Source organism: Paracoccus sp. Arc7-R13 (genome assembly GCF_004010775.1).
GTDB lineage: Bacteria > Pseudomonadota > Alphaproteobacteria > Rhodobacterales > Rhodobacteraceae > Paracoccus > Paracoccus marcusii.
The window spans coordinates 1-55,568 of the sequence record NZ_CP034813.1 but is presented as its reverse complement, the minus strand read 5'-3'; the positions used below and the strand labels follow the sequence as shown (position 1 = coordinate 55,568).

General features: G+C 67.8%; 57 protein-coding genes (1 of these 57 running past the window's edge). 24 read left to right on the top strand and 33 right to left on the bottom strand.

Features of this window, described 5'->3' with window-relative positions; genetic code table 11:
- The 8 genes from EOJ32_RS18050 to EOJ32_RS18015 form a co-directional block, all read right to left on the bottom strand.
- Positions 1–253 carry the start of an ImuA family protein gene (locus tag EOJ32_RS18050; RefSeq protein ID WP_127899745.1) on the bottom strand. The gene continues 494 nt to the left of window position 1, outside the view, so only the first 253 of its 747 coding nucleotides appear in the window; its start codon is at positions 251–253; the stop codon falls past the left edge of the window.
- An 84-nt stretch (positions 254–337) separates the two neighbouring features.
- A complete protein-coding gene (locus tag EOJ32_RS18045; RefSeq protein WP_127899744.1) occupies positions 338–1,570 on the bottom strand; it encodes an MFS transporter in 1,233 nt (410 codons plus the stop codon).
- 149 nt (positions 1,571–1,719) lie between these two features.
- Entirely contained in the window at positions 1,720–2,799 is a 1,080-nt protein-coding gene (locus EOJ32_RS18040) for a DUF475 domain-containing protein (RefSeq protein WP_127899743.1), read from the bottom strand.
- A 432-nt stretch (positions 2,800–3,231) separates the two neighbouring features.
- A complete protein-coding gene (locus EOJ32_RS18035) occupies positions 3,232–3,801 on the bottom strand; it encodes a type 1 glutamine amidotransferase domain-containing protein (RefSeq protein ID WP_045981809.1) in 570 nt (189 codons plus the stop codon).
- A 112-nt stretch (positions 3,802–3,913) separates the two neighbouring features.
- Positions 3,914–5,713 (bottom strand): glycoside hydrolase family 15 protein, encoded by a 1,800-nt coding sequence (locus EOJ32_RS18030; protein WP_127899742.1) that lies wholly within the window; start codon positions 5,711–5,713, stop codon positions 3,914–3,916.
- Positions 5,713–6,492: an SDR family oxidoreductase gene (locus EOJ32_RS18025; RefSeq protein WP_127899741.1), complete on the bottom strand. Its 780-nt coding sequence runs from the start codon at positions 6,490–6,492 to the stop codon at positions 5,713–5,715. Before EOJ32_RS18025 ends, EOJ32_RS18030 begins: the two co-directional genes overlap by 1 nt.
- Before the next feature lie 101 nt (positions 6,493–6,593).
- The gene (locus EOJ32_RS18020; RefSeq protein ID WP_127899740.1) at positions 6,594–7,454 is read right to left on the bottom strand and encodes a gamma-glutamyl-gamma-aminobutyrate hydrolase family protein; all 861 of its coding nucleotides are present in this window, start codon (positions 7,452–7,454) and stop codon (positions 6,594–6,596) included.
- A 119-nt stretch (positions 7,455–7,573) separates the two neighbouring features.
- Entirely contained in the window at positions 7,574–7,792 is a 219-nt protein-coding gene (locus EOJ32_RS18015; RefSeq protein WP_127899739.1) for a DUF3072 domain-containing protein, read from the bottom strand.
- Between the two features lie 149 nt (positions 7,793–7,941).
- Between EOJ32_RS18015 and EOJ32_RS18010 the strand changes: the two genes are divergently transcribed.
- The 5 genes from EOJ32_RS18010 (at position 7,942) to minE (ending at position 12,116) form a co-directional block, all read left to right on the top strand.
- Complete coding sequence (locus EOJ32_RS18010; protein ID WP_240542599.1) at positions 7,942–8,871, top strand: DMT family transporter; 930 nt, start codon at positions 7,942–7,944, stop codon at positions 8,869–8,871.
- A 138-nt stretch (positions 8,872–9,009) separates the two neighbouring features.
- Positions 9,010–10,020 carry a peptidoglycan-binding protein gene (locus EOJ32_RS18005; RefSeq protein WP_127899738.1) on the top strand — a complete coding sequence of 337 codons (1,011 nt, stop codon included), beginning with the start codon at positions 9,010–9,012 and terminating at the stop codon, positions 10,018–10,020.
- Positions 10,021–10,240: 220 nt separating this feature from the next.
- The gene (minC, locus tag EOJ32_RS18000) at positions 10,241–11,005 is read left to right on the top strand and encodes a septum site-determining protein MinC (protein ID WP_045981815.1); all 765 of its coding nucleotides are present in this window, start codon (positions 10,241–10,243) and stop codon (positions 11,003–11,005) included.
- Positions 11,002–11,850: a septum site-determining protein MinD gene (gene minD / locus EOJ32_RS17995; RefSeq protein WP_045981816.1), complete on the top strand. Its 849-nt coding sequence runs from the start codon at positions 11,002–11,004 to the stop codon at positions 11,848–11,850. The genes minC and minD overlap by 4 nt, the downstream gene beginning before the upstream one ends.
- Positions 11,847–12,116 carry a cell division topological specificity factor MinE gene (gene minE / locus EOJ32_RS17990; RefSeq protein WP_176695051.1) on the top strand — a complete coding sequence of 90 codons (270 nt, stop codon included), beginning with the start codon at positions 11,847–11,849 and terminating at the stop codon, positions 12,114–12,116. Before minD ends, minE begins: the two co-directional genes overlap by 4 nt.
- Before the next feature lie 39 nt (positions 12,117–12,155).
- On the opposite strand, the gene EOJ32_RS17985 is transcribed toward minE, so the two are convergent.
- The 3 genes from EOJ32_RS17985 to EOJ32_RS17975 are packed head-to-tail and all read right to left on the bottom strand — an operon-like array spanning position 12,156 to position 15,896.
- Positions 12,156–14,393, bottom strand: a complete 2,238-nt coding sequence (locus EOJ32_RS17985; protein ID WP_127899737.1) for a xanthine dehydrogenase family protein molybdopterin-binding subunit — start codon at positions 14,391–14,393, stop codon at positions 12,156–12,158.
- Positions 14,386–15,408, bottom strand: coding sequence for a xanthine dehydrogenase family protein subunit M (locus tag EOJ32_RS17980; protein WP_127899736.1), 1,023 nt, complete (start codon positions 15,406–15,408; stop codon positions 14,386–14,388). Before EOJ32_RS17980 ends, EOJ32_RS17985 begins: the two co-directional genes overlap by 8 nt.
- Positions 15,405–15,896, bottom strand: coding sequence for a (2Fe-2S)-binding protein (locus EOJ32_RS17975; protein ID WP_127899735.1), 492 nt, complete (start codon positions 15,894–15,896; stop codon positions 15,405–15,407). The genes EOJ32_RS17980 and EOJ32_RS17975 overlap by 4 nt, the downstream gene beginning before the upstream one ends.
- A 110-nt stretch (positions 15,897–16,006) precedes the next feature.
- Here EOJ32_RS17975 and EOJ32_RS17970 point away from each other — a divergent pair, with 110 nt between their 5' ends.
- Positions 16,007–16,546, top strand: coding sequence for a TetR/AcrR family transcriptional regulator (locus EOJ32_RS17970; protein WP_127899734.1), 540 nt, complete (start codon positions 16,007–16,009; stop codon positions 16,544–16,546).
- A 12-nt stretch (positions 16,547–16,558) separates the two neighbouring features.
- Here the strand turns inward: EOJ32_RS17970 and EOJ32_RS17965 are convergent, their stop codons facing one another.
- Positions 16,559–17,449, bottom strand: a complete 891-nt coding sequence (locus tag EOJ32_RS17965) for a LysR family transcriptional regulator (protein WP_127899733.1) — start codon at positions 17,447–17,449, stop codon at positions 16,559–16,561.
- Positions 17,450–17,560: 111 nt separating this feature from the next.
- On the opposite strand from EOJ32_RS17965, the gene EOJ32_RS17960 reads away from it, so the two are divergent.
- The 5 genes from EOJ32_RS17960 (at position 17,561) to EOJ32_RS17940 (ending at position 20,442) form a co-directional block, all read left to right on the top strand.
- The gene (locus EOJ32_RS17960; RefSeq protein WP_127899732.1) at positions 17,561–17,884 is read left to right on the top strand and encodes a nuclear transport factor 2 family protein; all 324 of its coding nucleotides are present in this window, start codon (positions 17,561–17,563) and stop codon (positions 17,882–17,884) included.
- Positions 17,881–18,657: an SDR family oxidoreductase gene (locus EOJ32_RS17955; protein ID WP_127899731.1), complete on the top strand. Its 777-nt coding sequence runs from the start codon at positions 17,881–17,883 to the stop codon at positions 18,655–18,657. The genes EOJ32_RS17960 and EOJ32_RS17955 overlap by 4 nt, the downstream gene beginning before the upstream one ends.
- Positions 18,658–18,751: 94 nt before the next feature.
- Complete coding sequence (locus EOJ32_RS17950) at positions 18,752–18,946, top strand: hypothetical protein (RefSeq protein WP_046001518.1); 195 nt, start codon at positions 18,752–18,754, stop codon at positions 18,944–18,946.
- 460 nt (positions 18,947–19,406) lie between these two features.
- Entirely contained in the window at positions 19,407–19,772 is a 366-nt protein-coding gene (locus tag EOJ32_RS17945; protein WP_204245720.1) for a hypothetical protein, read from the top strand.
- 292 nt (positions 19,773–20,064) lie between these two features.
- Positions 20,065–20,442 (top strand): DUF1622 domain-containing protein, encoded by a 378-nt coding sequence (locus EOJ32_RS17940; protein WP_045981824.1) that lies wholly within the window; start codon positions 20,065–20,067, stop codon positions 20,440–20,442.
- 30 nt (positions 20,443–20,472) lie between these two features.
- Here EOJ32_RS17940 and malQ read toward each other — a convergent pair whose 3' ends face one another.
- From malQ to EOJ32_RS17880, 12 genes are all read right to left on the bottom strand, one after another.
- Entirely contained in the window at positions 20,473–22,305 is a 1,833-nt protein-coding gene (gene malQ, locus EOJ32_RS17935; RefSeq protein ID WP_127899730.1) for a 4-alpha-glucanotransferase, read from the bottom strand.
- A complete protein-coding gene (glgB, locus tag EOJ32_RS17930) occupies positions 22,302–24,482 on the bottom strand; it encodes a 1,4-alpha-glucan branching protein GlgB (RefSeq protein ID WP_127899729.1) in 2,181 nt (726 codons plus the stop codon). The genes malQ and glgB overlap by 4 nt, the downstream gene beginning before the upstream one ends.
- The gene (gene treS / locus EOJ32_RS17925; RefSeq protein ID WP_127899728.1) at positions 24,479–27,778 is read right to left on the bottom strand and encodes a maltose alpha-D-glucosyltransferase; all 3,300 of its coding nucleotides are present in this window, start codon (positions 27,776–27,778) and stop codon (positions 24,479–24,481) included. The genes glgB and treS overlap by 4 nt, the downstream gene beginning before the upstream one ends.
- Positions 27,775–29,835, bottom strand: a complete 2,061-nt coding sequence (locus EOJ32_RS17920; protein WP_371706300.1) for an alpha-1,4-glucan--maltose-1-phosphate maltosyltransferase — start codon at positions 29,833–29,835, stop codon at positions 27,775–27,777. Before EOJ32_RS17920 ends, treS begins: the two co-directional genes overlap by 4 nt.
- Positions 29,836–29,947: 112 nt before the next feature.
- Positions 29,948–30,154, bottom strand: a complete 207-nt coding sequence (locus EOJ32_RS17915; RefSeq protein WP_127899727.1) for a hypothetical protein — start codon at positions 30,152–30,154, stop codon at positions 29,948–29,950.
- A 10-nt stretch (positions 30,155–30,164) separates the two neighbouring features.
- Positions 30,165–31,022, bottom strand: coding sequence for an SDR family oxidoreductase (locus tag EOJ32_RS17910; RefSeq protein ID WP_127899726.1), 858 nt, complete (start codon positions 31,020–31,022; stop codon positions 30,165–30,167).
- 80 nt (positions 31,023–31,102) lie between these two features.
- On the bottom strand, positions 31,103–31,699 hold the full coding sequence (locus EOJ32_RS17905; RefSeq protein WP_127899725.1) for a response regulator: 597 nt from the start codon (positions 31,697–31,699) through the stop codon (positions 31,103–31,105).
- A gap of 87 nt (positions 31,700–31,786) precedes the next feature.
- A complete protein-coding gene (locus EOJ32_RS17900; protein WP_127899724.1) occupies positions 31,787–32,530 on the bottom strand; it encodes a DUF2243 domain-containing protein in 744 nt (247 codons plus the stop codon).
- On the bottom strand, positions 32,530–33,501 hold the full coding sequence (locus EOJ32_RS17895) for an NAD(P)/FAD-dependent oxidoreductase (RefSeq protein WP_127899723.1): 972 nt from the start codon (positions 33,499–33,501) through the stop codon (positions 32,530–32,532). The genes EOJ32_RS17900 and EOJ32_RS17895 overlap by 1 nt, the downstream gene beginning before the upstream one ends.
- Before the next feature lie 210 nt (positions 33,502–33,711).
- A complete protein-coding gene (locus EOJ32_RS17890) occupies positions 33,712–34,536 on the bottom strand; it encodes a manganese catalase family protein (protein WP_127899722.1) in 825 nt (274 codons plus the stop codon).
- Between the two features lie 55 nt (positions 34,537–34,591).
- On the bottom strand, positions 34,592–35,083 hold the full coding sequence (locus EOJ32_RS17885) for a ferritin-like domain-containing protein (RefSeq protein WP_127899721.1): 492 nt from the start codon (positions 35,081–35,083) through the stop codon (positions 34,592–34,594).
- Between the two features lie 75 nt (positions 35,084–35,158).
- Complete coding sequence (locus tag EOJ32_RS17880; RefSeq protein ID WP_127899720.1) at positions 35,159–35,416, bottom strand: hypothetical protein; 258 nt, start codon at positions 35,414–35,416, stop codon at positions 35,159–35,161.
- A 168-nt stretch (positions 35,417–35,584) separates the two neighbouring features.
- Here EOJ32_RS17880 and EOJ32_RS17875 point away from each other — a divergent pair, with 168 nt between their 5' ends.
- Entirely contained in the window at positions 35,585–36,034 is a 450-nt protein-coding gene (locus EOJ32_RS17875) for a DUF892 family protein (RefSeq protein WP_127899719.1), read from the top strand.
- A 163-nt stretch (positions 36,035–36,197) separates the two neighbouring features.
- Positions 36,198–36,989: a hypothetical protein gene (locus tag EOJ32_RS17870; protein WP_127899718.1), complete on the top strand. Its 792-nt coding sequence runs from the start codon at positions 36,198–36,200 to the stop codon at positions 36,987–36,989.
- A gap of 107 nt (positions 36,990–37,096) precedes the next feature.
- On the opposite strand, the gene EOJ32_RS17865 is transcribed toward EOJ32_RS17870, so the two are convergent.
- Positions 37,097–37,570: a sigma-70 family RNA polymerase sigma factor gene (locus EOJ32_RS17865; RefSeq protein WP_127899717.1), complete on the bottom strand. Its 474-nt coding sequence runs from the start codon at positions 37,568–37,570 to the stop codon at positions 37,097–37,099.
- Positions 37,571–37,887: 317 nt separating this feature from the next.
- Here EOJ32_RS17865 and EOJ32_RS20200 point away from each other — a divergent pair, with 317 nt between their 5' ends.
- A complete protein-coding gene (locus EOJ32_RS20200; RefSeq protein WP_157001366.1) occupies positions 37,888–38,049 on the top strand; it encodes a hypothetical protein in 162 nt (53 codons plus the stop codon).
- On the opposite strand, the gene EOJ32_RS17860 is transcribed toward EOJ32_RS20200, so the two are convergent.
- A complete protein-coding gene (locus EOJ32_RS17860) occupies positions 38,046–38,357 on the bottom strand; it encodes a hypothetical protein (protein WP_127899716.1) in 312 nt (103 codons plus the stop codon). The genes EOJ32_RS20200 and EOJ32_RS17860 overlap by 4 nt on opposite strands.
- Complete coding sequence (locus tag EOJ32_RS20550; protein WP_256370519.1) at positions 38,342–38,467, bottom strand: hypothetical protein; 126 nt, start codon at positions 38,465–38,467, stop codon at positions 38,342–38,344. Before EOJ32_RS20550 ends, EOJ32_RS17860 begins: the two co-directional genes overlap by 16 nt.
- Positions 38,468–38,654: 187 nt before the next feature.
- Here EOJ32_RS20550 and EOJ32_RS17855 point away from each other — a divergent pair, with 187 nt between their 5' ends.
- On the top strand, positions 38,655–39,902 hold the full coding sequence (locus EOJ32_RS17855; protein WP_127899715.1) for a glycosyltransferase: 1,248 nt from the start codon (positions 38,655–38,657) through the stop codon (positions 39,900–39,902).
- Here the strand turns inward: EOJ32_RS17855 and EOJ32_RS17850 are convergent.
- Both EOJ32_RS17850 and EOJ32_RS20195 read right to left on the bottom strand, forming a co-directional pair.
- On the bottom strand, positions 39,865–40,440 hold the full coding sequence (locus tag EOJ32_RS17850) for a DUF2585 family protein (protein ID WP_127899714.1): 576 nt from the start codon (positions 40,438–40,440) through the stop codon (positions 39,865–39,867). The two genes, EOJ32_RS17855 and EOJ32_RS17850, sit on opposite strands and share 38 nt — an antisense overlap.
- 1 nt (position 40,441) lies before the next feature.
- Entirely contained in the window at positions 40,442–40,594 is a 153-nt protein-coding gene (locus EOJ32_RS20195) for a hypothetical protein (protein ID WP_164871505.1), read from the bottom strand.
- Positions 40,595–40,736: 142 nt separating this feature from the next.
- On the opposite strand from EOJ32_RS20195, the gene EOJ32_RS17845 reads away from it, so the two are divergent.
- The 3 genes from EOJ32_RS17845 to EOJ32_RS17835 all read left to right on the top strand — a co-directional run bounded on the left by EOJ32_RS17845 (position 40,737) and on the right by EOJ32_RS17835 (position 43,481).
- Positions 40,737–41,279, top strand: coding sequence for a cysteine hydrolase family protein (locus tag EOJ32_RS17845; RefSeq protein WP_045981838.1), 543 nt, complete (start codon positions 40,737–40,739; stop codon positions 41,277–41,279).
- A 163-nt stretch (positions 41,280–41,442) separates the two neighbouring features.
- The gene (locus EOJ32_RS17840) at positions 41,443–42,543 is read left to right on the top strand and encodes an HPP family protein (RefSeq protein ID WP_240542598.1); all 1,101 of its coding nucleotides are present in this window, start codon (positions 41,443–41,445) and stop codon (positions 42,541–42,543) included.
- 83 nt (positions 42,544–42,626) lie between these two features.
- Positions 42,627–43,481, top strand: coding sequence for a DUF1206 domain-containing protein (locus EOJ32_RS17835; RefSeq protein ID WP_127899713.1), 855 nt, complete (start codon positions 42,627–42,629; stop codon positions 43,479–43,481).
- A 16-nt stretch (positions 43,482–43,497) separates the two neighbouring features.
- Here the strand turns inward: EOJ32_RS17835 and argE are convergent, their stop codons facing one another.
- Both argE and EOJ32_RS17825 read right to left on the bottom strand, forming a co-directional pair.
- Positions 43,498–44,664 carry an acetylornithine deacetylase gene (argE, locus tag EOJ32_RS17830; protein WP_127899712.1) on the bottom strand — a complete coding sequence of 389 codons (1,167 nt, stop codon included), beginning with the start codon at positions 44,662–44,664 and terminating at the stop codon, positions 43,498–43,500.
- A 10-nt stretch (positions 44,665–44,674) separates the two neighbouring features.
- A complete protein-coding gene (locus tag EOJ32_RS17825; RefSeq protein WP_164871504.1) occupies positions 44,675–45,631 on the bottom strand; it encodes a LysR substrate-binding domain-containing protein in 957 nt (318 codons plus the stop codon).
- A 144-nt stretch (positions 45,632–45,775) separates the two neighbouring features.
- Between EOJ32_RS17825 and EOJ32_RS17820 the strand changes: the two genes are divergently transcribed.
- The 6 genes from EOJ32_RS17820 (at position 45,776) to EOJ32_RS17795 (ending at position 52,740) form a co-directional block, all read left to right on the top strand.
- Positions 45,776–47,380, top strand: a complete 1,605-nt coding sequence (locus EOJ32_RS17820) for an ABC transporter substrate-binding protein (RefSeq protein ID WP_127899710.1) — start codon at positions 45,776–45,778, stop codon at positions 47,378–47,380.
- A gap of 64 nt (positions 47,381–47,444) precedes the next feature.
- Positions 47,445–48,422 carry an ABC transporter permease gene (locus EOJ32_RS17815; RefSeq protein WP_045981844.1) on the top strand — a complete coding sequence of 326 codons (978 nt, stop codon included), beginning with the start codon at positions 47,445–47,447 and terminating at the stop codon, positions 48,420–48,422.
- The gene (locus EOJ32_RS17810; protein WP_084697290.1) at positions 48,419–49,333 is read left to right on the top strand and encodes an ABC transporter permease; all 915 of its coding nucleotides are present in this window, start codon (positions 48,419–48,421) and stop codon (positions 49,331–49,333) included. The genes EOJ32_RS17815 and EOJ32_RS17810 overlap by 4 nt, the downstream gene beginning before the upstream one ends.
- Positions 49,330–50,310, top strand: coding sequence for an ABC transporter ATP-binding protein (locus tag EOJ32_RS17805; RefSeq protein ID WP_127899709.1), 981 nt, complete (start codon positions 49,330–49,332; stop codon positions 50,308–50,310). The genes EOJ32_RS17810 and EOJ32_RS17805 overlap by 4 nt, the downstream gene beginning before the upstream one ends.
- Positions 50,307–51,308 (top strand): ABC transporter ATP-binding protein, encoded by a 1,002-nt coding sequence (locus EOJ32_RS17800; protein WP_127899708.1) that lies wholly within the window; start codon positions 50,307–50,309, stop codon positions 51,306–51,308. The genes EOJ32_RS17805 and EOJ32_RS17800 overlap by 4 nt, the downstream gene beginning before the upstream one ends.
- Positions 51,309–51,324: 16 nt before the next feature.
- Positions 51,325–52,740, top strand: a complete 1,416-nt coding sequence (locus EOJ32_RS17795) for a M20 family metallopeptidase (protein WP_127899707.1) — start codon at positions 51,325–51,327, stop codon at positions 52,738–52,740.
- 334 nt (positions 52,741–53,074) lie between these two features.
- Here the strand turns inward: EOJ32_RS17795 and EOJ32_RS17790 are convergent, their stop codons facing one another.
- A complete protein-coding gene (locus tag EOJ32_RS17790; RefSeq protein WP_127899706.1) occupies positions 53,075–54,184 on the bottom strand; it encodes a ParB N-terminal domain-containing protein in 1,110 nt (369 codons plus the stop codon).
- Positions 54,162–55,568 (bottom strand): AAA family ATPase, encoded by a 1,407-nt coding sequence (locus EOJ32_RS17785; protein ID WP_045981848.1) that lies wholly within the window; start codon positions 55,566–55,568, stop codon positions 54,162–54,164. The genes EOJ32_RS17790 and EOJ32_RS17785 overlap by 23 nt, the downstream gene beginning before the upstream one ends.

Genomic DNA, 55,568 nt, shown 5'->3' with positions numbered 1-55,568 from the left:
TCACGCACCACAGGACCTGACCCGGCAGGCGCGCGGCGATGCCGGCCGCGAAACAGGCGGCCGCGGCCCCGTCATCGGCGCCCGCACCGCTGCCCGCGACCTCGTGCAGACAGCCCAGGGCCAGCCCGCCCTGGGGCAGGCGGCGGTCCAGCTCGGGCAGCCCGAAGGGCAGCACCGCATGGGCCTGCACATGCCCCTCGAGATGCGAGATGCGACTGCGAAGCGCGGAAAGCGTGGCGGAGGAGGCAGACATGGGGTTACCAAAACAGGGCTGTAAGTTCCTGTTTTGTTCTTTTCACCATCAAAAGTCAACGCATCAGGCCATTCCCCTGCCCGGTCAGTCCGCGGACCGGGGTCCCGGCGCGATGGTCCGGCTGAAGAGCAGGAACACCGCCAAGGCCGCAAGGGCCACACCCGCGCCGATGAAATGGGACATGCCATAGCCGTGGCCAGACACGATCCAGCCGGCGAAGACGTTGGAGAAGGTCGCCCCGACCCCCTGCACGGTCATCACCGTCGCAAAGCCCAGATTGAACCGCCCGGTCTCGGCCAGAAGCCGTTCCGCGGCAACCGGGGTCAGGATGCCCAGCATCCCCGCGCCGATCCCGTCCAGCATCTGCACCGGAACCACGACCCAGAAATCCGGGACCATCCCCGCCAGGACGCCACGCAGCGGCAGCGCGCACAGCGCGATGAGAAAGCACGACCGCAACCCAAGACGCCGGATCAGCCACGGGGTCGCCGCGGCCACCGCGATCATCGTCGCCTGTGCGACTCCGGTGATCAGCGCCGTCGTGCGGAAGGGCGTTCCCAGCTGGATCGAGAACTCCTGCGCGATCAGCCGGCTCATCGGGGCATTGCCGAAATGGAACAGCATCATCACCAGCGCCAGCAGGATCAGGCCGCGGTTGCGCAGCAGCACCGACAGGCCGGATGGCCGGGCATGGTCGTCCATACCCTGGCCCCCGACCATGCCGCGCGCCACGTCATGGTCGATCTGGTCCGGGCGGATCATCCGCAGCGCGATCAGCGCCCCAAGCGCCGTCACGATCATCAGCCAGACGACCGAGAACTCTCCGAACAGGCTGACGGCCAGATAGATCGCCATCAGCGATGCCAGATTGCCGCTGTGGTTCCAGAATTCGTTGCGCGAGATCTGGCGCGGAAAGGCGCGCTGCCCGACCAGCCCCAGGCTGAGCCCTGCCAGGGCGGGGGCGATGACCACGCCCAGCACCGCGGTGGCGATGGTGCCGACCCAGACCACGGCCGGATCAGGCACCAGCAGCGTCAGCAGCGCCCCCGCGGTGATGACGATGACCGGGCCGGCGATCAGCGCGCGTTTCCAGTGCGACCTGTCGACCAGCGCCCCCGCGAACGGGGTCAGGGCAAGGCCGATCAGCCCACCGACCGTCGCGATCGCCCCCAGGGGCAGCGGCGACCAGCCGCGCGTCGCCAGAAAGGCGTCCAGAAACGGCCCAAGCCCGTCCCGCGCATCCGCCAGGAAGAAATTCAGGATCGCCAGGCCCAGCAGGGAGCTGTCCGACAGGCCGGAACGCGAAACTGTGGCCATGGGATGCGCCCTTGTGATCGGTGGTCCGTCTGCCGAACCCGCCGATCACGCCATCGTTCCCGTTCGAGCGATGAAATTGCGACATAAATGATGGCGCCCTATTCATGCCGTTCCGGCGGCCGCGTCGGGCGCGGCCGCAGGGTGCGTCGTCACTGGGCGGCGAGCTGTGCCTCGTGACGGTTCCAGCGGATCGACGACCACAGCGAGATGCCGATCAGCGTCGCACCGCCCAGGCCGGTGATGACCTCGGGGATGTGGACAAGGGACTGGGCGAACATCACCACGGACAGCGCGATGATCGCATAGAAGGCGCCGTGTTCCAGATAGCGGTATTCCGACAGGGTGCTGTTCTCGACCAGCATGATGGTCATGGACCGCACGTACATCGCCCCGATGCCCAGGCCGATCGCGATCACGAACAGGTTCTGGCTGAGCGCGAAGGCACCGATCACGCCGTCGAAGCTGAAGGACGCATCCAGGACCTCAAGGTACAGGAACGCGCCCAGACCGCCCTTGGCGGCACTGTGCAGGGTCTCCTGCGTGCTGTCCAGCAGCCCGCCCAGAACCTCGACCAGCAGGAAGGTCATCAGGCCCCAGATCGCGGCGGTGAAGAAGGTGGTGCGTTCCGAACCCTCCAGCAGATGCGAGAAGCCCAGGACGAACAGCAGGACCACTGCGACCTCGACCCCGCGGATCGAGGCGTATTTGGCCATGTGATGTTCGATCCAGCCGACCCAGTGCACGTCCTTTTCGTGGTCGAAGAAGAAGCTGAGCCCGACCATCATCAGGAACGTCCCCCCGAAGGCGGCGATGGGCAGGTGCGCGTCATGCATGATGCGGGCGTATTCCTCGGGCTGGCTTGCGGCCAGCACCAGCGCCTGCCACGGGCCGATGCCCGCCGCGATCACCACAATCAGCAGCGGGAACACGATCCGCATGCCGAAGACGGCGATCAGGATGCCCCAAGTCAGGAAGCGGCGCTGCCAGACCGGCTGCATGTCCTTGAGCTTGTTGGCGTTCACGATGGCGTTGTCGAAGGACAACGAGATCTCCAGCACCGCCAGCACCGTGACGATGAACAGGATCGACAGCATGCCCCCAAGCGTGCCGGTCGTCTTCCATCCCAGCACCGCGCCCAGGGCCAGGCCCAGGAAGGTGACGATGATCGCCCATTTCAGATAGGAAAGGACCGGGCGCTTTTGCGCGGTGGATAGGGTGTCCTGTGTCATGAGGAAAAGTCCAGGCGGTGAATCCGAAAACAGGTGCCGACATCACGAAAGCGCCGCCACTTTCGTCAGAGGGGCCCGGACACCACTCGATGCGTTCACAACGCCGTGCGACCGTGTGTCCGCCGGGAAGATTCGGCAAGCCCTTCGTTCAGCTTTTCCCGCGATGGGCGCCGTTCCGCGGATCGGGCCGGGGGATGTCGTGTCGATAATGGGAGGCATGGACCCTGTGCTGATCTTGTCAGATCGGTAACAACGCTTCGGAAAACGACCCAAGCCGGCGGTGGCACGATTGCGCTACTGTGGCTGCGTCATCTCAGTCGCAAAAAAATAAGGCCCGGTGGGCCCTGAAATTTTCGTCCCGATGGGACGAGGCTTGACCGTAAAATGGGTCGGCAGACGCGCCCGTCACGGGTGACGGGCGCGGGCAGCGGATCAGGCGCTGCGGGTCTGGTCCTCGTGGCGCCCTTCGCCGAACTCCTCGATCAGCTTGGCGCAGAAGGCGGGCAGATCGTCCGGGTTGCGGCTGGTCACCAGACCACTGTCGGTCATGACCTCCTTGTCCACCCAGGTGGCGCCGGCATTGGTGATGTCGGTCTTGAGGCTGGGATAGGAGGTGATGGTCCGCCCCTTCAGCACACCGGCCTCGATCAGCACCCAAGGGGCGTGGCAGATGGCACCGACGGGCTTGCCCTGCGAGAAGAAGTCATGGACGAAGGCCACCACATCCTTGTCCGCGCGCAGCGTATCCGCGCCCACGGTGCCGCCCGGAATGACCAGCCCATGGAAATCGCCGGCCGAGACCGACCCGACCGCGCTGTCGACCTGGTGATCCGACCCGGGATCCAGATCGCCGTTCACCGTCTTGGCGGTGCCGGTCTTGGTGCTGACGACCGTGACCTTGGCACCGGCGTCGCGCAATGCGGCCAGCGGCTTGGAAAACTCCGGCTCCTCGGTTCCACGGGGAGAGATCAGCAGGGCGATGTTCTTTCCGTCCAGTTTCATGGGACGTTCCTTTCAGCAGCAGTTCGTTCGCTGATAGAACGCGGCCCCCCGGGGGAACGGTTCCTGCGCACCGACCGGATGGCGCGCAAGCCGCGGGGCATCCTGAAAACTTTCACGGCGCGTGGCGCGACAGGGCCAAGCTGGCCTGCAAGGCCGCCAGATGGCTAAGACCCTGGGGCATGTTGCCCAGCCATTCGCCGCTGTCAGGATCGATCATCTCGGGCAGGATGCCCGGCGCGTCGTCGATACGTGCGCGCAGCCCCGACATCAGCGCAAGCGCCTTGTCGCGCTGATCCAGCAGGACGCGCGCCTCGACCATCCAGAACGAACAGGCCAGAAAGCACCCCTCCTCGGCGTCCATCCCGGTATATCGGTAGTGCAGGTGCCCGCCCGCGCCCAGTTGCGCGTCGATCGCATCCAGCGTGCGGCGCAGACGGTCATGGCCGTCGTAATCGAAACGCACCGCCAGAATCAGCGCCGCGTCCAGCCGCGTGGTGCCGGGATGCATGACATAGGCGCCGATATCCGCGTCCCAACAATGCGCATCGATCCAGGCGGCGATGCGGGCGCGCTCGCGGCTCCAGCGGTCGCGGCAGGTGGTGGGCAGCTGGCCGGCATCGGCCAGTTCAACCGCGCGGTTCAGCGCCTGCCAGCAGCTGATCTTGGACATCGTGTAATGTTCAAGCTGCGGCAGTTCCCAGATGCCGCTGTCCTTCTGCTTCCAGCGGTCGGCGCATTCATCGGCCAAATGCGACAGTGTCTCGGCGCTGCGGTCGTCGATCAGGCCGCCGGCGCGCACGAATGCCGACACCGTCTCGAAGATGTCGCCATAGATGCCGTGCTGATGCTGGCGCGCCGCGCGGTTGCCCGACAGGACCGGGCGGGATCCACGATAGCCGGGAACGGGGATCTCCTCCATGCCCTCCTCGACGCCGCCGTCCAGCGAAAAGCAGACCTTGGCCCCATGCGCGCAAAGCTGGTTCAAAAGCCAGGTCAGCGCGGCTTTGGCCTCGGCCATGATCCCCAGGTGCAGGAAGGATTCGATGACGTAGCCCGCGTCCCGCACCCAGGCAAAGCGATAGTCGTAATTCTTGTCGCCCCCGATCCGTTCGGGCAGCGAGGTCGTGGCCGCCGCGGCGATCGCCCCACTGGGCGCATAGAGCAGCACCTTGAGCGCCAGCGCCTGCCGCATCAGGAAATCGCGGTCGGGCAGGTCGGGCGCGATCAGGGCGCACCAGTCGCGCCATTCCTGGTCGGACAGGTCGATGCGGGCGTCGATGTCGGACAGGGGCGGCACGACCAGCGGCTCGTTCGCGCCGGCGACGATGGCGATGACCTCGGTCTGGCCCCGGGTCAGGACCAGCCGCGCCTCGACCCGGTCGTCGCCGCGATGGTCGATCTGCAGCTGTTCGCCATGCAGGAACAGGCCCAGCACCGATCCGACATGGAACGTCTCGTAGGGGCCGCGCTTGGCCATGTAGGGGCTGCGCTTGCCCGACCGGTGGCCCAGCTGCAGCACCACGTCAAAGCTCATCCGCCCGTCCAGGACCTGAATGCGTCGCGCCAGCTCCGCCCAAGGCAGCCGTCCTGCGGTGGAGCTGTTCAGGCTTTCGATCAGCACGGCCACGCCGTCATCGGTGCGAAACCGCGTCTCCAGCACGTTGCTGTCGGGCCGGTAACGCCGGGTGGCCGAGAACGTCCCCCGCGGCGTGATCGTGAAATGGCCGCCCTGCGCGCCGTTTTCCAGCACGTCGTGACCGACCAGAAGGCGATCGAACAGCGGCGGGCTGTCCATGTTCGGCACGCACCACCAGTCGATGCCCCCGTCCGCACCGGACAGGGCCACGCCGCGCCCGTCGCCAAGCGCCGCATAATCGGACAGGGGCAGATAGCCCGCGGCGTCGCGCGCCATCAGGCGCCCTGCCCCAGGTTGATCGACAGCCCGCCATCGATGAAGACGCTTTGCCCCGTCACGTATGCCGCCGCGTCCGATGCCAGAAAGGCGATCAGGTCGGCGACCTCGTGCGGTTCGCCCGCGCGGCCCAGGGGAATGTTCTTCTCCATCTTGCGGCGCAGGTCGGGGTCGTCCTTGGCCGCCTGGTTGATCGGGGTCAGGATCATGCCGGGCGCCACGTTGTTCACGGTGATCGCATCGCCTGCCAGTTCCAGCGCCAGCGTGCGCGTCAACATCCGCAGCCCGCTCTTGGCGGCGTCATAGGCGGCCGATCCGATGCGTGGCGTATCCTCGTGGATCGAGCTGACATTGACGATCCGTCCGCCGTTCCCCGCCTTGACGGCACGGGTGGCAAAGGCGCGGCACAGCATGAACGGACCGGTCAGATCCGTGGCGATCGTCTTGAGCCAGTCATCGTCGGTCATCTGTGCCGCCGGCGTGCCGCTGGCGTCGATGCCGGCATTGTTGACCAGCACGCGCGCGGCGATCCCCTGGTCATCCAGGTCCGCGAACATCGCGGCGATGTCGTCAGGGACGCTTTGGTCGCAACGCACATGGCGTGCCCGGCGGCCAATCTGGGTGATCTTGGATACCGTCTCGGACGCGCCGTCGCGGTCCGACCGATAGGTGATCAACAGGTCATGGCCCGCCTTGGCCAGCGCGATGGCGGTTGCTCGCCCGATGCCGGAATCGGCGCCGGTCACGATGGCAAGGGGGTTCTGCGGGGTGTCTGGCATGGGATGCGGTCCGAATGGCTGAGTTCCGGGGCCAACGCCTGCCCCCGACCGTCGTTCCGCGCCGCGGCATCGCGTCCCGATGTTACGGGCCGCAGTCGGGGTTAGCGCCCATGCGGCAGGCGTAGGGCGTTCCCCTCAAGCGCGGACAGGAAATTGCCGATCTCTCGAATGCGGTTGGCCGTGTCGGTCACCTGACCATCCACGCCCAGCTGCCAGGCCAGATCCGTGCGGGCGGGGTCGTCGCTGAGCGCCTGCAGCCTGTCCGCATGATCCTCGACCGCCTTGATGCTGGCGGCCAGCCCGGCATCGACAAGGTCGGACGCTTGGCGGCGCAGCGAGGCCGCGACCTCGGCCAAGGTGATCTCGGGGTGATACTGGACGCCCCAGAAGACGCCGTTGCCATGCCGGATCTCGGCTGCCTCGACGGGGGTGTCGGCGTTCCGGGCCAGCACCCGTGCGCCCGGCGGCAGGGTCGTCACGATGCTGGAATGCATCGCGGGCGCCGTCCAGACCGGCGGGCGACCGGCCAGCATGGGGTGGTCGCGACCGTCATCGGTGGTCAGGATGTTGCGGGCCAGCGCGGCCTCTATGCCCGGCTGTCGCGGGCCGGTCGCGCCCCCGGCGGCCACCGCCGCGATCTGTAATCCCGCACACGATCCAAAGGACGGCGTCCCTGAATCGAAGACCAATCGCATGAATGAGGAGGCACGGCGCGTCTCGTCGCTGACATGGTGCATCTGGATCGGCGATCCGGCAAAGACGATGCCGTCGAACTGCGCCAGATCGCGCAGGCTCATCTGCGTGCCGTTCTCTACACAGGAGGTCGAAACGATCTCGAGATCATCGCGCAAGGCCTTGAGCGCCAAGGCATAGCTTTCGTCGGAAGCGGTATTGGCATAGCGGCGCCGTTCGTCACGCTGGTCTTTGGTCTCGCTGGCGACAACCAGGATGCGAAGGGGCACGGTTCAGGTCCGATCAACAGGGAAAAAGGTGCCGGCCAACGCGACGGCGATCCGGTCGTTCCCGCACGATCGCGACAGGCGGGATCAGGCTGCGGGCCAGCGCGGCCCGCAGCCCGGTCTTATTCAAGGTCCAGCTTGGCCTTCAGCGCATCGATGCGGGTCGACGCCTCGGCCTTGCTGATGTTCTCGTCATAGGCGTCGGGCTGGTGCGCCTGCTCGCTGAGCGTCTTGAGGTAGGACGCCTGTGCGCCGGTCATCGGATCATCGCCGCTGACCCAGGCCGAAGGTTCCTTTTCGGCGTTGTCGACGGGATGGGATTTGGGATCGGTATCGTCCATGGGAACAGCCTTTCGTGTTTCAGCATGGTTAACGCGATACGCATGTTCCGGTTCCGTTCCATTCGTACCGTGGACGACAGATGGTTGGGGTTTGCACATCGCGACCGGGACGCCTATGCGCAGGGCGCAAGGCAGCGGCGGGGACCACGATGTTGAAGACGGACACGCCCGCGCGGCTGAACGCCATCGGCGCGGCATGGATGATCGTCGCCATGGCGGCCTTTGCGCTGGAGGATGCGCTGGTCAAGGCAGTGTCGGACCTGCTGCCCGTGGGCCAGATCATGATGCTGTTCGGCCTTGGCGGCGCGGCGCTGTTCGCGATCATCGCCCGTGCGCAGGGCGACGCGCTGATGACGCCGGACGTGCTGTCGCGGGCCATGCGGGTCCGAGTGTTCTTCGAGATAACGGGACGGCTGTTCTATGTCCTGGCGCTGGCGCTGATCCCGCTGTCCACGGCGACCGTGATCCTGCAGGCGACGCCGCTGGTGGTGGTGGCCTGCGCGGCCCTGATCTTTGGCGAACGGGTGGGCTGGCGGCGCTGGACGGCGATCGGGCTGGGCCTGCTGGGCGTGCTGATCATCCTGCGGCCGGGAACGGGCGGGTTCTCGGCCCTGTCGCTGCTGGCGGTGATCGGCATGCTGGGCTTTGCCGGCCGCGACCTGGCCAGTCGCGCAGCGCCCCGCAGCCTCAGCACCGCGATCCTGGGGCTGTACGGGTTTCTGGCGCTGGCCGTGGCCGGCCTGCTGTTTTCCCTGTGGCAGCGGCAGGGCTTCGTGATGCCCGATGCGCGCGCCGCCCTGCTGCTGTCGGCGACCGTCGTGATCGGCATCGGGGCCTATTCCTGCCTGATGAAGGCGATGCGCACCGGCGACGTGTCGGCCGTGACCCCGTTCCGCTATACCCGGCTGCTGTTCGGCGCGGCCCTGGGGATCGCGCTGTTCGACGAGACGCTGACCGTGGGGATGCTGGTCGGATCGGGACTGATCGTGCTGTCCGGCCTGTTCATCCTGTGGCGCGGCAAGGCCAAGGCCGCCGCCATCGGCGATCCCGCCCCGGTCCGTCCCGCCGCGCGGCGATAGGCGTCGCGCGGGGGCCCTCCGGTCCCGACACGAACGGACACATCTGCTTTATTTTGCGTCTTCGCCGGTTCCGCGGGAAATATTTCGGGTATCACGCACGTTGACAGTACGGCTTTGATCCGCGCGGGAAGGACAGACATGATGCGACGCTTTATCATTTCCACGATGCTGGCAGGCACGATGGCCCTGCCCGGCCAGATGGCAATAGCGGAAACCGACCTGGGCGAGATGGTCGGCACGATCGCCAAGACCCTGCTGGAACAGCAGCAGGCCGCCCAGGAAAGCTCGCTGTGGCAGGGCGTGGTCGAGAACGGCTCTGCCGCGGCCTATCGCCAGTATCTCGACGCTTATCCGAACGGCACCCATGCGCGCGAGGCCCGCCAGCGGCTGTCGAACCTTGGCGGCGCGCCGGTGGCGCAGAACAACGCCGCGCGGGCCGAGGCCGATCTGGGCCTGTCGCGGGCCAGCCGCATGGCGATCCAGCGGCGGCTGGCGACGCTTGGCTTCTATCGGTCGGGGATCGACGGCGTCTTCGGGTCCGGCACGCGCCGCGCGATCGCGGCCTGGCAGGATTCCCGACAGCTTCCGGGCAACGGCTATCTGAACGCCAACCAGGCGCGGATGCTGCAGAACGGGGCCGCCGCATCGAACCCCGCCCCCGCCGATCCGGCGACATCCGCGGCGCAGGCCGAACTGGACCTGCGCCTGTCGCGCAGCCAGCGCGTGCAGATCCAGCGCAACCTGATCGCCCTGGGCTATGACCCCAAGGGCGCGGACGGCCTGTTCGGCACCGGCACGCGCGAGGCGATCCGCATGTGGCAGCGCGACACCGGCGAACGGGTGACGGGCTATGTCACCAACGCGCAGGTCCGGTCGCTGCAAAGCGATGCGGCAGGCCGCGACCCGGCGCCGACCGAGAACCGCGCAGCTGCCATCGACGAGGAGCTGCTGGGCCTGACCCGCGACGAACGCGTGGCGATCCAGCGTCAGCTGATCAGCCTGGGCTATCTGAGCGGGCGCGCCGACGGGGCGTTCGGACCCTCGACCCGCAGCGCCATTGCCCGCTGGCAGGGCGATAACGGTCTGGCGGCCAGTCGTTATCTGACGGCCGAACAGGTCCGCACGCTGCGGCAGCAGGCGCGCATCTGACCCGATCCGGCCCTGCGCGGCGGCCGCGATCGCGGCGCAGGGGGTCGCGCGCGTCGGCAGGGAACCGCCTGTCTGCCTTGGGCGGGCCATTCCGGCGGCGGGTTCCTGCTGAAAATGCGCGGAGATTCTTCCTTTGTCCGCCAGTTCGTGAAAGAGGGGGGTCAACAAAAGCGGCGCGGCACCGAATCGCGACCCGCCCCAGAGCAGGAGCAGCCTCGACGTGTCAGAACGATACGCCCGGAACCGGCATGATCGCGCGCCGGCCACCGTCGCCGCCTTTCAGGTGCGCGGTCGATTCCTGACTGCGCTTGTCCTGCGCATTGATCGTGACAGCCCGGACCCGGCCTTCTATGCCCAGTTGGACGAACAGCTGCGCACCACGCCCCAGTTCTTTGCCGGCGCGCCGATGGTGCTGGACCTGGCCAACGCCCCCGGCCTGCGCGAGGACGGCCGCATCGGTGACCTGCTGGCGCATCTACGGACCCGCGAACTGCGGGTCTTCGGCGTCCAGAACGCGCATGGCATGGACGAGGCGCTGCTGGACCGGCACGGGCTTATCCCGGTGACCACCGGACGCGACGCACCGCTGCCCCGCGCGGCCGCCGCTGCCGCCGCCGCGTCGGGTGCCGCGGCTGCAGCCGACGTGCCGCCCCCGGTCCAGAACGTCGTCATCCACGCGCCCGTCCGGTCCGGACAGCGGGTGATGGCCGAACATGGCGACCTGACCATCATCGGAACCGTGGCGTCGGGCGCCGAGCTGGTGGCGGCGGGCAACATCCATGTCTATGGCACGCTTCGCGGGCGCGCGATGGCGGGATGTCATGGCGACGAGGGCGCGCATATCTTCTGTCAGAACCTCAGCGCCGAACTGGTGGCCATCGCGGGCCTTTACCAGACCAGCGAGACGCTGGATGCGGCGGCCCTCCAACGCTGCACGCACATATATCTCAGGGATGAAAAACTTTGCATGGAGGTGATCGCATGACGACAGAACCCAAGACCAACCCGCCCCTTGGGCGGGTCATCGTGATCACGTCGGGCAAGGGCGGCGTGGGCAAGACGACATCGTCGGCGGCGATCTCGGCCGCGCTGGCCAAGAAGGGCTTCCGGACCGTCGTCATCGACTTCGACGTGGGTCTGCGCAACCTGGACATGACGATGGGCTGCGAACGCCGGGTGGTGTTCGACTTCATCAACGTCATCCAGGGCGACGCCAAGCTGAAGCAGGCGCTGATCAAGGACAAGCGGGTCGACACGCTGTCGATCCTGCCGACCTCGCAGACCCGCGACAAGGACGCCCTGACCAAGGAGGGCGTCGAGAAGGTCCTGAACGAGCTGAAGGCCGAATTCGACTATGTCGTCTGCGACAGCCCGGCGGGGATCGAGCACGGCGCCCAGATGGCGATGTATTTCGCCGACGAGGCCGTCGTCGTGACCAACCCCGAGGTCTCGTCGGTGCGCGACAGCGACCGCGTCCTGGGCCTGCTGAGCAGCCAGACCAAGCGCGCCGAGACCCAGGGCGCCGAGCCCATCAAGGCGCAGGTCCTGATCACCCGCTATGACCAGGAGCGCGTCGACCGCGGCGAGATGATGACCGTCGACGACGTGCTGGAGATCCTGGCCGTCCCGCTGCTGGGCGTCGTGCCGGAAAGCAAGGCGATCCTGAAGGCGTCGAACGTCGGCACGCCCGTCACCCTGGACGGCCCTTCCGCCGCGTCCCAGGCCTATAACGACGCCGTCAGCCGCCTGACCGGCACCCAGGTCGAGATGCGCATCCAGGGCGAACGCCGCCCGGGCCTGTTCCAGCGTCTGTTCGGGCGGGCGTCATGAACCTGTTCGGATTCGCCCGCAAGAAGACCCCGCCCGCGACCGCGCAGACGGCCAAGGACCGCCTGCAGATCCTTCTGGCCCATGAACGCAGCAGCAGCGGCACCGCCGAGGCGGATTACCTGCCGATGCTGCAGCGCGACATCGTCGCGGCGATCCGCAAGCACGTGCCGATCGGCGACAAGGATGTCGACGTCCGCATGGAGCGCGGCGACAACATGTCCAGCCTTGAGATCAACATCGACCTGCCCGCGGTCAAGTCGAACTGATCCCTGCGGCCGGCCCCTGCACGGGGCCGGCCCTTTCCGTCAGATCAGGCTTTCGGGATGGATCGGGAACCGTGTCGGGCGGATGCCGGTCGCATGCCAGACGGCATTGGCGATGGCGCCCACCGTGCCGGTGACGCCCAGCTCTCCGACACCCTTGATGCCAAGCGCGTTCACGAACTCGTCGTCCTCGTGGACGGTCAGCGCCTCGACATGCGGCACGTCGGCATTGACCGGGATGTGATATCCGGCAAGGTCGTTGTTGGTGAACCGCCCCGTGCGCGGGTCATGGACCGCCTCCTCGTGCAGCGCAAAGCCGATACCCCAGATCATCCCGCCCAGCAGCTGGCTGCGCGCCAGATGCGGGTTGACGATGCGACCGGCGGCAAAGGCACCGACCAGCCGGCTGACCCGGATCTGGCCCAGGTCCGGGTCGACCAGCACCTCGGCGAAGACCCCGCCATGAGAGAACATCGCCCGTTCCGGCTCGCCCTCGCGGGCGCCCCTGCCCTCTCCGCGAAGCAGGTCCAGCCCGGCGCGCGCCAGGATGTCCTCATAGGCCTCGCTGCGGCTGTCGTCGTCGTTGCGGTACAGGCGCCCGCCCCGCGCGGTGACGCCCGCATTGCCGGCCCCGAACAGCGGTGATCCGGGATCCTTCGTCGCGATGTCGGCCAACTGCCGCACCGTGTCGGCGCCCGCGTTGAACAGCGCCGTGCCAGCCGTGGCCGTGTGGCCCGATCCGCCCGCCACCCCGGCATCGGGCAGGTCGGAATGGCCCGACCGGAACTCCAGCCGGTCGACATCGATGCCAAGACCGTCGGCGGCGATCTGCGCCAGCGCGGTCCAGGCGCCCTGCCCCATGTCCGCGGCCGAGGTTTCGACCACAGCGCTGCCATCGGCACGAAGCGTCGCATGCGCCGCGGCCTGGAACATCGGGCATGGGAATTGCGCCGTGCCCATGCCCCAGCCCTTGAGGAGCCGTCCCTGGCGCATCTGCCGCGGCGCGATCGGGCGGTCGGCCCAACCGAACAGGTCAGCGGCCCGCGCATAGCAGTCGCGCAAGGCCTTGGACGAAAACGCCATCCCCGATGCCGGGTCGGTTTCGGCATAGTTCAGCAGGCGGAAGGCCAGCGGGTCCATGCCCATCGCATGGGCCGCCTGGTCGATGGCCACCTCCAGGGCCGCCGATCCCGGCGCTTCTCCGGGCGCGCGCATCGGGCCGGGCGTGCCGGTATCGGCGCGCACCGCGCTGTGCGTCGTGCGCATCGCGGTCGTGGCATAGACGCTGTGCGAGGCGTTCGACGCGCTTTCGATGAAATCGTTGAAGCTGGAGGCGACGGCCAGCGTGTGATGGTCCAGCGCCATGATGCGCCCCTGGTCGTCCAGGTCCAGCCGCAGCGTCTGGCGCGTGGCGGGACGGTGGCCGACCGGGCCGTACATCTGGTCGCGCCGCAGGGCAAGCTTGACGGGCCGGCCCAGGTCCCGCGCCGCCAGAACCACCATCAGCTGGGCACCGTAGAGGATGGCCTTGGACCCGAAGCCCCCGCCCAGGAACGGGCTGCGGATCACGATCTGCGCCGGATCGATGCCCAGATAGGCCGAAAAGCTTTGCTTGAGCAGGCCGATGGCCTGGTTCGGCGTGTCGATCTCCAGCCGGTCGCCGATCCATCGGGCGGTGATGGCATGGGGTTCCAACGCGTTGTGATACTGGGCCGCGGTCTCGATCACCGTGTCGACATGGTGGGCGGCCCGCGCGCGGACGGCGTCCATGTCCCCCACCTGCAGCGACGGCGGGCGGCCGATGCTGACGGTCTCCGGCTCATAGGGCGCATCGCCGTCCAGGCCGATCCGCGGCGGGTCGGTACGATACTGCGGGTTCAGCAGGCGCGCGCCCTCAGTCGCGGCCTCCAACGTCTCGGCGACGACCAGCGCGATGGGCTGGCCGGCATAGCGGACCGTGTCGTCCTGCAGCGCCTCGGTCTTCCAGGCAAAGCCGTGGATCTTGGTGTCGGGATGGACCGCCAGCGGGGGTCGGTTCGCGGGGGTATAAACCCTGACCACGCCCGGATGCGCCATGGCCGCGTCGGTGTCCAGATGCGTGACCGTGCCCCGCGCGATGCCCGCGACGGCGGTGACGGCATGCAGCACGCCCTCGGGCCGCAGGTCGGCCGCATAGGGCGCCCGGCCCGTCACCTTCAGCAGCCCGTCCCGCCGGGTCATCGGCTGACCCGCGTTCGAGCCCAAGCGCACATGCTGCTGGGTGGTCGTCACGTCAGCCATGGTCGTCTCCTTCGAAGACAGAGGCGGGAAGCGCCGGCATCCGGTCGGGCGTGCCCTGTGCGGCCAGCATCAGCGCGCGCAGGGCGATCCGCTGTGCCAGCACGATCTTGGCGGCATTGTCCCCCGACGGCGCGGCACCCTGCACCGCCAGCGCGGCGGCATGGGCAAAGGCGTCCCCGGACGCGGGCTGGCCGATCAGGGCGGCCTCGGCGGCATGGGCGCGCCACGGGCGGGCCGCGACCCCGCCCAGGGCCAGGCGGGCGGCCACGATCCGGCCGTCCTCCACATGGACCCCCGCCGCGGCCGAGACGATGGCAAAGGCATAGGACGTCCGCTCGCGCAGCTTCAGATAGCGGGCGTGTCGGGCCATGCCGCCGGGATCGGGCAGGGTCACATGGGTAATGACCTCTCCGGCCGAAAGGGCGGGCGGCACGCCGACCGCATCGGGCAGCGGGTGGAACCGGGCCATCGGCACGCTGCGGGTGCCGGTCGGGCCTGCGACATGGACCACCGCGTCAAAGGCCGCCAGCGCCACGCACAGATCGGACGTGTGCGTCGCGATGCAGGCGTCGGACCAGCCAAGGATCGCGTGGTTGCGCGTCACGCCGCCGATGGCGGAACAGCCCGACCCGGGTTCGCGGCGGTTGCACGGCGACAGCGGGTCCTGGAAATAGCTGCAGCGGGTCGCCTGCATCACGTTGCCGCCCGTGCTGGCGGCGTTGCGCAGTTGCGGGGACGCGCCGGACAGCAGCGCCTCGGCCACGGCGGGAAACCGGGCCAGGATGCGCGGGTCGCGCGCCAGATCCGCATTGCTGACCATCGCGCCGATGCGCAGGCCGCCGTCATGGTCGTCGATCTCCCGCATCGGCAACCGCGAAATGTCGACAAGCCGCGATGGCGTCGCCACGCCGATCTTCATCAGGTCCAGCAGGTTCGTCCCACCCGCCAGGATCGCGCCATCGGCGCCCACCGCGGCCTCCAGCGTGTCGGCGCGGGTATAATCGAACGGGTTCATGCCGCGTCCTCGCGGGCGGTCATGACGCGGGTCGCGTCCAGCACGGCCTTGGTGATGCCGGCATAGGCGGCGCAGCGGCACAGGTTGCCGCTCATCCCTTCGCGGACGCGCTCGGGGTCCAGCCCGGCCTCGCCTTCGGCGATCAGGGCGACGGCCGACATGATCTGGCCGGGCGTGCAATAGCCGCACTGGAACCCGTCATGGCGGATGAACGCGGCCTGAACGGGGTGCAGGTCCTCGCCCTGGGCCAGGCCCTCGACCGTGGTGATGCTGGCCCCGTCATGGGACAGCGCCAAGGCCAGACAGGCATTCATGCGCCGCCCGTCGATCAGCACGGTGCAGGCGCCGCACTGGCCGCGGTCGCACCCCTTCTTGGTCCCGGTCAGGCCGATCCGTTCGCGCAGCACGTCCAGCAGGGTCGCGCGCGGGTCGTCCAGGGCGATCGCCCGGGCGGTTCCGTTGATGGTCAGGTTCAGGGTCTGTGTCATCTTTCCCTCGTTGGCGGTAAGCTATCGGGAAGTCGGGCCGGTGGCGGCCATGGCATCACTATACGGAGGCATCCTCCGTTTCGCAACAACGATGAAGGAGACGTCGGGGAATGGGCGAAGACACGCCAGTCGCGCGCAAGCCGCGGGCCGATCAGGCCCGCAACCGCAACCGCCTGCTGACCGCCGCGCGCGAGGTCTTTCGCAGCGACGCCGCCAGCCTGGAGGCCGTGGCGCGGCGCGCGGGCCTGGGCATCGCGACGCTCTATCGCCATTTCCCCACGCGCGAGGCGCTGTTCCAGGCCGTCTATGCCCGCGAGGTCGAGGCGCTGGAGGCACTGGCCCGCGCCGACGACCTGCCCGTCTGGATGCACGCCGCGCTGGACATGATGGCCACCAAGCGGGGCATGGTCGCGGCCCTGGCCCCGGTGCTGGACAAGGAGGCGCCGTTCTTCACCGAACAGTCGGCGCGCATGCTGGCGGCCGTGGGTGGGCTGCGCGACCGCGCCGTGGCCGCGGGACAGGTCCGCGGCACGGTCACGGCGGACGACCTGATCCGGGTGCTGCTCAGCCTCAGCTATGGTCCCGGTGCGGACCCGGCGCGGGCCGGCCTGCTGCTGGACGTGTTCCTGGACGGGCTGCGGCCGCGATAGGACCGCGGACCATCACGCACGCCCCACGTCGCGGACCATGGCCAGGAACGCCGAAAACCCCGCCGACGGATTGCGCCGATCCGGATAGTACAGGCTGAAGCGCGCCCGCGGCGGCGTCCAGTCGGCCAGCAGGCGCACCATCCGCCCGGCAGCAATGTCATCGGCCACGTCCTGTTCGATGAAGAACCCGATGCCGGCGCCATCCAGCACCGCGGCGCGCGCGATGGCGGCCTCGTCCAGGGTCAGGCGGCCCTGGGCCTCGATCTGCACCACCTCGGCGCCGCGCTGGAACGGCCAGCGCAGCAGCGCGCCGTTGGGCAGCCGCACCCGGATGCACTCCGCCGGCGGCAGATCGGCGGGCGTCAGGGGCGTACCATGTGCCGCGATCCAATCCGGCGATGCGACGACGGCATGGCGCTGCGGCCGCCCCACGGGCAGGGCGATCATGTCACGCGGCACCAGGTCCGCAGGGCGCAGGCCCAGGTCGAACCCTTCGGCCACGATGTCGACCAGCCGCCCTTCGGTGACAAGATCGACCTGCATCCGCGGGTGACGGCGCAGGAAGGCCAGGACCAGCGGCGCCACCTCGCGCCCCGCCTGGACGGATGCGTTGATGCGCAGCAGGCCGGAGGGGGTCGTCCCTTGCGACTGCGCGGTCTCCATCGCGGTGCGGATCACGGTCACCGCGGGGCCGATGCGGGCGACAAAGGCGCGGCCGGCATCGCTCAGCGACACGCTGCGGGTGGTACGGTTGAACAGGCGGACGCCAAGCGACGCCTCCAGCCGTGCGATGCTGTGCGACAGGGCGGTCGTCGACATGCCCAGGTCCAGCGCTGCGGCCCGGAACGATCCGCGCCGCGCGATGGCCAGCACTGCCTCCAGCGCCTTCAGCCCTCCATCCATCGCACGACGCCCACTGTCCCGATCCTGTCATCACCAGATGCCGATCTATCCCGATTATCCGCATGACCGTCCAGCGCTATGTTGGGGGCAGCAGACATGAAAGGACGTCCCATGCAGATGCCGCCCGCGATCCGCACCTATTTCACCGCCCGCGCGCCCCAGGATGGCGACATCTTGGCCGCCGCCTTTGCCAGCGATGCCGTCGTCCATGACGAAGGTCGCGACCATCACGGGCCGCGGCAGATCCGGGACTGGTGGCTGGCCGCCAAGGCCAAGTACCGCCACCATGCCGAACCGATCGACATGATCCAAGCCGATGGCAGGACCTTCGTCCGCGCCACCGTCACCGGCGATTTCCCCGGCAGCCCGGCCATGCTGCGCTTTGCCTTCGCGCTGTCCGACGATCGCATCACCGCATTGGAGATCGGGGCATGACTGGGTTCCTGACGCTGCTGGGCAAGCGCGCCCTGATCACCGGCGGCACGCAGGGCGCGGGCGCGGCCACGGTGGCGCTGTTTCGCGACCTTGGCGCGCGGGTGCTGACCACGGCGCGCAAGGCCGCCAACCTGCCGGACGACCTGTTCGTCGCCGCCGACCTGACCACCCTGGCGGGATGCGACAGCGTCGCGGCCGCCGTGCGGGATCGGATGGGTGGCGTCGACATCATCGTGCACATGCTGGGCGGATCGTCCGCCCCCGGCGGCGGCTTTGCCACCCTGGGAGAGGCGGAGTGGGAGGCCGAACTGGACCTGAACCAGCGGCCCGCGCTGCGTCTGGACCGCGCGCTGGTGCCCGGCATGGTCGCGCAGGGGTCGGGGGTGGTGATCCACGTGACCTCGATCCAGGCGCTGCTGCCCCTGCCCGAGGCCACGACCGCCTATGCCAGCGCCAAGGCCGCCCTTTCGGTCTACAGCAAGAGCCTGTCCAAGGAGGTCACGCCCCATGGCGTGCGCGTGGTTCGCGTGGCGCCGGGATGGATCGAGACCGAGGCCTCGGTCCGGCTGGCCGAACGCTTGGCGTCGGATGCAGGAACGGACCTGGACGGGGGGCGGCAAATCATCATGGACAGCCTTGGCGGCATCCCCCTGGGCCGCCCGTCCCGGCCCGCCGAGGTGGCCAACCTGATCGCGTTCCTGGCGTCCGATCGCGCCGCCAGCATCACCGGCACGGAATACGTGATCGACGGGGGGACCGTGCCGACCGCATGACGGTCGGCGCCATTTCCGCCCGGCGCGCGTTGCAGCAGGGATCGGCGGGCCGCAGCCATGCCCGCCCCCACCAGTCCGGACCGGAGAGAGCAGAATGCAGACATTCGTCATCGCCTTGGGCGCCGCCCCGCACATGAAGCTGTCGCAGGCAGGCGACGGCTTCACCGCGACCGACGCGCCCATGGCATTCGACAGCCATCAGGCGGCCTATGACTATCTTGTCCGGCACACCGAGGACGACCCGCTGAAGGGCGTGCGGGCCGAGATCATCGAGGATCTGTCGCTCTAGGCGATCTTGCCCGCATAGGGTGAAACTTTTCCGGACCCCGCCCGTAAACTGTATGTGCAGGGTTTGTCCGATCAGCGAGTTCCCTCTCCTCTCAGCCTTCATTAGGCGGGTGGATCAGGCCCCTGCAGCGGCCCCCGGTCCCGTTTCCGGGGGCCGGTCTTGTTCGTGCCGTCCGATATGCGATCACCCCACCCTGTCGAAACAGATAGGCTGACTGGTCAATCAATTTCAGGCATAAGGTACATAACAACCGGGGACGTTGATTGGTGTTGTTTTAGGTTCTTTCCCCGGTTGTTTATCTGCTCGAACCGGTTTTGTACGCGACGCGTGCGGGACGGGACCGCTGATCGATCCATCCGCGATCACCGCAACGCCCCCTGTCATCATCACGACACTGTGCCGCCCTTCGGGGAACCGGCTGCGATCCCTCCTGTTGAGGTGGAACGCAAACGGGAGATGCATGATGGATGACACACGGGTCTGGAACTTTGAGGAAAGCCTGTGGCGCGCCTCGGAAGGGCGGTACCATGAGCGGGTCGACCCCGAATGCGTGATGGCGCTGAGCCATGCGCCCTATCTGTTTCACGACGAGGCAGCGGTCGAGGCCGTCACCGGCACGCCGGAATGGGACGAGGTCGCCTTTTCGAACCGCCATATCTCTCGTCCCCAAGAGGGCCTGATCGTCGTCGGCTATGAGGTCAAGGCGCAGAAGGGCGACACCACCTTCACCGCCACCTGCACATCCGTCTATCGACAGAAGGCCCATGAGGACTGGACGGTCGTCCAGCACGCGCAGGTCGTGCAGGGGCATGGCGATCAGGCCTGATGACCGGCCAACAGTTCAGGCAGTAGGATCGATCCCGGCAGGAATGCCGGGATTTTCTGTTGGGTTTGAATGGTTCGGGATCAGACCTTTTCCGTAACGCTTTCCTTGTAACGGTCGTGAATGACGCCCCAATGGCCGCGCCGGAGGGCGGACAGGCGACCACCTATTGGCGTCGGGCATCAGGGCGACGATGTCCGTCGAACCTTGGGAGGTGCATCGGATGCCGTCTTGCTCTACTCCCTGCCTAAACGGACCGAAACGGCATGAACCGGCAGCCATCAGATGAGGCAGCATGACTGACACGACGATGTCCTCCATGGCGGATCACCTGGGCATGGTGGCGACGGGGCTGGAATGGATCGTGATCGCGCTGGAGCTGTTCGCGATCGGGATCCTGCTTCTGGGCGTGGCGCGTTTCGCCACGCGCTTCGTGTCGGGTGATGTGATGCACCGCGACGCGCATGACCGCCATCATCAGCTGAACCATGGGCGACTGGCACTTGGCCGGCACATCCTGGCAGGACTGGAGGTGCTGATCGTGGCCGACCTGATCCGCACCATCCTGCATCTCAGTCTGGCGAACATCCTGCTGCTGGGCGCGATCGTGGTCATCAGGTCCTTCATCTCGTTCATGATGGAGTACGAGATGAAGGCGTTGAAGAACGACTGACGGCCCCTGGCGCTGCCTGTTCCGAAGGGGTCAGGCAGCGTCAGGTTCGATCGGCCGTTCCGCCGCCAGTCCGCCTGTCAGATCCCGAAACAGCGCCGTTGCCACCAGATCGTCCAGCGGCATCGACAACTTGCGCCGCCAGTTGGGATATTCGTCCACCGTCGACGGCACGTTGACCGGGTGCAACTCGGCCGCCAGATCCTCCAGACGCACGGCGAACAGGCGCGACGGCGCGCTGGCCAAGTGGCGATGGACGGCGATGGTCAACGCGGTGGGGGCGTCGCTCGGGTCGATCCCCGCCGCGACGTCGGCCGTCAGCAGCCCTGCCGCGACAAGATCGGCCAACAGATCGGCGCGTTCCACCGTGCGCGCATCGCGCTGTTCGGTCGCGGCCGCGTCACTGATGAAGCCGAACCGCTGCCGCAGGGCCACGTCATCACCCTTCCACCAGCCGCGAAACGTCGGCAGGTCATGCGTGGACAGGCAGGCCAGCGCATCGCGCGGATAGTCCGCAGGCGGGATGAAGCCGTCCTCGCGTCGTTCGAAAAAAAAGATGCGATAGGACAGGATGCGGCAGGCCTCCATCACCCCGCGGAAGCCCGGGGGGACGTTGCCCAAGTCCTCTCCGATGATGGTGGTCCGGTTCTGCCGGGATGCCTCGGCCAAAGCGGACAGCATGTCCTCCAGCGGATAGCGGGCATAGGTTCCGTCGGCGGCCCCTGCCCCCTCCGGCATCAGGAACAGCTGCCACAGTCCCATCGCATGATCGATCCGCAGCGCGCCTGCCTGCCGTGTCGCGTGCCGGATCAGGTCGCGGAACGGCGCCGCGCGGGTCGCCGCCATGGCGACAGGAGACAGCGGTGCCAGACCCCAGTCCTGCCCCTGTTCGTTGAAGTAATCGGGCGGTGCCCCGATGCGCACGTCGGGCAGCACGATGTCGCTGCCCCAGCTGCCGGACCCGTCGGCCGCCTCTCCGACGGCGAAATCCAGATAGAGGCCGATCGCCATACCCAGCTCGCGACAGCGGTCGCGCAGGGCCTGAAGTTGCGACTGGCACAGATATTGCAGCCACATGTGAAAGGCGACGTCATCCGCCCGTTCCTGCGCCAGCTGCAGCATGGCATCGCCATCGACATCGCGCCATGCCTTGGGCCAGCCAAGCCAACCCGCGCCGTGACCGGCATCGACCATCGCGGCCGAGGCGACCTCGAACAGCGCATGACGGCGCAGATCGTCGCCGCCTTGGGCCACGAAATCGTCCGGCAGGGTCGCGCCCGCGGACCATATGGCGCGCAAGGCCGACAGCTTGGCCGCGGCTACGCCCGGATAGTCGACCAGTTCCGCGGCGCGCAGATCCTCAAGCACCGCCGCATCGGCCATGTCGGCGCGAAATCCCGGCACCTGATCGACCGCCAGGTACAGCGGGTTCAGGAACCGGCGGTTCGACGGAGAGAACGGGCTGCACCGTGACGGGTCGGCTAGGAACATCGCGTGCAGCGGGTTGAGGCCCAGAAACGCCGCCCCGGCTTGTGCAGCATGACCGGCCAGCACGCGCAGGTCGCCGAAATCGCCGATGCCCCAGTTGCGATCGCTGCGCAGCTGGTACAGCTGCAAGGCGATGCCCCAGTGACGACCCTGCCCGGGCACATGGCATTGCGCACCGGCGGGCGCGGTCAGGCGTGGCTCTGATGCCAAGGGCGGCAGCGTGTCCGCATCGAACGCCTCCAGCAACCCGCGCAAAGTTTCGTCGGGGGCGTCATGCACCGCGCCCCCGACCAGATCGTATTGCGGCTGGATGCCATAGGCGCGGGCGCGGGCATGCAGGTCGCTGCCGTCACCCTGCGCCTGAGGGGCAGAGGTCATGCCTGCACCGGCATCAGCACGATGGTCGCCAGCGGCGGCAGGGTCAGGCTCAGCGACTGGTCGCGGCCATGCCAGACGACGGCTTCGGCATCGCGCACCGCCGCGTTGCCGACACCCGATCCGCCATAGGCCTGATCGTCGCTGTTCAGCACCTCGCGCCAAGCACCGGGAACCGGAACGCCGATCCGGTAACCCTCACGCACGACGGGGGTCAGGTTGCACACCACCACCGCCGGGGGCGCGCCGTCGTCGGACTTGCGCATCCAGACCAGCACACTTTGGGCGCTGTCGCTGCTGTCGATCCATTCGAACCCGTCGGGATCGCAATCCAGCCGGTGCAGCGCGGGCGTGTCACGATACAGCCGGTTCAGGTCCCCGACCAGCGCCTGCACGCCGGAATGCATGGGGTCGTCCAGCAGATGCCAGTCCAGCGACTGGTCGTGGTTCCATTCGTGGTCCTGCGCGAATTCGCAGCCCATGAACAACAGCTTCTTGCCCGGATGGGTCCACATGAAGGCGTAATAGGCCCGCAGGTTCGCGAACTTCTGCCAGCGGTCGCCGGCCATTTGGCGGATCAGCGATCCCTTGCCGTGCACTACCTCGTCATGGCTCAGCGGCAGGACGAAATCCTCGGAGAAGGCATAGACCAGGCCGAAGGTCAGATCGTGCTGATGATACTGCCGATGGATCGGGTCCAGCCGGAAATAGGCCAGCGTGTCGTGCATCCAGCCCATGTTCCACTTGAACGCAAAGCCCAAGCCCCCTTGGTCGACCGGACGGCTGACCATCGGGAAGGCGGTCGATTCCTCGGCAATGGTGACGGCGCCGGGATGGTCGGTGGTGACGCGGGTGTTCACCTCGCGCAGAAAGTCGATGGCCTCCAGGTTCTGGTTGCCGCCATGGCGGTTGGGCACCCATTCGCCGGGCTGGCGCGAATAGTCCAGATACAGCATCGACGCCACCGCATCGACGCGCAGCGCGTCGACATGGAACTTGTCGACCCAGTACAGCGCGCTGGCCTGCAGGAAATTGGCAACCTCGCGGCGGCCGAAGTTGTAGATCAGCGTGTTCCAGTCCTGATGGAACCCCTGGCGCGGATCGGCATGTTCGTACAGCGCCGTGCCGTCGAACTGCGCCAGACCATGTGCGTCGGACGGGAAATGCGCGGGCACCCAGTCCATGATGACGCCGATGCCCACCTGGTGCAGCCGGTCCACCAGCCGCGCGAACGCCTCGGGGGAACCAAAGCGGCTGGTCGGCGCGAACAGGCCCACGGGCTGATAGCCCCATGATCCGGTAAAGGGATGTTCGCCCACCGGCAGGAATTCGACATGGGTAAAGGCCATCTGCTGGACATAGGGCACCAGCAGATCGGCCATCGCGTCATAGTCCAGGATCTCGGCATCGCCGCCCCTGCGCCATGACCCCAGATGCACCTCATAGATCGAGATGGGCGCCTGACGGTCCTGCCGACGCGCGCGTTCGGTCATCCATGCGCCGTCGCGCCAGTCGTGATCGGGCAGCCCGTGGACGACGGACGCGGTTTCTGGCGGCTGCTGATGGGCGAAGCCGACAGGGTCCGCCTTGAGCGGCAGGCGTTCGCCATGCGCGCTGAGGATTTCGTACTTGTAGATCTCGCCGGTCGTCAGGCCGGGGATGAACAGCTCCCAGATGCCGGGGCCAAGACGGCGGCGCATCGGGTGGCGGCGTCCGTCCCATGCGTTGAAATGGCCGACCACGCTGACACGGCGGGCATTGGGTGCCCAGACCGCAAAGGCCACGCCGGCGACGCCCTGATGGGTGACCGGATGGGCGCCCAGCTTGTCGTACAGGCGGCGGTGGCTGCCTTCGGCCAGCAAATATTCATCCATCTCTCCCAGCACGGGGCCAAAGCGATAGGGGTCGTCGACCTGCCATTCATGATCGCCTGCCCGCATCGCCAGTCGATAGTCCCCCTGCGGGGCTGGCCCGCAGAAGAACCCCTCGGGGTGGATGCGTTCCAGCGGAAAGACACCGCCATTGGCCACCGCGCGGACCTCGGCGGCCTGGGGCGCAAAGACGCGCAGCTGCCCGTCATGCGGACCCAGGATCGCGAAGGGATCGTGATGCTGGCCCCGCAGGATCGCCTCGATCCCGGTGGAGGTCAGCCCGTCGGGCAGATATGCGACATCGGTCATGCGTTCTCCTGCGTCAGCAGTTCCAGGATACCGGCCAGCGGGATGCCGACCCAGGCCGGGCGGTTGCCCAGCTCGTATCCGGTCTCGTAGATGGCCTTCTGCAGCAGGAACAAATCCAGCAGTGCATCGGCCGCGGCGCGATCGGATGGCAGGTTCGCGGACCCGTCGACATGCTGGCGATAGCTGTCCAGGAAGGCCGCGCTAGCGGTGCGCCGCCAATCCTCGATCCGCTCCAGCGCCTGTTCGACCGTCGTGCCAAAGCTGGCGCGATGCCGTGCCACGACCGTCATCGCGGCATAATCAAACGACCGCAGCATCCCCGCCACATCGCGCAAGGGCGACGACAGGGCCCGACGTTCGTCCAGCGACCGCGCGGGTTCGCCTTCGAAATCGATGATGGCCACATCGTTCTGCGCCAGCAGGACCTGACCCAGGTGATAGTCGCCATGGACGCGCGACAGCCCGCCGGACGGGGTCAGCTCCGCAACCCGGCGCAGCCGGTCCAGCAACGCGTCGCGCTGCGCCAGCACCTGTTGCGCCAAGGGTGCCGCGTCGTCCGGCAGGTCGGCCTGTTCCAGCCGGGCCAGCATCGCCTCGGCATCGGCGACCGCATCATCGGCCCAACCACGCAGCGTCTTGGCGGTCAGGTCCTGCAGTGCGAAGGCCGGATCGTCGGTGGGCGTCGCCAGGGCGCGGTGCAGCTCGGCGGTCCGCTGTCCCAGCAGGGTGCCGATCGACAGCGGAAAGTCGTATCCATGCCGCACCGGCGCGGCATCGCCCGCCGAGGTCCAGCCGTCGCTTTCGTTCAGTTCCAGCATCAGCGCATCGACGATGCCCGTCCAGGCGTCGCCCCGGTTCGGGACGAAGGCAAAGGCGGCCGCCAGGGTCGTGTCCTGATCACCCTTGTGATCCAGATGGCCCAGATAGCGCGGCGTATGGGCAAAGCCCGCGACCGTGGTCAGGAACTGCGCCACCTCCACATCGGGCTGATGCCCGGTGCGCAGGCGACGATACAGCTTCAGGATGATCTGGTCCGAAAAGGCGATCGACAGGTTCGACTGCTCGACCCCCATCTGGCGCGGAGTGCCGGGTTCAGTGATGGCGCGCAGGGCGTCGGTGCCGTGGAACTGCAGATCGCCTTGGGCCTTTCCCTCGACCATCCCGTCCAGCAGCAGCTGCGGCAGGCGTTCGTCGAAGGCGCCGTCGACCAGCGCGCCAACCCGTGCGGTGTGGCGGATCTTGGCCAGCGTCCAGGACAGCTTGGGCGCACCGGGACGCAGGTTCTCGTCTCCCCACCGGGCTGACAGGGGCAGGAAATAGCTCTGCTCCTCGCCCTCGCCGCCGGGGGTCACGTCCAGCGCGACCATCGCATGTTCGCCCTGCCCCAGATCGCCCAGCTGACGCAGACGGACACGGGCCGGGACGGACTGATCCTTTGCCGCGAACCAGCGCTGCAGCGGCAGCCATTGGGGCAGGACCTCTGCCTGCAGCTGCGCGCCCTCGCGGCCGGCCAGCGCGGTGCTGACCTTGCCGTCGCGGGTGGTCAGCGTCATGAATTCCGGCAGGATGTCGGGCAGCTGTTCGTGCCAGGACGGCATCTCCTCCTCGCCCGACAGGGCAAACCAGAAGAACCCATAGGCCGGCAGCGTCAGCATGTAGGGCAGATCGCCGATCGGCGGAAAGGCCGACCGACCGGTCAGTTCCACCGGCACCATGCCACGGCGGCTGGCCAGGTCCAGCTCGACCGCCTGCGCGCTGTCCGACAGGTTGGCGACGCACAGATAGGCGCGCCCTTCGTGTTCGCGGACATAGGCCAAAATCTTGCGGTTGCGCGGATAAAGCAGCGTCATCTCTCCACGCCCGAAGGCCGGATGCTGGCGGCGCACGGTGATCATCCGGCGCATCCAGTTCAGCAGCGACGACGGGTCGTCCGCCTGTGCCTCGACGTTGATCACCTGGTGGCCATAAACCGCGTCGATGATCGTCGGCAGATACAGCTGCTGCGGCTTGGCCGTGGAAAAGCCCGCATTGCGGTCGCCCGACCACTGCATCGGCGTCCGGACCCCGTCCCGGTCACCCAGATAATAGTTGTCGCCCATCCCGATCTCGTCGCCGTAATAGATGATCGGCGTGCCGGGCATGGACATCAGCAGCGAATTCAGCAATTCGATCTTGCGGCGGTCGTTCTGCATCAGCGGCGCCAAGCGGCGGCGGATGCCCAAATTGATGCGCGCCCGCGTATCGGTGGCATAGGTCTGCCACAGATAGTCGCGCTCCTCGGACGTCACCATCTCCAGCGTCAACTCGTCATGGTTGCGCAGGAAGATGCCCCACTGACAGTTCTCAGGGATCTCGGGTGTCTGGCGGATGATGTCGGTGATGGGGTGTCGGTCGGCCTGCGCCAGCGCCATGTACATGCGCGGCATCAGCGGGAAATGGAAGCCCATGTGGCACTCGTCACCCTCGCCGAAATAGGGGCGGGTGTCCTCGGGCCACTGGTTCGCCTCGGCCAGCAGCATCCGGTCGGGGAAATGCTTGTCCAGATCGGCACGGATGGCCTTCAGGACGTCATGCGTCTCGGGCAGGTTCTCGTTGTTGGTGCCGTCGCGTTCGACCAGATAGGGGATCGCATCCAGGCGCAGCCCGTCCACGCCCATCTCCAGCCACATGCGCATGACCTTGAGAACCTCGGCCAACACCTTGGGGTTGTCGAAGTTCAGGTCGGGCTGGTGCGAATAGAACCGGTGCCAGTAATAGGCGCCCGCGACCGGATCCCAGGTCCAGTTCGACTTTTCCGTGTCCAGAAAGATAATCCGGGTTTCGGGCCATTTTTCGTCCGTGTCGGACCAGACATAGAAGTCGCGCGCCGCCGATCCGGGCTTGGCATGGCGGGCCTTCTGGAACCACGGATGCTGGTCGCTGGTGTGGTTGATGACCAGTTCGGTGATCACGCGGATGCCGCGCCGATGCGCCTCGGTCACGAAGGCCTTGAAGTCGCGCATCGCGCCATAGGACGGATTGATCGACCGATAGTCGGCGATGTCATAGCCGTCGTCGCGCAGGGGCGAGGGATAGAAGGGCAGCAGCCAGATGGCCGTCACGCCTAACTCCTGAACATAGTCCAGCCGCTGCATCAGCCCGGCGAAATCGCCGATGCCGTCGCCGTTCGAGTCCATGAACGCCTTGATGTGCAGCTGATAGATGACCGCATCCTTGTACCAGTCGGCCTGGTCGCGGTCGATGCCGCCGGTCACGGCGAAGGTTGCGCCGTCGCGCTTGGGGTTCGGGATGTTCATGGGCGCGGCGCTCCCGGTGCGATGAGTTGCCAGATGGCATAGGGACGGGTCTGCGGATCAAGATCCAGGGTCTGGGTCTTGCCGTGCCAGGTGAAGCTGTTGCCGTGGATCAGGTCGCGGACCTCGATCGACGCGTCGTCGGGCAGGCCGAATTCCCACAGCGGGACCTCGAACTGGAACACCTGGGTGTTGTGCGGGTCCAGGTTGACGTGGATCAGCACGTAATCGTCCCCGGAACGCTTGCCATAGGCCAGAACCTGGTCGTTATGGGCCATGTGGAAGGTCAGATCGGTGAACTGGCGCAGCGCCGGGTGATCGCGGCGCAGGCGGTTCATCAGGCGGATGTCGTCCTGGATGTTGCCCGGCTGGTCCATGTCCCAGACCCGCAGCTGATACTTCTCGCTGTCCAGATACTCTTCCTTGCCGGGCACGGGCGCGGCTTCGCAGATCTCGAAGCCGCTATAGACGCCGTAATTGCCGCCCAGGGTCGCGGCCAGTGCCAGACGGATGCGAAAGCCGGGTCGGCCGCTGGACTGCAGATAGCGCGGATTGATGTCGGGGGTATTCACGAAGAAGTTCGGGTTCATCACCAGACGGCTGTCGGTCTGCGTCAGCTCGGTCAGGTATTCGGTGATCTCGGCCTTTTCGTTGCGCCAGGTGAAATAGGAATAGGATTGCGAAAACCCGACCTTGGCCAGCCGCTTCATCACCTTGGGCCGGGTGAAGGCCTCGGCCAGAAAGATCACGCCCGGATCGACGCGACGGACCTCGGCGATCATCCACTCCCAGAACGGGAAAGGCTTGGTGTGCGGGTTGTCCACGCGAAAGATGCGCACCCCGTGGTTCACCCAGAACAGCACGATGTCGCGCAGCGCGTACCACAGCCCCGGCAGGGCATCGCGATAGAAATGGACGTTGACGATGTCTTCGTACTTCTTGGGCGGGTTCTCGGCGAACTTGATGGTGCCGTCGGGGCGCCAGTCGAACCATTCCGGGTGTTCCCTGATCCACGGGTGATCCGGCGAGCACTGGATCGCGAAATCCAGCGCGATCTCCAGCCCGTGGTCGCGAGCGGCATCGATCAGGCGGCGGAAATCGTCGAAATCGCCCAGTTCGGGGTGGATCGCATCATGCCCGCCATCCGCGGACCCGATGGCATAGGGGCTGCCGGGATCGTCCGGCCCTGCGGTCAGGCTGTTGTTCGGACCCTTGCGGTTCGTACGCCCGATCGGGTGGATCGGCGGGAAATACAGCACGTCAAAGCCCAGATCGCGCACATAGGGCAGGCGCGCGATCACGTCGTCGAAGGTGCCGTGCCGATCCATGCTGCCCGATTGTGACCGGGGCATCAGTTCATACCACGCGCTGAAGGCCGCGGCCTGCCGGTCGACATGCAAAGGCAGCGTGTCGGACAGCGTCAGGTCGGTCCGAGGTGCAGCGCGGTTCATCAGCGCGGTCACCTGATCATCCGTCAGCGCGACCAGGCGGGTCGCATCACCCTGCGCCGCCAGACCGTCGTCCTGCGCCAGAACCGCCTCCAGCGCGGCCCGGTCGTCGGCGCCGGCGCGGCCCTTGGGGCCCATGGCGGCCTCGATCAGGTGACGGCCCTCGGTCAGTTCCAGCGATATGGCCTGACCCGCGGCATGCTTGGCCAGGATCTCCTTGCGCCATGTCGCGAACAGGTCGCGCCAAGCGGCAAAGCCGATCTGATAGTCCCCCGGCGCGTCGAAGGCGTGACTGGCCTGCCAGCGGTCGTTGATGACGAAGGTCATCGGCACCTCGGCAAAATCATCCTGCCCGACCGGGCGCCACAGCAAAGCGGCGTCGATGATGTCGTGCCCGTCCGAAAAGATGTCCGCCTGGAACAGGTCCGGCTGCCCGGCCACGACCTTTGCCGCAAAGCGCCCGCCATCGACCTGATGGGAAATCCCCTCGATCGCCAGACGCGCGGCGGCAAGGCGCAGCAGGGTCGGATCGGCATCGGCCGTCCGTCGCGGCGATCGCCGGGCGGTGCGGGCCTTGGCGGGGGATGGCGTGGCGGGCTGGTCGTTGGACACGGATATGCCTCCTTGGATCGGACAGGAACAGAACAGGCACCGCCCGTGAATGTTCCGGCAGAAGGCGAAACAAGGGTCGATTTGCCCGCACCAAAGGCAGGAAGGCCGGGCCTTAGTAGGTGCCCGGCGGATCGCTGGCCGGAAAGGATTCGTCCCCGCGTTCATCGACATCGGACCAGTCCGGGGGCGGATCGCGCATCTGGTCGGGCCCTGCGGGACGGATCGCGTCGCCCGCGCCAGGGCCGGATCGGCGCGCCGCGGACCGGACCAGCAGCGCGACCCCCGCAAGGGCCGCGACAAGGGCAAGGGTTCTGGTCATGGCATCCCCCTCAGATGATCGGCTGGCCGCCGGTGACCGCGATGGTCGCCCCGGAGATGTAGCTGGAGGCCGCCTCCGCCAGCATCACATAGGCCGATGCCAGTTCCGCAGGCTGCGCCGGCCGCCCGATGGGATAGTTCTGGCCGAAGGTGGCGACCTTGTCGCCCGGAAAGCTGGCCGGGATCAGCGGCGTCCAGACCGGCCCCGGCGCCACGACATTCGCGCGGATGCCGCGATCGGCCAACATCTGCGCAAGGCCCGCGGTGAAGTTCTGGATCGCGCCCTTGGTCGTGGCATAGGCCAGCAGGTCGGGGCTGGGCTTGTCGGCATTCACCGACGCGGTGTTGATGATCGCGGCCCCCCGGCCCATATGCGCGACCGCAGCCTTGGTCAGATGGAACATCGCGTCGATGTTGGTGGCGAAGGTATAGCGCCACTCCTCGTCGCTGATGTCCTCGATTTTGGCAAAGCTGCGCTGGTGGGCGGCGTTGTTGACCAGGATGTCGATGCGCCCGAACCGATCGGCGGTCTGCGCGATCACGTCGCGACAGTTTTCGGCCTTGGACAGGTCGGTCATGATGACCAGACACTCGCGGCCGGCCTGGCGGACCAGGGCGGCGGTATCCTCCATGTCCCCCTTCTCGTCCAGGCAGACCAGCGTGAGGTCGGCCCCCTCGCGGGCATAGGCGATGGCCACGGCGCGGCCGATGCCGCTGTCGGCGCCGGTGATCAGCGCCACGCGCCCCGTCAGACGGCCGTTGCCCTTCCAGCTGTCCTCGCCGTGATCGGGAACCGGGTCCATCCTGCGGAAGCTGCCGGGCAGGTCCTGTTCCTGTTCGGGAAAGGGCGGATAGGGATAATCGGTCATGCGCGGTCTCCTGTGGCATTCGGGCCCGTCACGGGACGGACCGGTGCCTGCAACCGGCGACAGGGCGCGATGTTCCCGCCCTAGTGGAAATGGCGGGGCAGGTTCCGCGCGATCTCGTGGTCCATCAGGGCGATCATCAAGCCGCGCAGGGTGCCCGTGACGGCATCGCCGCCCTCGATGGCGCGGATCGCCTGCAGCATCACCCGCTCGACCAGGCGTTCGGCCGCGGCGGCGTCCGAGGCGACCAGGCGGACATAGGACAGCATGTCCACCATGACCTCCTGCACCCCGTCCGCGTCCCCGAACCGCAGGCGTTGCGCATGCAGTTGCAGCAGCAGGCTGCGCGTCGGGCTGGGCTTGGCGTGGATGACGGTCTGGCTGAACCGGTCCGGGACGTCCCGCGCGGTATAGCCGGTCAGAAAGACGAACGGCACCTCCTGCAGGCTCAGCTGATCGGCGATGCAGAACGACGTCTGCGCGCCCAAGCGCACGTCCAGGATCGCCGCCTCGGCATCCGCGCTGGTCAGGCTGCACATCGCATCGCCGATGTCCGAAAAGGGACCGATCACGGTGTCGCCAAGATTGCTGATGTCGCGGGACAGCTGTTCGGCGATCAGGAATTCGTCTTCGACCACCAGAATGCGCATGGTCCCCCCCGGATCGCCATCGTCAGGCATGACCCTATCCAATCACGCAAAGACTGCCCATTAAACATACCTTAACGGAAGGACCTGTTTCGGCGAAAAATTGCCCATCGTGCAATATCAGGTTCTGCGCCATCCCAGGCAGCCCGCGGGCAGGCCCCCGCCCGCGACCAGCAGGGCACCCTGTCCGTACAGACGCCATGCGCCGCCGGCGGGCATGTCGACCACCGCCAGGGACAGGGCCGCGTCCTGCCACAGGATGGCTCCGCCTGTTGCGGTCAGGCGGTCGCGGATCTGGGCGTCCGTCAGGTCCTTGCGGAACACGACCGAGGCAACCCGACCGTCGCCGGGCGGCTGTGCGGCCCAGATGCCCATCCCGGCGGTCAGCGCCAGCAGCGCGGCCGTGATGCCCCCGATACGACCTTCGGGACCGCGTGGCCCCATCGCCACGTACAATCCCGCGGCCGCGGGCAGGATGCCGAACCCGATCAGCCAGCCCGCATCCCACAGCAGCGGGGCCGGGCTGTCATCCCGGATGCGGTGGATGCCCAGCACCCAATGCGACAGCACCGCATCGATGCCGTGCCACAGTCCGAACCCGACCGGCAGCATGGCCCACAGCCGGCGGCGCGGATCGGCGCCGATCACCGACCGGTGGCGCCACACCGCCACCAGCCCGACCAGCGCGACCGCGTACATGGCGGCGTGGAAATAGCCGTCCCACAGAATCTGCAGACGCAGGTCGTCCATGCCCGGCACCAGGCTGAGAAGATGGTGCCATTGCAGGATCTGGTGCAGCAGGACCCCGTCGAAAAAGCCGCCCAGGGCAAATCCCAGGGTCACCGCGGGCAGCCACGCCCGCATCACCCGCCCTCCTGCGGGGCGGGGGCCAGGGCACGCCCCTCGGCTGTGCGCAGAACGCTGTGGATGCGGCTGGCGGCGATCTGGGCCTGGCCCATCGCGGTGCCGATCTGGTTCAGCCCGGTCGTCAGATCGCCCGCGGCGAACAGGCCCGGCACCGTCGTCTGCTGATGATCGTCCGTGGGGATCCGGCCATCCGGCGCGGGCGTCAGGCCAAGCCGGGTCGCCAGTCCCGCCTGCGCCACGGCCCCCAGGCCCGACCAGACCGCCTCGACCCGCAGCGGGGGCGCTTTCGGGCGGATCAGCGTGACCCCCGGCCCGGACAGGTCCCAGGTCACGTCCGGCGACGTGTCGACCGCGACGCCCCCATTCGTCAGCCTGCCGTGATCGTCGGGCGACAGTCGCAGCGGCGCGCCAAGCGTCAGCAGGGTGACCTGCCGGGTGTAATGGGACAGGAACAGCGCCTCGGACGCGGCATGGGCATCGGCGCCGATAACGGCCACCGGCCTGTCCGTCGCCTCATAGGCGTCGCAGACGGGACACAGGCGCAGCTGGCCGGCCAGGATCGCGGCGCGGGCATCGGGGATCGGCGGCAGCCGGTCGACGGCCCCGGTGGCTAGGATGACATGCCGTGCGATGTGCAGGCTGCCCGCCAGAACCTCGAACCCGCCATGCGGCAGGGGGTCCAGGCGCACCACGCGCCCCCGGTTGATGGGAACGCCCAGATCGGTCACCTGCTGGCGCATCCGCCCCAGCAGGCGACCGCCCCGGATGCCCGTTGGATAGCCCGGATGGTTCCAGGTCCGCGGGATCAGCGCGGCGCGGCTGGCACCTGCATCGATGACGACCACGCGACGCCGGAACCGGGCCAGATGGATCGCCGCCGTCAGCCCGGCCGGACCCCCGCCGATGATGACGCAGTCCAGCATCACGCTGTCACCTGCGCCGGCGTGACCGGAATTGGACTGTCTCATGATCGCGTCGGCATCCGGCCGGGGATGGGCGTCGCGCAACGACCGATCCGCCGTTCCGTGCGAACGGCTGTCGCCCGGTGCGACCTGTCGCAAGGCGCCGAAAGACTGCGGCGCCCGATTTCAGGTACGGCGGCGACGGATAGGTTGTCGGTCATGGGCGTGTCCTGGAACGAGGGCGTGCCGGCGACCCCAGGGCCACCGACACGGATGCTACATCTGTTCGGTCTGCGCGCCGCTGCCGGTGCGGGCCGGGCCCAGGTCGGGCTGCTGACCCATCGCGGTCGTGGGCTGGGACGTGAACTGGCCCTTGCCGTCGACGGACGGACCCTGCGACCAGCGGCCGTCGACCGGCGCGCTGCCATCCGCCTGGAACCCCAGGAAGGCATAGCTGAACCCGGACTGCTCCTCGGCCTGCGGAAAGCTGTTGGGGATCGGGAAGGCGCCCTGCGCGCCGCCCAACTCCTCAAGTGCGGCCATCCACTGGTTCTGGTGCATCGTGTCCCGCGCGATCAGATAGGACAGCATGTCCTTCATCCCCGGGTCGTCGGTCATGTTGTACAGCCGCACGGCCAACGTGCGCCCGGTGGATTCGGCGGCGATGTTGGCGGTCATGTCCGCGGCGATGTTGCCGCTGGCATAGATGTGGGACATGTCGAAGGGCACGCCGTCGCTGTCCACGGGCATCGCCGACAGACCCGCCGACAGCAGGTTCTTGAGGTTCATGCCGCCCATCACGGCCTCGACCGCCTTGTCGCGGGCGCCCTCCTCCTGCATCGCCAGGGGCGCGCCTTCCAGGTTCAGGGCGACCGCGGTGGCCAGCATCTCGATATGGCCCAGCTCCTCGGCGGCGGTGTTCATCAGCAGGTCGCGGAACCGGGCGTCGCCGCGCGCGCCGCAGGCCTGAAAGAAATACTGCATCGCCACGCGGATCTCTCCCTCGACGCCGCCGATGGCCTGCTGCAGGGCACGGGCAAACAGCGGGTTCGGGGCATCGACGCGGACGGGATATTGCAGCTTGTTGTCGGTATAGAACATGGATCTCTCCGGTTTAGGGGACCGGCGCTGCGCGATGCGGGCCGGTGGGGTCGGGTCAGCCTTGGGCCGCGGCGTTGATGACGGTCTCGGCCAGACCGGTCAGGATCTCGTCGGTGGCCGTCTCCTCCTGCAGGGTCTGGTCCAGCAGGCGCTCGGCATCCGCCAGGCCCAGCCGCGCGGCCCAGGCCTTCAGCGTGCCATAGCGGGCGATCTCGTAATGCTCGACGGCCTGGGCCGCGGCCAGCAGGCCCGCATCCAGCGCGGGGCTGCCCTTGAACTCCTCCATGATCTCCTGTGCCTCGGCGATGATCCCCTCGATCGCGTCGCAAGTCTTGCCGGTCGGGCGCTTGCCCAGGGCATCGAACACCTCGGACAGGCGGTCGTACTGGGCCTGCGTTTCCTGTTCGTGGGTCTGGAAGGCGGCCTTCAGCTCGGGGTCCTGCGCCGCACGCGCCATCTTGCGCAGCGCCGTGCCGATCTTGCGTTCGGCGTAATAGATGTCCTTCAGCGTTTCATGAAACAGCGTGTCCAGTGTCTGTTCGGCCATGGGTGCTCTCCTTGACGTTTTGGGGCCGCTGAACCGGCGGTTGCGGCGAATGTTCCAGCGCGCTGACCGAAAAACTCACAGCGCGATCAGCAGGACGACGGCGATCCCCCCGATCACCGCCAGCGGAATGGCGATGGTGCCCAGCAGCATCATCGCCCCCGACCTGGCGGGGACGCGGTAATAGGCCATGTCGGCGGGCTGGCCGCTTTCGGCGGCGGATTCGTCGATACTGGCGGACGGGGGCGCGGTGCCGTCGGTCCGGGCACCAGGTCGATCGGCGGGTCGATCGGCGGGCTGATCGGCGGGCGACGGGCGTTCGGGATCCTGGGTCATGGGCCTCTCCTGTTGGGGCGGGGCGTGCAACCGGGGCGGGGCCGCGATGTTCCCGCCCATCGTCGCGCCGGGCGGATCGGGTGCCGTCGAACGATGCCCTGGAACAAACCGGCGATCCGCCGGTTGCACGCCCCCAAATCCGGAAAGTCCCACAGAAAGGACCCTCCCATGGCCACCACCGTCGGCACCGAAGACACGATCACAGACCTAGTCACGAACCTGATCCTGCTGGAGCGCGATGCCATCGCCGTTTACGAATCCACGATCTCGCGGCTGTCGGACCCGGCTTTGTCGCAGCAGGTCGAGACGTTCCGCCAGGATCACCTGCAGCATCTCGAGGTGCTGAACCAGATCGCCGCCGAGACGGGCGCCGATGCGCCGGCGGAAGGCGACATGAAACAGATGCTGACCACGGGCAAGATCGCCCTGGCCGAACTGATGGGCGACGGCACGATCCTCAAGGCCATGCGCACCAATGAGGAAGACACCGTCACCGCCTATGAACGCGCGTCGAGCCACCCCTCGGCGCTTCCCAAGACGCTGGCCTTCTTCCAGAAGGCTTTGGCGGACGAACGTCGGCACCGCGACTGGATGCAGCGGACCGCCGACATGCTGTGAAGGACGCCCAACTCCCCCGGGTCGTCCTTCGGGACCGGCGCTGTGCCCGAGCGCCGGTCCTTTTTTCGTCTCACGCAGGCGTGCGGGAACATCTGCGGTTGGCCCCGGTTGGGACCGTCCAAGCGCATGACCACGGCGCATCATCATCTCCGGAGGAGACATCATGACCTGGACATTGACACAGACCAGCCGCGCGGCCCTTGTCGCGGCGACCCTTGCCTTGGCACTGCCGGGCGCGGCCCTGGCCCAGACCACCGCACCCGACAGCGCAGGCGGCGGCGCGGCGGCGGACGGTGCCGTCCTGGGCGGCGCCGGGGCCCCGATGACCGGCACCGAGGATGCCGGGGCCGAAGGCTCCAGCACCGCCGACATGAGCACCACGACCGGCAGCGGTCAGAATACGGGATCGGCCGCGCAATCGGGCGGTTCGGCCGACATGTCGCTGACCTATGAACGCGTCGTGGCCGACCTGCAGTCGGGCCGCGACTACGGCGACCAGCTGGAGGGGATGGATGCGGACACGACCGTCACCGTCATGGGCCTCAGCGAGTTGGAACAGGTGGGCGGCGGCGCGGTCTCGACCGCCGAGGAGGGCACGCCTCCGATGACCGGCGGCCAGACCACGATCGACACGAACGGCTCGGCGGCGATGCAGTCGGACACCACCTCGGGCGCCTCGGCCGGTGGCGCGGCAGATGCCCCTGCAGGCATCGCGGACGGGATGGCGACCGGAGGCGGAACCCAGACCAGTGCCGTGACCGAAAGCACGCCGGGCGATATCGACGCAGCGCTGGAGCAGGCCCAGGACAACCTGACCACCCTGCGGGAAACCCTGTCGGAAAACCAGGCCGTCACCGACGCGCTGGAGGCCACCGATCACACCACCGACGACGTGATCGCCCTACATCGCGATGGTCAGGAACTGACAGTGATCGTGGACGACCGCGACGAATGACGATCAGTGCGGGGCCCGATCATCGGGCCCCCTTTACCAGGCGCAAGGACATTACGCGATGTCATCGAAACTGCGGTCGTTGACTGGGCCTGACGCATGCGGACGCTTCAGAACTCCGGTTCCAACGCTCGTTTCAGCATCGTCCGCGCCCGGTTCACGCGGCTCTTGATGGTGCCGATGTCGCATTCCAGAATCTCGGCCGCGCGGATATAGCTTTCGCCCAGGACCGACACCAGAACGATGGCCTCGCGGTAATGGACGGGGATCCGGCCCAGCTGGTCCCACATCTCCTGATGGCGCAGGTGCCATTCCTGCGTGGCTTGCGATATCGGCTTGTCGGACACGCAATCGTCGGACCCGGTGCGTTCGCGGGCCGACTTGCGGACGTTGGTATAGAAACGGTTGCGCATGATCGTGAAAAGCCAGGCCCGCATATGGGTGCCCGGCTGGTACTTGTCGGCATGTTCGATGGCCCGCAACAGGGTCTCTTGGACCAGATCGTCGGGATCCTCCTGTCGCCCGCACAACGAGCGCGCATAGGCGCGCAGGGCAGGAATGTGGTGAAGTACATTGTCGGACATGGTCGGCTACGCTTGTTCCCAAAGCAGAACGCTGAACAAATGCGTACATACCGATCTGGTTCCGAAAACGTGATCGGCCGGCCGTTTCCCGCCTGTTTCGGCGATGCGCGCGTCTTCGGGAACATCCCAACGGTTTGCAGGTTCAGCGGACGGACATCACGGGGGTGCCTGCGCCGTTTTCTCAACGATGCGTGACCGTCGGGGACGAATTCGCGGTGCCACGGCAAATGTGAACTGTCACCGACCCCGCGCCGTGGTATCTGCTGAAGGCAATGGAAGACGTGTTTGGCAGGCCGCCAGGCACTTTTGAGGTTACGATGAGCAAGACGGATCCCCGCCCGCCCCAGGACGAAATGGACGACAGTATGAAGGAACTGCTGATCGAGATGGAAAAGGTGGCCGTGCCGCCCCGGCTGCAGGAACTGGCACGCCGTCTTGAGGCCGCCATCGCGGCGTCCAAGGCGCGCCGGGACGGCTAGCCCCCGATCACGCCGCGCCGGGCCGACCGGATGCGGCATTGCGGCCCGAACACGCGGGTCCGGCGCGTCGCGTCGGCCAGGGCCATCACCGCGTCGATGCAGGCATCGCCGATGATCGGCTTGACGAAATGCGGCACCGCGTCAAAGCGTTCGGGCATGTTCTCCCTTTCGAAACCGGTCACGAAGATGAAGGGCACCCCCTGTTCCGCCAGCGCGTCGGCCAAGGGAAAGGCCAGCTGGGTGCGCAGCTGGACGTCCAGGATCGCGGCATGCGGACGCCTCCGGGCGGACATCAGCGCGACGGCCAAGGGGATCGACCCGTTGGACCCAGAACCGTCGCCCCGCGGTCGCGGACCTCAGTCGCCAGGTGCCGCGCGGCCCAATAGTCGTCCTCCACGATCAGTATCCTGCAGGTCATGGCCGTTCCTTTCGTTCCGCACGGGCGGCGCAACCGGCAAGTCGGGACCATGTTCCTGACGGTGCGGAACAAACCGCCCCGATCGCGGTTCAGCCCGCCACGAAGGCCCGATCCGTCGATGGTGCATTGCCGGGGACAAAGTTTTGCAACGATTGCCCCAAGCCGTCGTTGGGCCTGCAAGAGGACGATGATGGTACAATACGACCGGCTTGCCGCCCGCATCCTGATGATCTGCCCGCCCTATCCAAGCCATCGCCAGGCCTTCGCCGCGCTGGCCGAGGAGCTTCGTGCCCGCGGCCACCATGTCCGCTTTCTGGCCGGCGACACGGTCCGCTCCAGGCCCTGCCTGCCGCCCGACGACCGCCCCCATTCCGCGCGCCTGCACGGAGAGATCGCCGCGGGCGCCGCGCGCACGCAGATGCTCTGCCGGCATGGTCCGGCGGCCATCGCCGCCTATCGGCCCGACCTGATCCTGGGCGACCAGACAGAGCCGGCGGCGGGCCTGCTGTCGCGCCACATGCGCATCCCGATGGTGTCGATCGCCTGCGCCCTGCCCTTCGACGACGAACCCGGCGTGCCGATCCCGTTCCTGGGCTGGCGCCCCGACCACAGCGAACGGGGGATCGAACGGCTGCGGACCGCGCGGCGGATCGCGCAATGGGTGATGCGGCGGCAGTCGCGGGTGATCCAGACCATCGCCCTGGACTGGGACCTTGGGCCGCTGCGCGATTTCACCGATTGCGTGTCGCCCCTGATAACGCTGGCTCAGGCCGTGCCGGGGTTCGACCACCCCCGTCCCGTGACCGGCGGGCGGGTGCGCCACATGGGCCTGTTCCGCGCCCCCGTCGCCGAGCCGCTGCCCTGCGACATCCGCCCCGACCCGGATCGACCGCTGGTCTATGTCAGCCTGGGCACGCTGCAGGGGCACCGGCACCGCCTGCTGGCGCGGATCGCGCGGGCCTGTCGCCGGGCCGGGGCGCAGGTGCTTGTCTCGCTTGGCGGCCAGTCGGCCGAGGGCGCGCGCGACATCCCCGCGGATTGGGTCCGCAGCTTTGTCCCGCAGCGCGCGATCCTGGAACGCGCGCAGGTCTGCGTGACCCATGCAGGCATGAACACGGTCATGGAGTGCCTGGAACAGGGCGTGCCGATGCTGGCCCTGCCCTTGACGAACGATCAGCCGGGCGTCGCCGCCCGCATCGCCCGGACCGGAACCGGCCTGCGCCTGTCGCCCCGTTGGGCGTCCGAGGCACGCATCCACGATGCGCTGTGCCGTCTGCTGGACGACCCGTCGTTTCGGGCGAACGCCCACGGCTTTGCGCAGGACGCGCCGCATTGGCCGCGCGCCGCGGGGGCCGCAGACGCGATCGAAGGCGTGCTGGGCCGGCGCCCGACCCTGGTCACAGCGCCTGTTGCAGCGCGCGAATGGCAGCGATGAGGAAACCGTCCTGAATCCACAGGGACAGCGCGATCTCTGTCCCGACCGCCAGGGCCAGCACAACCCGCGCCGATGCGACCCGCGCGAACAACGCCCCTGCGACCGCGCAGGCCGTGTCGGCGAATGCGTTCAGGCGACTGTCGCCGTGATAGGCCAATGGGTCCGCCGCGTCATAGCCGAACAGGCGGATGCTGACGGGCAGGTTCTCGATCACCTCCCAGGTCGTGCTGCTGGCGACGACGACGGCCAGCAGCGCCCAGAGGCCCAGATCGGGCCGCAGCCGCGTGACCAGCAGGACCAGCAGCGCGCCCGTCACCGCATGCAGCAGGGAATAGGGGTCCAGCAGGGTCTGGGAATTCAGCGCCGGATCGCCGGGCATCGCCCAGATCCGGCCGCAGTCGCAGCCCCAGGGACGTTCCAGCGCCGCAAAGACCGCCAGCTTGACGGCGGTCGCGATGACGATCACCGCGACCGCCCGTGCGGCCTGTCGCGACCCCTGATCGTCGGAGGTCGCGGCCGCGTCGGGATGCGCCGTCACGTCAGGATTTGGACGGGGTTTCGTCGGCGGACGGCTTGTCCATCTTGGCCGGGTTCATCACGTCGAACTCCTTGGGGTCGTGGGGTACCCCCTGGCCCTGGCCCTGGCCGTTCGGGCGGGGCACGACGGGGTCGGATTTCTTCTTGTCGTCCATGGCGCGGTCCTTTCGTCGGTCATGTCCGCATCAACATCCCGCCGCGGGCGATGTTCCGTCCGGATCGCAGGCTTTGCGCCATGACCCCTATCGCGATGCGGGGCATCCGGTGCACCATGGCCCGACTGACAGGAGGAACCCCATGTCCAAACGCGCCATTCTGGTCGTCGATCTGCAGAACGAATACTGGCCCGACGGCAACCTTCCCCTTCACGGGATCGAGGCTGCCGCCCACAACGCCGCCCGCGTGATCGCCCATGCCCGTTCCAGGGGCGATCTGGTCGTGAACATCCGCCACGAGATTCCCGGCGGCCCGATCTTCGTCCCCGGCAGCGCGGGCGCCCGGATCAACGACGTCGTGGCCCCCGCCCAGGATGAGGCGGTCATCACCAAGAACCACCCCAACTCGTTCCGCGAGACCGGGCTCAAGGATCTGCTGGACGAACACGGCGTCCGCGACGTGGTCGTCGTCGGCGCCATGAGCCACATGTGCATCGACGCGACCACGCGCGCCGCCAACGACCACGGCTTTGCCACCACCACGATCCACGATGCCTGCGCGACCCGCGACATCGAGTTCGGTGGACAGACCGCCCCCGCGGCGCATGTCCACACCGCGATCATGGGCGCGCTGGCGTTTCTCTATGGCGATGTCATCAGCACCCAGGATTTCCTGAAGACCTGACGGCCCCGGCCCGATGCGCGGACCGCGCGTCGGGCCGCTGCTGAGGGATGAACACCGCACAGGCTACAGGGGCCCGCCGCGGGCATATCCCGGAATGCCCTTTCATCTGCCCAAATAATGGACATAGTGACCGCGAAACGTGCAGTTGACCGGGACCGTGACCATGCGACCACTGATGATCAGCGCACTGCGCGCCTTGGGCCCGTCGGTCGCCTCGACCCCCCTGCCTGAGGCGGTGCGGGCGGGCATCGGGGCCGTCGCGGGCCTGATCATCGCCGGGCTGTTCGTGCTGTCTCCCGCGGTCGACAGCCAGCTGGGCCTGTACCTGATCGCGCCCTTCGGGGCCAGTTCGGTCCTGCTGTTCGCGGTTCCGAACAGTCCGCTGGCGCAGCCCTGGGCCGCAATCGTGGGCAATACGGTGGCGGCGCTGATCGGTGTCGCGGTGTGCCTGCATGTCGCCGATCCCGCGCTGCGGATCGCGGTGGCGGTAGGCCTGGCCATCACCGCGACGATCCTGTGCCGCGCGTTGCACCCCCCTGCCGGGGCCGTCGCCATGACCGCCGCGATGAGCCCCGACGCCATCGCGGACCTGGGCTATCGCTTTGCGGTGACGCCTGTGGCGGCGGGGACGGTGCTGCTGGTCGTCGTCGCGGCGGTCTATGCGCAGCTGACCGGGCGCCGCTATCCGATGCGCCAGGTGGACGACCGCAACGCCCACCGCACCGCCGACCCGGACCCCGCCGCGCGCATCGGCCTGTCCGAGGATCAGCTGACCGATCTTCTGGAACGCTATCGGCAGAACTTCAACCTGGGCGCGGGCGATCTGGCCCGCCTGGTGGGGGCGGCCGAACTGCAGGCGGCGGCGCAGCGTGTCGGGCCAGTCACGGCGGGCACGATCATGTCGCGCGACCTGGTGACCGTCGGCCCCGACGCCCCGGCCGAACGGGTGGCGGCGCTGTTCCGGCGCCACCGCTTCACCTCGATCCCGGTCGCGGGGCCCGACGGACGATATCTTGGCATGATCTTCCAGATCCACATGATCGCGACCGACGTGCGCCCCGCGGGCCCGGCGGCCGCGCTGATGCGGGCCGACATGCCCACCGCGCGGGCCGACACGCCGCTTGGCGATCTGCTGACCCTGATGGCCGAGGGCGACGTGGACGCCGTCCCGGTCCTGTCGGGGCCATCGCTGGTGGGGGTGGTGACGCGCACCGACCTGATCAGCGCCTTCGCCCGACACGATCCGCGCGGGCCGGGGGGCTGACGGCGGGTTTTCGGGCCAATCGCTTGACGCGGCCGCCCGGACCTGCGGTAGGTTCGGCACAAACCGGAACGGGAACGACGAACATGACCGAAAGCAAGCTGGGCTGGGCCGTGCCGCTGATGCGGGCAGGCTATATCGGCAAGGGGCTGGTCTATCTGGCCGTCGCGGGGATCTCTCTCTATTCGATCTGGCGGGGGGGCAGCGCGCAGGACACGTCCTCGGCCCTGGGATGGCTGGACACGACCTGGGGCGGCGGCGTGCTGCTGTTCGTCATCTTCATCGGCATGCTGGCCTACGCGCTGTGGCGGGTGCTGGACGCGGCCTTCGACCTTGAAGTCTACGGCAGCGACGCCAAGGGCATCGTCGCCCGCATCGGCATGCTGGTGACCGGCGCGATCCACCTGGGGATCGGCGCGACCGTCTTTCCGCTTCTGTTCGGCGGCGGTACGGGGGGCGGGTCGGGGGACGGCTCGGGCGAGGGGTCCAGCATTCCCGGCCATGTCCGCACCGTCATGGAATGGCCCGGCGGCCGCTGGCTGATCGGGGCCGCGGCGGTGCTGATCATCGGGGCGGGCGTGCATTACATGCGCCAGGGCTGGACCAACGAATACCGCCAGCACCTGCGCGCCAACCCGGTCACCACCCGCTGGAACCCCGTGCTCAAGGCGGGGCTGATCGCGCATGGCGTGGTGGTCGGCGTGGTGGGCCTGCTGTTCGGCTTCGCGGCCTGGCAGGCCAACCCCCAGCAGGCCGGCGGCACCGGAGAGGCGTTCTCCTGGCTGTCGGGGCAGGTCTATGGCCAGATCCTGGTGACGGGCGTCTGCCTGGGGCTGCTGGGATTCGCGCTGTTCTGCTTCGTGAACGCGGCCTATCGGATCGTGCCCAAGGTCTCGGGGCCGGACGTCCAGACGCTGGCCGCCAAGCTGATGTCGCGCTGACGGCCAGCGGGCGGCGTCACGCCCCCCGCGTCGCCCAATCGGCCAGCCGACCCAAAAAGGCGTCGCAGGCGTCCAACTGGGACCGCTCGATGTATTCGTCGGGCTTGTGGGCCTGGGCGATCGCGCCGGGCCCGCAGATCACCGTGGGCACCCCCAGCATCTCCGCAAAGCGGCCGCCCTCGGTACCGAAGGCGACCTTGGAATGGCCGTTGCTGCCGGTCAGGCGCTTGACCAGGGTGACGGCCTCGGCGTCGGGCGGGGTCTCCAGGCCGGGGAACTGGGCAAAGACCTCGATCTCGATCCCGGCCTCGGGGGCGATGCGCCGCATCATCGGTTCCAGCTCGTCGCGGGCGTAATCACGCAGCTCCTGGACCAGGGCGTCGGCATCCTCCTGCGGCAGCACCCGGAACTCGCAGTCCAGCGTGCACAGGTCGGGCACGATGTTCAGTGCCGTGCCGCCGCGGATGGTGCCGGTATGGGCGGTGCTGTGGGTGATATCATAGTCGGCGTCGCGCCCGCCTTCGGTCGCCAGCCGGGCCGCGATATCCTGCATCCGCACCACCAGCCGGGCGGCGTAATCGACCGCATTCACCCCCTGCGGCGCCAGCGAGGAGTGGCACCCCCTGCCCCGCACCGTTACCCGCATCGAGCGTTTGGCCTTGTGCCCGATCACCACCTGCATCAAGCTGGGCTCTCCGACGATGCACAGGGCGGGGCGGATGCCTTCGTCGCGCAGCATCTCCAGCAGGCCGACCACGCCCACGCAGCCGACCTCCTCGTCATAGGAAAACGCCAGATGCACGGGCCGCGCCAGATCGCGCGCCACAAGGTCCGGCACGGCGGCCAGCACGCAGGCCAGGAACCCCTTCATGTCGCAGCTGCCCCGCCCGTACAGCCGCCCGTCGCGCGCGGTCAGCGCATAGGGGTCGCTGGCCCAGTCCTGGCCCTCGACCGGCACCGTGTCTGTATGGCCCGACAGGATCACCCCGGGGCCGTCCGCGGGCCCGATCGTCGCCCACAGGTTGGCCTTCTGCCCGGTCGCATCCATGACCAGCCGGCTGTCCACCCCGTATTCCGCCAGATAGGCCCGGACATGGTCGATCAGCGCAAGGTTGGAGCGGTGGCTGGTCGTGTCGAAGGCGATCAGCTGCGTCAGGATCTGCTGGCTGGTGGGGGTCTGCATCGGGATTCCTTTATCGCAGGGCGGTGGGGGTCGGATAGACGGCGCGGTCCAGGCTGTCGGTGACGTCCTGCATGAAGGCCCGCGTCACCGCGGAGGGCGCCCGGCTGGCCGGCAGCAGGAAATGCGTGCTGTAGCGGATCGCGGGCAGGAAGGGGCGCATCGCCACCTGATCGGCCATCTGGTGGACCAGCGGGAACGGGTTCAACAGCGACACGCCCAGACCCTCGCGCACGAACTGGATGACGGATACGTTGGTCGACGCCTCCAGCTCGATCCGCAGGGCCAGGCCCGCGCGGTCGAACAGGCGGTCGATGGCGGCGCGGCTGGAATGGCGGCGCGACAGGGCGATGAACGGCTCGTCGTGCAGATCCTCGGGGCGGATCACCTCGAACGCGGCCAGGTGGTGGTCGCGCGGCAGGACACAGATTGCCTGCGTTTCCAGCAGCAGCTCGGATGTGATGCCTTCATGGGCAACGGTGCTGTCGCTCATCCCGACATCGAACCGACCCTCGGCGATGCCGGTCAGCAGGCTGTCGCTGGCCAGCACGTCGAAGGTGATCTGGCAGCCCGGATTGGCCCGCTTGAAGGCCGCGATCCGGCTTGGCAGGAACCGGTGCGCGATGGTCGGCGGGGCCACGATGGACAGCGTCCCCTCATGCGCGCCCTGCGGCCGGTCGGCGCGATGGACCAGCCGGGCCAGCGTCTCCAGCACCGGCGCCAGCTGCTCGCTCAGCGACAGGGCCTCGATCGTGGGAACCAGGCGGCCGTTGGTGCGCAGGAACAGCTTGAAGCCAAGCCGCTCCTCCAGCTGCGCCAGCCTGCGGCTGACCGCCGACTGAGAGATGTCCAGCCGACGCGCCGCGCTGATCGCGGTGCCATTGGCCACCAGCGCCTGCAGAACCTCAAGTTCGCGCAGGGATATTTCCGACCGGCGATCCCGGTCGGCGGCAGTGTCATCCGGTTCCATCGCCACCTTATGAGAAAAACGCATCGATATTCGCGATTGACATCTGATTATCGCATCATACCCTGATCGCCAAGCGGGATTGCACCACCGGGGAACAACTTCGGGGTGACCGATCCACGCATCACCAGCAGAGAGGATATCGCGATGAAAGCATTCGGCTTGCCCTTGGCCGCGGGCATCGTTCTGGCGGGCCTGGCCCCCGCCGCCGCCCAGACCCTGACCATCGGCCTCAAGTCCGAGGCCACCTCGATGGACCCGCTGTTCCACCAGCTGTCCACCAACATCCAGGTCTCCAAGAACATCTTCGAGGCGCTGACCACCCAGGACGCGCTGCAGATGGTCACCCCCGGCCTTGCCGAAAGCTGGGAGGCGGTGGACGACACCACCTGGCGGTTCAAGCTTCGCCAGGGCGTGAAATTCCACGACGGCGGCGACTTCACCGCGCGCGACGTGATCTATTCCTTCTGCCGGGTGCCGCTGGTCCAGAACTCGCCCTCGGCCTACACCATCTTCACGGGCGGCATCGCCGACATGGCGGCCGAGGACGACCACACGCTGACCATCACCACCAAGGCCACCAATCCCCTGCTGCCGGTCGACCTGTGGAGCCTTGCGATCCTGTCCGCCGATGCGCTTGGCGCCGACGACCAGGTGACCTACGGCCCCGACGGCACCTGCGAGGGCATGGGCGACGTGCCCCAGGCCCCGGCCTTCAACGACCCCGCGGTCGCGGTGGGCACCGGCCCCTATGTGCTGGACCGCTATACCCGCGGGTCCGAGGTCGTGGTGACGCGGTTCGACGGATACTGGGGCGGCACCCCGCAATGGGAAAGCGTCACCATGCGCCCGATCACCAGCGACGGCCCCCGCGTGGCGGCCCTGCTGGCGGGCGACGTGGACATGATCGAATCGCCCCCCATCCAGGACATCCCGCGCATCGAACAGGGCGGCTTCACCATCGTCGACGCGCTGTCCAACCGCGTGATCTATCTGCACATGCTGCAGCAGCCCGACGCCCCCGGCATCGGCGGCACCGACGGGGAAAACCCGCTGATGGACGCGCGGGTGCGCAAGGCCATCTCGATGTCGATCAACCGCCAGGCCATCACCGAACGGATCATGGGCGGCTATGCCCAGGCCGCGGGCGAACTGCTGCCGCCGCCGATGTTCGGCACCTCGGACCGCCCGGTCGAGGCCTATGACCCCGACGCCGCCCGCGCCCTGCTGGCCGAGGCGGGCTATCCCGACGGGTTCTCGCTGACGCTCGGAACGCCGAACGACCGCTACATCAACGACGAACAGGTGGCGCAGGCCGTGGCCCAGATGATGGCCCAGATCGGCATCCGCGTCAGCGTGGACGCCAGCACCGCCAGCCAGTTCTTCTCGCGCCGGAACGCGCTGGAATTCCCGATCTACCTGGCGGGCTGGGGCGCGTCCTCGGGCGACATGTCGTCCCCGCTGAAATCGCTGGTGGCCACCTATGACGAGGCGACGGGCATGGGGCCGACCAATGCCGGCCGCTATTCCAACCCCGAAATGGACGCGCTGCTGACGACGGCGATGGCCACCATCGACGACGCCGCGCGCGACCAGATGCTGCAGGACGCCCAGACCCTGGTGCTGGACGATACCGGGATCATCCCGCTGCATTACGAACAGACGGTCTGGGCGATGAAGCCGGACCTGACCTACGAACCCCGCGTCGACCAGTACACCCTGGCCGCCGAGGTCAAGCCCGCCGCAGAATGATGCGCCCCTCCGGCACCTCGCGTCGCGGGGTGCCGGACCCCAGCCCCATCACAGGGACCCCGTCATGATCGTCTATCTTGTCCGCCGCGTGGGCCAAAGCCTGCTGGCCGTCATGGCCATGGCCGTGCTGGTCTTCCTCGGCGTCTTCTTCATCGGCAATCCCGTCGATGTGCTGGTCAGCCCCGAGGCGAGCCAGGCCCAGATCGCCGCCACCGTCGAACGGTTGGGCCTGGACCGGCCGCTCTATGAACAGTTCGGCATCTTCGTCTGGAACGCCCTTCACGGCGATCTGGGCACCTCCTTCGTCTATGGCCGCCCCGCGCTGGAGATCATCCTGGACCGCCTGCCCGCCACGCTGGAACTGGCGCTGGTCGCGCTGGCCCTGTCGGTGGGCATCGGCATCCCGCTTGGGGTCTGGGCCGGGCTGCGGCCCCACGGCATCGCGGGGCGCACGATCATGGGCGGGTCCATCCTGGGCTTCTCGCTGCCCAACTTCTGGCAGGGGATGCTGCTGATCCTGGTCTTTGCCGTGCTGCTGGGCTGGCTGCCCGCGGGCGGGCGCGGCGAGACCACCGAATTCCTGGGCATGCAGGTCAGCTTCCTGACCTGGGACGGGCTGTCGCACCTGATCCTGCCCGCCATCAACTTGGCACTGTTCAAGATGTCGCTGATCATCCGCCTGGCCCGCGCCAACACGCGCGAGGTCTGCATGCAGGATTACGTCAAGTTCGCCCGCGCCAAGGGCCTGTCGCCGCGCCGCGTGGTGCTGGTCCATGTGCTCAAGAACATCATGATCCCGGTGGTGACCATCATCGGGCTGGAACTGGGCTCGATGGTGGCCTTTGCCATCGTGACCGAAACCGTCTTCGCCTGGCCCGGCATGGGCAAGCTGCTGATCGACAGCATCAACCTGTTGGATCGCCCGGTGATCGTGGCCTACCTGATGCTGACGGTGCTGATCATCGTGGGCATCAACCTGCTGGTCGACGTCATCTATTCCGCCTTGGACCCCCGCATCCGCCTGTCGGAGATGAAGGGATGACCGACATCGCACCCCCCTCCCCCGCCCCGGTCCGCATCGACAGCCCCGCCAAGCGCATCGCCAAGCAGTTCGTCGAGGACCGCATCGCGGTCCTGGGCCTGGTCCTGTTCGTGGTGATCGCCCTGATCGCCATCGCGGCCCCCTGGATCGCGCCCCAGAACCCCTATGACCTGATGCAGCTGAGCATCATGGACGGCGGCCTGCCCCCCGGAGAGGTCAGCATGGCCACCGGCCAGACGTTCTGGCTGGGCACCGACCAGCAGGGCCGCGACATGCTGTCGGGCATCATGTACGGGCTGCGCATCAGTTTGATGGTCGCGGTCGTGTCGCTGACCCTGGCCATCACCATCGGCACCATCGTCGGCGTCGCCGCCGCCTATTTCGGCGGGCGCTTCGACAGCCTGGTGATGCGCATCGTCGACCTGCAGCTGTCCTTTCCCGCCATCCTGATCGCGCTGATCCTGCTGGCGCTGCTGGGACGCGGGGTGGACAAGGTGATCCTGGCGCTGGTCATCGTGCAATGGGCCTATTACGCGCGCACGGTGCGCAGTTCGGCCATGGTGGAAACCCGCAAGGATTACATCGACGCCGCCCGCTGTCTGGCCCTGTCGGACCGCCGGATCATGTTCCGCCACCTGCTGCCCAACTGCGTGCCGCCCCTGATCGTGGTCGCCACCGTGCAGATCGCCCAGGCCATCGCGCTGGAGGCGACGCTGTCCTTCCTGGGCGTGGGCGTGCCCATCACCGAACCCTCCCTGGGGCTGCTGATCGCCAACGGCTACGACTACCTGCTGTCGGGCCGCTACTGGGTCAGCGTCTTTCCCGGCATCGCCCTGGTCGTCACCATCATCGCCATCAACGTCGTGGGCGACCGCCTGCGCGATGTCCTGAACCCGAGGTTGCAGACATGACCGCCCTGCTGGACGTCCGCGAACTGCAGACGCATTTCATGACCCGCGACGGCACCGCCCGCGCCGTGGACGGGGTCAGCTTCACGCTGGAGCGTGGCCAGATCCTGGGCCTGGTGGGCGAATCCGGGTCCGGCAAGTCGGTCACCGGCTTCTCGATCCTGGGGCTGGTCGACCCGCCCGGCCGGGTGGCCGGGGGCCAGGTCGTCTTTGACGGCACCGACCTGATCGCGGGCGGGGAAAAGGCCATGCGCCCCCTGCGCGGCAAGCGCATCGCGATGATCTTCCAGGACCCGATGATGACGCTGAACCCGGTCCTGCGCATCGACACCCAGATGGTCGAGACCGTCCGCGCCCATGAAACCGTCTCGCGGGCCGAGGCCCTGCGCCGCTGCCGCGAGGCGCTGGTCCAGGTCGGCATCTCCTCCCCGGACGAACGGCTGAAAAGCTATCCGCACCAGTTCTCGGGCGGCATGCGCCAGCGCGTGGCGATCGCCATCGCGCTCCTGCACAAGCCCGACCTGATCATCGCGGACGAACCCACCACCGCGCTGGACGTGACCATCCAGGCCCAGATCCTGTCCGAGGTGCAAAAGCTCTGCGCCCAATCAGGCACCGCCTTGATCTGGATCACCCATGACCTGGCCGTCGTGTCGGGCCTGGCCGACCGCCTGGCGGTCATGTACGCGGGCCGCATCATCGAGGAAGGGCCCACCGCCGCGATCATCGCCAACCCCCGTCACCCCTATACGCGCGGCCTGATCGACAGCGTCCCCCATGGCAAGCGCCACGGCGCGATGCTGACCCAGATCAAGGGCATGACGCCGTCGCTTCTGAACCTTCCAAAGGGGTGCAAGTTCGCCCCCCGCTGTCCGCGCGCCGATGCCGCCTGCCAGGTCGAACCCGCCCTGACCCCCGCCGGCCCCGGCCGCCAGGTGCGCTGCCACCACCCCCATGCCGACGCAGAGGCCACCCCGTGACACCACAGCCCATCCTGCAGATCGACGGCGTGTCCAAGCGGTTCACCAAGGACCTGGACATCGCCGAACGCACCGCCCGGTCCCTGGGCGCTCGCATCGCCCCGGTCACCGTCCACGCCGTCGACGGCATCGACCTGTCGGTCCGCCGCGGCGAAGTGCTGGGCCTGGTCGGCGAATCCGGCTGCGGCAAGTCCACGCTTGGCCGCATGGTGGCGGGGCTGGCCCGCCCCAGCCAAGGGCGCATCCTCTATAACGGCCAGGACGTGGCGACCCTCAAGGGCGCCGCCGCGCGCGACGCCGCGCTCAAGATCCAGATGGTGTTCCAGGACCCCATGTCGTCCCTGAACCCCCGCCTGCAGGTCCGCGATATCGTCGGAGAGGCGCCCCGCGTCCACGGCATCGTGCCCCGCCGCGACATCCCCGCCTATGTCGAGCGGATGCTGGAACAGGTGGGCCTGGACCCCAGCATGGGCAAGCGCTATCCGCACCAGTTCTCGGGCGGACAGCGGGCGCGGGTGGGCATTGCCCGCGCGCTGGCGGTGCGCCCCGATTTCCTGGTCTGCGACGAATCCGTGGCGGCGCTGGACGTGTCGATCCAAGCCCAGGTTCTGAACCTTTTCGTTCAGTTGCGGCAGGATTTCGACCTGACCTACCTGTTCGTCAGCCATGACTTGGGCGTGGTCGAACATATCTCGGACCGGATCGCGGTCATGTATCTGGGCCGCCTGGTCGAACTGGGCGAGGCCCAAGACCTGATCGCGCGTCCGAACCACCCCTATACCCAAGCCCTTGTCAGCGAGATCCCGACCTTCGAGACCGGCAAGAAGACCTATCATGCCATCAAGGGAGAGATCCCCTCGCCCCTGAACCCGCCGCCGGGGTGCCATTTCCACCCCCGCTGCCCCCATGCCCATGACCGCTGCCGCCTTGAGGTGCCCGCGCTGCGCGAGGTTGCCCCCGGCCGCCTGTCGGCCTGCCACCTGAACGACCAAGCCTGACCGAAGGAAAGACCCCATGCGAAACGACAACCCCCTCTGGCCGCTGGTCGATGCCCGCGCCGCCCAGTTCACCGGCCTAGCCGATGCCGTGTTCGACACGCCCGAACTGGCCTATGGCGAGGTCAAATCCTGCGCCGCCCACACCCGGATGCTGCGCGATCAGGGCTTCCGTGTGACCGAAAACCTGGCCGGCATCCCGACCGCCGTCATGGGAGAGGCGGGCACGGGCGGCCCGGTCATCGCCATCCTGGGCGAATACGACGCCCTGCCCGGCCTGTCCCAGGAACCCGGCCTGGCCGAGCCGCGCCAGATCGCCGATCACGGCTTCGGCCATGGCTGCGGCCACAACCTGCTGGGCTCGGCCGCGCTGTCGGCGGCCACCGCCGTCAAGGACTGGCTGGAGGCCAGCGGCGTGCCCGGCCGCGTCCGCTACTACGGCTGCCCGGCCGAGGAAGGCGGCGCCGCCAAGACCTACATGGTTCGCGACGGGCTGTTCGACGACGTCGACATCGCCATCACCTGGCACCCGGCGAGCTTCAATGCGGTCGACGACATGCGGTCTCTGGCCAACACGCGCATCGACTTCACCTTCCACGGCAAGGCCGCCCACGCGGCGGGCGCGCCGGAACTGGGCCGGTCCGCCTTGGACGCGGTCGAGCTGATGAACATCGGCATCAACTACATGCGCGAACACATGCCCGACGCGGCGCGGGTCCATTACGCCTATCTGGACGCCGGCGGCATCGCGCCCAACGTCGTCCAGGCCAAGGCGACCGTGCGCCAGCTGATCCGCAGCCCGGACCTTGCAGGCCTGTCGTCGCTGGTCGACCGGGTGCGCAAGATCGCCGACGGGGCGGCGCTGATGTCGGGCACCACCGTGACCTCGCGCGTGTTCTCGGCCGTGTCCAACCTGACCGAGAACCTGCCCCTGTCCCGCGCCATGCAGGCCCAGTTCGAGGCCCTGGGCCCCGTCCCCTTCGACGCGGACGACACGGCCTTCGCCACCGCCATCCGCGAAAGCCTGTCGCGCGAGGACATCGCCGACACGTTCAAGCGGCTGGCGATGAAGCCCGACTACGACCTGCCGCTGTGCAACTTCATCGCCCCCCTGGACCGGCCCTTCATGGGCGGCATGGGTTCGACCGACGTGGGCGATGTCAGCTGGGCGGTGCCCACCGTCCAGGCCCGCGTCGCCACCTGTGCGGTGGGCACCGCGCTCCACAGCTGGCAGCAGACCGCCCAGGGCAAGGCCCCCGCCGCGCACAAGGGCATGCTGCACGCCGCCAAGGTCATGGCCGCCACCGCCCATGCCGCGCTTACCGACCCGGCGCTGGTCCAGGCGGCCAAGGCCGCCCATGCCGACCACCTGACCCAGCACCCCTATCGCTGCCCCATCCCGCCCGAGACCCGCCCCCCGGTCGAGGGCCTCTGACGCCAACCGCCGCCTCAGAACCGGCGGCGGCAACGACTCGTCATAGTCTTCGCCCCGCCGGTTCCCGACCAGCGGGGTGAAGACATGTGTGATGAAGGGTTGAAGCACCGTGGCCGGTGAACGCGGCGAATGACACTGTTCGGTCTGCGTCACGACACCGTGCCGTCGAAATTGGCTTCGTCACCGATAAATCAGCGCCTTTACAACGCCCTAGAGACACAACCCCGCGGCGACCTGAAGTCTCGCCCGTAAGTGCCGACAGCGCCGCAGCCGTACCCCCCTGCCCTACCGCCATAGCCCAAATTTCCGGCCGGCCGGTTTCGCCACGAAACCGTCAGCGCTCCAGCAGCGCCCGTATCTCCAGCATCAGGCTGTCCACCAGTTCGGTTGTCAGGGCAGCCCCCTCCAGGCGCAGCAGGTGCCCCCTGCTGTCGCTGGACCGCCGTATCGTCACCCCACTGGATGTCCGCAGGGTCTTGTCGTCCAGCCAGCCATGGGCCGTCGCAGGGCGCGTGGGGCGCCCTCCCCGTCCCGGGTCGCGGACCCCCTGATCCTGCTGCCGGATCACCGGTTCGATTACCGCCCATTCTGCATCCGCATCTTCGGGGGCAGCATGGGACAGAGCCTGGCGAACCTGGCTCTCGGCGCCCTGGCGCAGCGCGGTCGCCAGCTGCAGCCCGCGACGCTCGGTCAACTGCTCGGGGAACTGCAGCATGTCGCCAAGTTCTTCAAATATAAGGGAAAAAGATCGAATCTTTGACCGTTTTGCCTTCGATCCGCTGCCGAACAGCTTGTCGACGGCATCTTCCGTATTAGCAAAGGCTCCATGGTTCGCTGCAATGACCGCGATACGCCCCCGCTCGAAATGGCTCAGGTTTTCGCGGACCTCGTTCTCCTCGATCATCTGGACAAACGCGTTGCCTGCATCGGCGCGGGGCCGGACGATCGCCCGGATGGTCGCGTATTTGTCCGCCTGCGTCAGGTCGCGCAGCCCCCGCGTGGCCAGCAGCCGGCGATAGCCCGACAGCAGGCCATAGCGCTGGCCCGCCCTGCCCTCCTGCTCCAGCGCAAAGACCTCGATCGGCAGCCGCAGCCCGTGCGAGGCGATCGACTGGCGCAGCTCCAGCATCTCGGCCTCGCCCATGGTCATGCGGTCGCGGATCATCGCGTCCTCGTCGATCTGCTCCAGCGGCAGGTCGACCATCAGCAGGCCGCTGTCCTGCGCCGCATGCAGGCGCGCAGCATCGGCCTCGGCGCGGGCACGCGCCGCGCGGCTGTCCGCCCCGTCAGGCTGGAATTGGGACGCGCTATCGGCCGCGACCTGGGCGATCGGCGCGATGCCCCGGACCGAGGCGGCGCGGTCGAAGGTTTCGCTGCGAAACTCCGCCTCGATTCGGGTTAGGTCATCGGTGCTGGGGGCTTCAAGACGTCTGCGCTTGACCATCGGTCTGCTCCTGTTCCTGCTTTTCCATCTGAAGATCGCGCCACCAGGCCCCCAGGATCAGCTCCTTCACCTCGGCCCAGGTGCGGTCGAACGTCTCGCGGCCGCGGACATAGGTGTCGCGGTTGAACTCTCGGTAGTCGGCCTCGTAGATGCCATTCACCTGTTCCCCGGCCTGGCCCACCATGGCGGTCAGCTCCTGACGATAGGTCGTCATGAAGTCGCCGAAATAGGCCTGGATTACGTTGGCCAGGTCGGTCTGCTGACCAGCCTCGAAACGGGTGATGATGGCGCGGACCGCGTCCCATTCGAACCGCATCTCGGGCAGTCCGTCGCGGCGGCGGGCAGTGTTCTCTCCATCCTCGACGCTGGCGAAGGTCGAATAGAGCATGTCGAAGAACCGGCCCGTCGAATCGAACTCCAGGAAGGTCGCGCCCAGGGGCACCAGCAGGATGTCGGCGGCCGCCAGCGCGTTGATCGTCAGATAGCCAAGGGCAGGGGGCGTGTCGATGATGATGATGTCATAGTCGTCCACGACCCCGTCATGGGTCAGCCCGTTCGACAGCGCGTCCCACAGCGGCCAGCCGCGCAGACCCATCCGCCAGACCGGCACCTGGAACTCGGCCCAGTACAGGTTCAGCTGCGCGCCCAGCAGGTCGATATTGGGCCAGTGGGTCTTCTGGATCAGGTCGCGGGCGCCGATCTTCAGCGCCTCGGTCAGGGTCTCGTCGAAGGGCAGGGGGGGCTGGCCGCGGGCCTCGCGGACGCGGTTCTCGTCCTGCAGGGCCAGGGCATAGTCCTTTGCCAGCAAGGGGAAGGCTGTGGACCATTCGTCCGTCACCTGCCCACCCATGATCGAGGTCATGCTGCCCTGGCTGTCCAGGTCGATCACCAGCACCTTGTAGCCGTCCAACGCCGCCGACATGGCCAGATGCGCCGCGGTGGAGGTCTTGCCCACGCCGCCCTTGAAGTTCGCCACCGCCAGCACCTTGGCCGGCAGGCCCTCGGGGCGCCAGGGGCGGTATTCGCGGTCGGCGGCCCCCTCCTGGGCAAAGTGGTCGCGCAGACGCAGGACGTCGTCCAGGGTGAACCACTTGGAGTTGCCCTCGCCGACGCCCTGGGGCAGGTCGGGGTTCTTGCGCAGCACGCGGCGGAAATGGGCAGTCGCGACGGGGATGAGATAGCGGCAGATCTCCCAGGTGGAAAAGCGGCGCAGGCGCTTGCGTCCGTCGGGGGCATAGCCGCGCTCTGCCAGGTCCTGCCGTCCACGGGCGGCGAAGGCTGCAGCCTTGGCGAATCGGGCGGTGCCGATCGGCTCTGACAGGCGCTTGGCGGCACGGGCGGGGTCTATGCTGAAATAGGGGGGAAGCGGCTCTTTGCCTGACAT

Bases quoted from the DNA above. Each gene is read 5' to 3' on its own strand.
- EOJ32_RS17865 (WP_127899717.1), bottom strand. From the start codon at position 37,570: ATGTCCGACAATGTACTTCACCACATTCCTGCCCTGCGCGCCTATGCG.
- EOJ32_RS18010 (WP_240542599.1), top strand. From the start codon at position 7,942: ATGTTGAAGACGGACACGCCCGCGCGGCTGAACGCCATCGGCGCGGCA.
- EOJ32_RS17890 (WP_127899722.1), bottom strand. From the start codon at position 34,536: ATGTTCTATACCGACAACAAGCTGCAATATCCCGTCCGCGTCGATGCC.
- EOJ32_RS17820 (WP_127899710.1), top strand. From the start codon at position 45,776: ATGAAAGCATTCGGCTTGCCCTTGGCCGCGGGCATCGTTCTGGCGGGC.
- EOJ32_RS17950 (WP_046001518.1), top strand. From the start codon at position 18,752: ATGCAGACATTCGTCATCGCCTTGGGCGCCGCCCCGCACATGAAGCTG.
- EOJ32_RS17835 (WP_127899713.1), top strand. From the start codon at position 42,627: ATGACCGAAAGCAAGCTGGGCTGGGCCGTGCCGCTGATGCGGGCAGGC.
- EOJ32_RS17870 (WP_127899718.1), top strand. From the start codon at position 36,198: ATGACCTGGACATTGACACAGACCAGCCGCGCGGCCCTTGTCGCGGCG.
- EOJ32_RS18035 (WP_045981809.1), bottom strand. From the start codon at position 3,801: ATGAAACTGGACGGAAAGAACATCGCCCTGCTGATCTCTCCCCGTGGA.
- EOJ32_RS17875 (WP_127899719.1), top strand. From the start codon at position 35,585: ATGGCCACCACCGTCGGCACCGAAGACACGATCACAGACCTAGTCACG.
- EOJ32_RS17805 (WP_127899709.1), top strand. From the start codon at position 49,330: ATGACCGCCCTGCTGGACGTCCGCGAACTGCAGACGCATTTCATGACC.
- EOJ32_RS20550 (WP_256370519.1), bottom strand. From the start codon at position 38,467: ATGACCTGCAGGATACTGATCGTGGAGGACGACTATTGGGCCGCGCGG.
- EOJ32_RS17785 (WP_045981848.1), bottom strand. From the start codon at position 55,568: ATGTCAGGCAAAGAGCCGCTTCCCCCCTATTTCAGCATAGACCCCGCC.
- EOJ32_RS17965 (WP_127899733.1), bottom strand. From the start codon at position 17,449: ATGGATGGAGGGCTGAAGGCGCTGGAGGCAGTGCTGGCCATCGCGCGG.
- argE (WP_127899712.1), bottom strand. From the start codon at position 44,664: ATGCAGACCCCCACCAGCCAGCAGATCCTGACGCAGCTGATCGCCTTC.
- EOJ32_RS18045 (WP_127899744.1), bottom strand. From the start codon at position 1,570: ATGGCCACAGTTTCGCGTTCCGGCCTGTCGGACAGCTCCCTGCTGGGC.
- EOJ32_RS17910 (WP_127899726.1), bottom strand. From the start codon at position 31,022: ATGACCGATTATCCCTATCCGCCCTTTCCCGAACAGGAACAGGACCTG.
- EOJ32_RS17895 (WP_127899723.1), bottom strand. From the start codon at position 33,501: ATGAGACAGTCCAATTCCGGTCACGCCGGCGCAGGTGACAGCGTGATG.
- EOJ32_RS17905 (WP_127899725.1), bottom strand. From the start codon at position 31,699: ATGCCTGACGATGGCGATCCGGGGGGGACCATGCGCATTCTGGTGGTC.
- EOJ32_RS17815 (WP_045981844.1), top strand. From the start codon at position 47,445: ATGATCGTCTATCTTGTCCGCCGCGTGGGCCAAAGCCTGCTGGCCGTC.
- EOJ32_RS17980 (WP_127899736.1), bottom strand. From the start codon at position 15,408: ATGAACCCGTTCGATTATACCCGCGCCGACACGCTGGAGGCCGCGGTG.
- EOJ32_RS18015 (WP_127899739.1), bottom strand. From the start codon at position 7,792: ATGGACGATACCGATCCCAAATCCCATCCCGTCGACAACGCCGAAAAG.
- EOJ32_RS17855 (WP_127899715.1), top strand. From the start codon at position 38,655: ATGATGGTACAATACGACCGGCTTGCCGCCCGCATCCTGATGATCTGC.
- EOJ32_RS18005 (WP_127899738.1), top strand. From the start codon at position 9,010: ATGATGCGACGCTTTATCATTTCCACGATGCTGGCAGGCACGATGGCC.
- glgB (WP_127899729.1), bottom strand. From the start codon at position 24,482: ATGACCGATGTCGCATATCTGCCCGACGGGCTGACCTCCACCGGGATC.
- EOJ32_RS17985 (WP_127899737.1), bottom strand. From the start codon at position 14,393: ATGGCTGACGTGACGACCACCCAGCAGCATGTGCGCTTGGGCTCGAAC.
- EOJ32_RS20200 (WP_157001366.1), top strand. From the start codon at position 37,888: ATGAGCAAGACGGATCCCCGCCCGCCCCAGGACGAAATGGACGACAGT.
- EOJ32_RS17945 (WP_204245720.1), top strand. From the start codon at position 19,407: ATGATGGATGACACACGGGTCTGGAACTTTGAGGAAAGCCTGTGGCGC.
- EOJ32_RS17790 (WP_127899706.1), bottom strand. From the start codon at position 54,184: ATGGTCAAGCGCAGACGTCTTGAAGCCCCCAGCACCGATGACCTAACC.
- EOJ32_RS17970 (WP_127899734.1), top strand. From the start codon at position 16,007: ATGGGCGAAGACACGCCAGTCGCGCGCAAGCCGCGGGCCGATCAGGCC.
- EOJ32_RS17940 (WP_045981824.1), top strand. From the start codon at position 20,065: ATGACTGACACGACGATGTCCTCCATGGCGGATCACCTGGGCATGGTG.
- EOJ32_RS17795 (WP_127899707.1), top strand. From the start codon at position 51,325: ATGCGAAACGACAACCCCCTCTGGCCGCTGGTCGATGCCCGCGCCGCC.
- EOJ32_RS17955 (WP_127899731.1), top strand. From the start codon at position 17,881: ATGACTGGGTTCCTGACGCTGCTGGGCAAGCGCGCCCTGATCACCGGC.
- EOJ32_RS17885 (WP_127899721.1), bottom strand. From the start codon at position 35,083: ATGGCCGAACAGACACTGGACACGCTGTTTCATGAAACGCTGAAGGAC.
- EOJ32_RS17915 (WP_127899727.1), bottom strand. From the start codon at position 30,154: ATGACCAGAACCCTTGCCCTTGTCGCGGCCCTTGCGGGGGTCGCGCTG.
- EOJ32_RS17880 (WP_127899720.1), bottom strand. From the start codon at position 35,416: ATGACCCAGGATCCCGAACGCCCGTCGCCCGCCGATCAGCCCGCCGAT.
- EOJ32_RS17845 (WP_045981838.1), top strand. From the start codon at position 40,737: ATGTCCAAACGCGCCATTCTGGTCGTCGATCTGCAGAACGAATACTGG.
- EOJ32_RS17900 (WP_127899724.1), bottom strand. From the start codon at position 32,530: ATGCGGGCGTGGCTGCCCGCGGTGACCCTGGGATTTGCCCTGGGCGGC.
- EOJ32_RS17960 (WP_127899732.1), top strand. From the start codon at position 17,561: ATGCAGATGCCGCCCGCGATCCGCACCTATTTCACCGCCCGCGCGCCC.
- minE (WP_176695051.1), top strand. From the start codon at position 11,847: ATGAACCTGTTCGGATTCGCCCGCAAGAAGACCCCGCCCGCGACCGCG.
- EOJ32_RS18030 (WP_127899742.1), bottom strand. From the start codon at position 5,713: ATGGCGCGCGACGCCGCGGGCTATCTGCCCCTGTCCGATTATGCGGCG.
- malQ (WP_127899730.1), bottom strand. From the start codon at position 22,305: ATGACCTCTGCCCCTCAGGCGCAGGGTGACGGCAGCGACCTGCATGCC.
- minD (WP_045981816.1), top strand. From the start codon at position 11,002: ATGACGACAGAACCCAAGACCAACCCGCCCCTTGGGCGGGTCATCGTG.
- EOJ32_RS20195 (WP_164871505.1), bottom strand. From the start codon at position 40,594: ATGGACGACAAGAAGAAATCCGACCCCGTCGTGCCCCGCCCGAACGGC.
- EOJ32_RS17810 (WP_084697290.1), top strand. From the start codon at position 48,419: ATGACCGACATCGCACCCCCCTCCCCCGCCCCGGTCCGCATCGACAGC.
- EOJ32_RS17825 (WP_164871504.1), bottom strand. From the start codon at position 45,631: ATGGAACCGGATGACACTGCCGCCGACCGGGATCGCCGGTCGGAAATA.
- EOJ32_RS18040 (WP_127899743.1), bottom strand. From the start codon at position 2,799: ATGACACAGGACACCCTATCCACCGCGCAAAAGCGCCCGGTCCTTTCC.
- EOJ32_RS17975 (WP_127899735.1), bottom strand. From the start codon at position 15,896: ATGACACAGACCCTGAACCTGACCATCAACGGAACCGCCCGGGCGATC.
- treS (WP_127899728.1), bottom strand. From the start codon at position 27,778: ATGAACATCCCGAACCCCAAGCGCGACGGCGCAACCTTCGCCGTGACC.
- EOJ32_RS17840 (WP_240542598.1), top strand. From the start codon at position 41,443: ATGCGACCACTGATGATCAGCGCACTGCGCGCCTTGGGCCCGTCGGTC.
- EOJ32_RS18025 (WP_127899741.1), bottom strand. From the start codon at position 6,492: ATGCCAGACACCCCGCAGAACCCCCTTGCCATCGTGACCGGCGCCGAT.